The organism is Blautia luti (assembly GCF_013304735.1).
Lineage (GTDB): Bacteria > Bacillota > Clostridia > Lachnospirales > Lachnospiraceae > Blautia_A.
In genome coordinates, this window is record NZ_JAAITI010000011.1 from 57,672 (window position 1) to 102,999 (window position 45,328).

Below are 45,328 nucleotides of genomic sequence, written 5' to 3' on the forward strand. Positions count from 1 at the left end.
AAGGATGCGGTAGCAGATCTGTATGATGGAATATATAAAAGCTGGGGAGATCTTTCCTGAGAAAAAACGAGCGGGCCGGCGTTAAATAAAACGCTGGACCCGCTCCATTGTGGTTTTTAGAATAAAGATATCCGTCAGTACATCACCGGTTTCCAGAGAATGGTTGGCGTTTTGGGTGAGAAAGAGAGGTACATCTTTCTGCGCTGCCAGTTCCCGGATGGAATTGGTTTCGGCCCAGGGATCTGCGGTGCCGTGGAAGGCGATGCTTCCGGCAAGTGGGAAGGAAAAGGTCTCTGCAAGAGGCGTAAACAGGATGCTTTTTACAGTCAGATCGTGTCGGGAAGCATAGGCTGAGGAGATGACTGTACCAATGCTTTTGGAAATAAACAGAATGCTGCCATAGGAATTCCAGTCGATGCTGCCTAAGGAGCGTTCTGTTTGTTCCAGGGCAAGGTCAAAGGCCTGTTTCATTTTCTCCGGATCACCTTTGACATTTTCTGGAAGGGAACCGTAAGATACGGTCCGGATCTGATAACCGTGCTTCTTGGCAAGACGGCCTGCATAGTACAGAAGTGGTTTATCGGCAGTGTATCCGATGCCTGGAAAAATGACGGCTAATTTCGGGGCATTTTTATCTGCTTCGGGTATATGTGCAGAAGTTTTTGCGTAGAGCATCTGCAGATGGATTTTTTCCTGAAGCTCTCTTAAAGTAATAGAGATCGTGCAGGAGTCAGATGGAAGGTAATCGTAATCGGTAATAAGGTTGTCTTCTTCCATGGCATAAACCATGTGTGAGGAACCCATAAGTTCCATATCTTCTTCAATATCAGAAAGTAATTCTTCGTATGATTTCATTTTCTTTTTCTCCTTATATGAAGTTTTTTCAACATATAAATCGTTTATTTTTACAGATGGTCCTATTATAATGGATTTATTGCAAGACAACAAGGGTTTCACACCAGTGAACAGAACTGGAGAAAAGGAGAAAATATGTTGACGTTGTTATTTATCATATGTATGTTTGGAGTTTTTGGAAAATTATTTTGCTTCGGCGTAAAAGCAGCCTGGGGAATCTCAAAATTCGTATTGACAATTGTGTTCCTGCCGTTGATCCTGCTTGTAATGGTGGCAGGAGGACTGATCTCCATAGCATTGCCGGTACTTCTTGTTATTGGAGTTGTCGGACTGATCGCATCGAAAGCATAAGCAGAGAAAAAGCAGTTAACCTGTAAAAACGGGTTAGCTGTTTTTTTATGAAAAAATGGATGCTTTTGGGACAAAAATCCTGTTGCACAACCATGAGAGATACAATTATAATAAAACCTTATAGGGCAGCAAAATATACCGCAGGTTTCCCAAACCATAAAGATCAACAGATTGGAGAATATATGAGATTAAGAAGTCAATCCGCACGGACTTTATTATACGAAGAAGTAGTAGAAGAACTTTACAGGCTGATCGACGAGAAGCATATCCAGCCAGGAGGAAAGCTTCCGCCGGAGAGAGAACTGATCGAACAGTTGAAAGTCAGCCGGAATGTTCTGCGAGAAGCTTTTCACGTTCTGGAAACCAGAGGCGTGATCGTTTCCCACCAGGGAAAAGGAAGATTCTTAAGAGAACAGCCAGGCCATGGCTCAGAGAAACGTACAGAAAGTCTCAGCAAAAATCTGGAACGTTATTCCATGCTGGAAGCGTATGAAGTACGTCAGGTTCTGGAAGTAAAAGGTGTAGAGCTGATCATCCGCAACGCTTCAGAAGAGGATATTGATGATCTGGAAAAAGCCTACAAAAAAGTGGAACACACCTACGAAACAACCGGAACTACAACCGGAGAATTTGAATTGCACAAACTCTATGCAGAAAAAACAGGCAGCATGTTTATGACCCAGACCCTGGAGCTGGTGCTGAATGCCATTCTGGATATGATGTACGGGCAGTTTTATGACGTGCTGGAAGCTACATCGGAGAAGCAGGAGCTGGAATCCCACCGACAGATCATCGACGCGATCCGCAGGCGGGATACCGAGGCAGCACAGAGACTGATGCATGAGCATCTTCAGGTTACGATGGATATGCTGAAAGAAAATTGATTAAATATGCATTCAGGCAAAGCTGAAAAATAATTAAAAATTAAAAAACCGTTGACGAAAAGCACCTTCGGGTGCTATTCTTTATAAACAAGTGGGTGACCAAGTGAACAAATATTAATTCAAAAAGAATGAATATGTATTCAGACGATAATTCACAATCCAGAAAGAACAGAAAGGAATACACAATGGGAAATTTGAAATGGCCGGAAGGTAAAAAATGTGCGGTAATGTTTACCTTCGACGTAGACGGAGATACCACCTGGGAAAACGGAAACCGTGGACTTCCAAATGGTGAGAAATACATCAAATCCTTATCCGTAGGCCAGTACGGACCGAAGCGTTGCGTGGACCGTATCCTGGATATGCTGGAGAGTTACGGTGTAAAAGCTACATTTTTTGTACCGGGATTAACAGCAGAGCGTTATCCGGAAGTGATCACGAGGATCGCAGAGGCAGGACATGAGATCGGACATCATGGATACGCACATGAGAGATTTGCGGGAAAAACAACAGAAGAACAGATTGAGATCATTGAGAAAACACAGAGGATTTTTAAAGATCTCATTGGTCACGAAGTAACAGGATTCCGTACACCATCCGGTGACTGGGCAAAGATCACACCACAGCTTCTGTACGAGAGAGGTTTTCGCTATTCAAGCTCCATGCGTGGGGATGACAGACCATACCGGACTGTGATAAACGGTGAAAAAACTGATTTTATCGAAATCCCGACGAAATGGGAAGTAGATGATTACGTGGCCATGGCCTATAATATGTATCCGGCAGAACCGGCAGGCCAGGATCGAATTTCCAGTTATCGCCTGGTAGAAGATAATTTCATGAGAGAATTTCGCGGACACTATAGAGAGGGACTTTGTATTTCCTACATGAGCCATCCGCAGGTGATCGGATCTCCTGGAAGGATCCAGATCCTGAAACATATGCTGGAGCAGATCACATCCAAAGAGGATGTCTGGGTAGCAACCGGAACAGAAGTTTCAGACTGGTATCGAAGCCATTCAGAAGAACAGGAGGAAAAATAAGGATGAAACTGGAAAGACCAAAGTGGCCGGAAAACAAAAAATGCAGCGCCATGATCACCATCAACCTGAATGCGGAACTGTTCTGGCTGCAGTTAGATCCGACCTGCAAAGATATGCCAAAGACTCTTTCTCTTGGCCAGTATGGAATGACAAGAGGTGTGGACCGTATCCTGGAAGTTCTGGAAGAACGTGGAATCCGCGCAACATTTTTTACTCCGGGATGGGTAGCGGAGCAGTATCCGGATAAGCTGAAAGCCATTGTGGAAAAAGGCCACGAAATTGCGGCGCTGGGATATCACCATGAACATATGGCACTGTTATCCGAAGAAGAGCAGGAAAGCGCCATCAAAAAAGGAATCCAGGCCATCGAAAAAGTATGTGGCGTTACACCGAAGGGATTCCGTTCCCCGGAAGGCGAGCTGACACTGGACACTTTACGGATCGCAAAGAAAAACGGGCTGGTGTATTCCAGCAATCTCTGCGATGACGACAGACCATACTGGAAAGACCTGGGAGAGGATAAGATCCTGGAGATTCCTATTCACTGGGTTAATTATGATCTTCCGTATTTTGCATTCAACTATCATCCGGCATTTCCGGCAGGACAGGGCAGGATCGCGAATTATACAGGAGTTCTGAATAACTGGAAAGATGAATTTTTCGGATGTCATGAATATGGCCTCTGCTATGTTCTGCAGCTGGATCCGGCAGCCATCGGTGCACCGGGCAGGATCGGACTTCTGGAAGAACTTCTGGATTATATTGAAACTTTTGATGGTGTATGGTGGACAACCGGTGAGGAAATGTATGAATACTGTCTGAAAAGCAGTCAGGATCGGTAAGAGGGCATACATATAACGGGAAAAGAAGGGAGAGCATTCATGGCTCATATATTTGAACTGGTAAATCAGCTTTTTGCACAGGTAGTTCCGGTGGCGGATTTTCTCTGGGACTTTCCGACAAACATTGATGCGTACGCAAACATTCCGATCCTGGGGCAGCTGTCTATTGCATTTCTGCTTCTTCTTGGCGGAAGTTTGTATTTTACTTTACGGTTTGGTTTTGTGCAGGTAAAAGAATTCAAGACAGGAATCCGTCTTCTGACTTCCAAACAGCAGGCAAAGGTTGGAACTTCCCAGCTGGCAGCTTTTCTGGTCAGTATGGGCGGCCGTGTCGGTGCCGGAAATATTGTCGGCGTAACCGGAGCGGTAACTATTGGAGGACCGGGAGCGATCTTCTGGATGTGGGTTTCCGCATTCCTGGGGATGGCAACCTCTTTCTGTGAGGCAACACTGGCACAGATCTTCAAAGAGAGAAAAGGCAACGAATACGTAGGCGGTTTTACCTTCTATATCCAGAAGATCTGGAAAAACAAAGCATGGATCGGTGCCGCAATGTGTATCATGTATCTGATCTACAACATGCTGAGTATTCCGGTACATACCTTCCATGTATTTACAGCAGTAAGCTCCATTGCAGATGAAGTAACTGGAAAAACAACGCAGGTAACAGATCCGCTGTATTATGTCATTGCTATTGCGATCATCGTGATTATCGCTGTGATTACTTTTGGTGGAATTAAAAGCGTAACAAAATTTTCCGATGCGGTTGTACCGGTTATGGCAGGTTTATATGTTTTAATCGTGCTGGTACTGATTGTTCTGAATATTGGAAAAGTACCGGGATTTTTTGCAGCTGTATTTGTGGGAGCATTTAAACCAAGCGCTATTTTCGGCGGAGCATTTGGTGTGGCTATGGCGCAGGGACTGAAACGAGGACTTTTATCCAATGAGGCTGGTATGGGTACCGCGACACAGGCTTCCTCTATTGCAGATGCCAATCATCCATGCGAGCAGGGATTCATTCAGTCCATCGGTGTATTTGTAGATACGATCGTGATCTGTTCCCTGGCTGGTTTTGTGGTAACTGCAGGTGCCATCTGGAATAATCCGTCTATTGACTGGGATGTGATGAAAGCCAACAAGATCGGAACTTTCCTGACTTCAGTCAAGGAACTGGTACCAGGTGACGGAATCCTGGATGTGATCGTATTTATCATCGTGGTTGTTGCATTTGGATTGTTTGCGTTTACAACACTTCTCTGTGACCTGACTTACACAGAGATTGCGGCAAACAAGATTTCCAAGAATAAGAAATTTATCTACTTTACAAGATGCCTTGGCGCGCTGATCTTTGTTCCTCTTGGAACTCTGACTGTACTGTCCGGACTTCAGCTGGATAACCTGTGGTATGTATCTGACCTGATCAATGTAATTTTGATCTTCGTGAACATCCCTACACTTCTGGTTGGAAGAAAACTGGTTACCAAAGCATACGAAAATTACAAGAAAAATCCAGGCAAGCGTTTTATTGCGTCCGAGATTGGTGTAGAATCGGATGTATGGACTATTGAAGCAGCAAAAGAAAGCAGGTAAAAAATGAAAATAAAAGTGATCATGTCGGACAAGGCCATGAGCCGGGAAACCATGGATGCAAGGGAGCGTATGCTGAAAGCGGCACTTTCTTCCGATGCGGAAGTTTCTGTGGACTGTATCAAAAAAGGCCCGGATGAACTGGACTGTAATACAGACGAAGCTTTTGCGGCAGCGGAAATGGTGAAGGAGAGTATCCGTGCGGAAAAAGAAGGATACGATGCCATTGTGATCTACTGTTTCAGCGATGTGGGGATTGATGCCATCCGTGAAAATGTAAGAATTCCGGTGATTGGTCCCGGAGAAACCAGCCTGGCTGCGGCAAGTATGATCTGTAACCGTTTTACGGTGCTGACTTCGGAGAGTATCAATATTCCGAGAACCTACCGTCGTCTGATGCGAAACGGCATTGCCAGAGAAAAGATGGCAGCAGTCCGGGCACTGGATATTCCGATCGGAGAACTGCGCACCAATCCGGAGGCTACAGAAAAATATCTGAAAGCTGTCTGCAAAAAAGCAGTGGAGGAAGATCATTCCGACGGGATCATCTTAGGTTGTCTTGGAATGGCAGGATATGGAGAAAAGCTGGAAAAGGAACTTCCGGTGAAGATCATTGATCCGGCATTTCTGGCGGTTGCGTATGCGGAATTATGTGTAAGAGTTGGAATGCGGCACATTCCGGCAGTTTATCCGGTTTTTACAAACAGCAGCAATGTAGAATTATAAACTGAAAAACAACAGAGCAGAAACACTTTCCGGATTGGATCCGGAAGGTGTTTTTTTGCATATAAAACAGAGATATGAAACTTGTAAATGTCCGATATTTACGGCATAATAACTTTACAGAATGTTTTTAGGAGGAATCACAGTATGAGGAAAAAAATCAGAGGTCTGATAGCAATGGTTATCTTATTGATCTGCTTTTCAGTTCCGGCAGCAGCGGCAACAGAAAGTTTTCGTTTTGAGCAGAAAACGGATTCTGTGCAGGTAGGAAAAACCAAAGAGCTGACTGTTTACAACAATGGAAGAAAAGTAGATCCAAAGAAGGTTCAGTGGAAAAGCAGCAATCCAAAGCTGGCAGCTATATCCAATGGAAAAGTTACCGCAAAAAGCTGGGGAAATGTTCAGATTTCTGCGGTTTATGGAGGAAAAAAAATTTCCTGTAAAGTGTATACATATAATCAGATCATATACACAGATTTTACCGGATATAAAACAACCCCGATAAAAACAAAAAAGGGAAGAACAGTACAGCTGAAGCCGGAAAAACATGGAAGCACAGTGTTTTATAAATCTTCGAACACGAAAATCGCAACCGTTTCATCCAGTGGTGTTGTAACACCAAAAACAACAGGAACTGTAAAGATAACCTGTATATCTTTTGGAAAAAACAGATATATCGCATCTGCAAAAGTTGTGGTTGGAGCAGAACTGAAATCCATTTCGACTTCTTCAGAAATTGTAATGAATAAGGGGGAACAGAAAACGCTGAAAGTGACTGTTCATCCAGCAAATGCATATGTAAGAACAATAACTTATGCCACATCCAACAGCGCTGTTACAGTATCCAAGACAGGAAAAATCACAGCAAAAGCTCCCGGCCTTGTGAAGATTACAGTGACGGCAGATGGTGGGAAAAAGATAAAGAATACCATACAGGTATATGTCCAGGACAAAAAGACAGGCACATCCAATACACCGCTGAATGGAAGTACCGGTATGATTCTGCACAGAGGATTAAGTCTGGAAGCACCGGAAAATACACTTCCTGCATTCAACCTTGCAGGGCAGAGAGGCGCGGAGTATGTAGAAACGGATGTACGACAGCTGAAAGACGGGACATTTGTGATTTTCCATGATTCTAATCTGCTTCGTATGTGTGGCGTTGATAAGAAAATTGAAAATCTCACATATCAGGAAGTAAAGAAGTATCCGGTTATTGCGGGAACAAATGCTTCTGCATATAAAAATAATACGATTCCTACACTGGAACAGTATCTGCAGTGCTGTAATAAATATTCCATGACGCCCGTGATCGAAATCAAATCAAATCTGAATCAGAACGGTGTTGCAAAGTTCAATCAGATCATAAAAAAATCCAGAAAAAGTCCAGTTGTGATCTCGTTTAAGGAAGAACCACTGATCATGTTCAGGCAGATAAATAGAACTGTAAGCATACAGTGGATACTCCGGGATCAGATTACCAGTGCAGCGCTGAATGAATGTGTCAGATATAAATTTGACATAAGTGCCCAGTATGGATGTACCTACAGAAATATAATAGCCAAAGCACATTCGAAAAATATTAAAGTCGCATTGTGGCTGTTTACGGATTCCAGTATTGCAGACTGTTATAAAAACTGGGGTGCAGATTACCTTACCTGTGAGAGAATGATGTAAGACGCATCAGGAAGGAGGTGAAACGGTATGGAAACAGAAATGTCAGGAAGATTGCTTATTACCGGAGATCTACATGGTGACACTGCGGCATTAACGATGATTGCCAGACAGCTTCGAGAGGGAGATGCATTATTTGTTGCCGGAGATTTTGGGTTTGTATTCTGGGATAACAGAGATGAGCATGTATTTTTGGATGATATAGACCGGTTTCTTCAGAAAATAAACGGATATATTATTTTTGCGGATGGAAATCATGAAAATCACCGTGCACTGAATAAATTCCCCGTTGAACAATGGAATAACGCCAGAGTTCATATGATCCGAAGCAGGATCATTCATGTGCTTCGAGGAGAAGTCCTCTCTCTGAAAGGGAAACGGATATTTTGTTTTGGAGGAGCTTTTTCCATAGACAGGGCATATCGTACCCTGAACAAAAGTTACTGGAAGGAAGAGGTTCCTTCTGAGGAAGATTATGAGAACGGAAATAAAAATCTTAAGGCCTGTGACTATAAGGTAGATTATGTGATTACACATACCTGTCCGTTAAATCTTATACCTTCACTTGGCGGATATCACTCAGCGATGGAAGAATGGCAATTGCAGAATTATCTGCAGTATGTAAATGAGACGGTATATGATTCACTGACCCGGTGGTACTTTGGGCACTGGCACAGAGATCAGGAATTTGGCGAAAAGTTCCGGGTGATCTATCTGGATCTTGTAGATATGGAAACGGGAAAAAAGATCTGGTGATTATCCTTGCTTTTATACTGGTATCGGGCTATACTAATGAGACATATATCTGATTAATGGAGGGTTTTACAAATGAAAATTGCAGCAACATACGACAACGGAAATATTTTCCAGCATTTTGGAAAAACGGAGTTTTTCAAGGTGTACGAGGTAGAGGATAACAAGGTTGTTTCCAGTGAAGTGATCGGTTCCAATGGTACCGGACATGGTGCACTTGCAGGACTTCTTGCAGAGCAGGGAATCAGCGTTCTGATCTGTGGAGGAATCGGCGGTGGAGCACAGAGTGCACTTGCTGAGGCTGGTATTGAGTTATGTTCCGGAGCACAGGGTGATGCAGATGCGGCTGTAGAGGCTTATCTGAAAGGTGAGCTGGTATCTACCGGTGTGAACTGTGATCATCATCATGAGGAGGGACATTCCTGCGGAAGCCATGAAGATGGACACTCCTGCGGCGGTCATGAGGAAGGACATTCCTGTGGAAACTGTGGCGGCGGATGTGGTTCCCAGCCGGCGATCACAGGTCCTAACGTTGGAAAAACCTGCCGTACCCATTACAGAGGAACCTTTAACGATGGAACACAGTTCGATTCTTCTTATGACCGTGGCGAGCCGCTGGAATTCATCTGCGGAGCCGGTCAGATGATCAAAGGCTTTGACGCAGCAGTTGCAAACATGGAAGTAGGACAGGTGGTAGATGTTCACCTGATGCCAGAAGAAGCTTACGGAATGCCGAATCCGGATGCCATCTTTACTCTTGAGATCGCACAGCTTCCAGGTTCTGAGGATCTTACTGTAGGACAGCAGGTATATCTCTCCAACCAGTACGGACAGCCGTTCCCGGTTAAAGTAAACGCAAAAGATGAAAAGACCATTACTTTCGATGCCAACCATGAGATGGCAGGTAAAGAGCTGAATTTCAGAATTGAATTAGTAGAAGTAAAATAATCAGAAACAGTGGGAGGTGCTGTATGGGAGCATATGGCATCTCTCTTTTTGTCTGAAGGAAGGTGGGTTTTCCGGTGAGGATTTCTATGATACCATTTGGACTGCTGTCCGGTTTTATGGACAGTAAAGAAATACGGATCACAGAGCTGGGAGAAAATGGATTTCGGTTTCGGCTTGCAGAGGAATGTCCGGAGCCGGAGCGGTTTCTGATCTGTTTTTATGATATGAAAAAAGCCGGGTATCGGAAGGTGGAGATCCGGAAGTTTGAAATGAACGCAGTGGCGGGGACTTCGGCAGCGGAAGAGTGGTGCGTACAGGAAAATGATGGCTCTTTTTTCAGGGAATATTCTGTGAGAGTAGAACAGAAAGACTATATGGAAGAAGTTCAGCGTCTGGCCGGAGAGTACAATAGATATATTCGCCTGAAACTGGAGGGCGATGATGGAGAGCTGGCGAAGGCACTGACCGGTTATCCTGCGGAACTGGATGAGGTGCATTGTGAGAGCCTGGAAGAGCAGAGGAAGCTGTGGTTTGGAGAGAATTCCAGTTCTATAAGACAAAATCCGGATGCAGATCAGAGTGTAGAAGAATCATTTTTGGACAAAGAAACAGAGTTTGCCCTGGAACTGAACAATACTTCTCTGTATGAAGAATATCTGCGTCAGCTGTTAAAGGATTTTCTGGCGTCTTACTGGCAAAAGAATTATCTCACTCACAGCTGGCTTGCAGGCCGGACACCGGAGAGATTTTATATTGGAAATCAGTTTTGCCATAACCTGTTTCCCACAGAAGAACAGCTTTTTTCTATTATGGATAAAATGCGATCGGAAGGACTGGAGATCACGCTGGCATTTTCTTATATCCGGGAATTTATGCTTCCTTCTGTGGGAAAACTTCTGGAAAAAGTGGATAACTGGTGCTGTATTCATGGGATGAATGTGGAAATCGTAGTTAATGACTGGGCCGTGGCGGAAATGCTTCATGGAAAAACATCTCATTTGTGTCCTGTTTTTGGGACACTGCTCAATAAACGGAAAAAAGATCCGCGGATGAAATATAAATCCGGTGATATCTCATTGTTTCAGCGGAACAGTCTGAATGCGAAGTTTTACCGGGATTTTCTGGCGAAAGAATTTCATATCCACAGATATGAATGGGAATCCTGCGGGTACCCACAGGAGTTTCCACCTGGGAAAAACAGTCTTCATCTGCCTTTTTATCAGACAAATACTTCCCAGTATTGTCCGCTGTATGCCCTGTGTACTACAGGGGATCGTGGCATGCAGCAGCTTGCAGAATACTGTCCGAAATTTTGCGAAAAATACGCACTGCTTTACCCGGAACATTTACACATGATGGGACGGTATAACTCTCTGTTCGGTGTGGATAAAACATTTCTGGAGTCACCGGAAATGTGGAAAAAAATAAAGGGAATAAAACCGGACCGTATTGTTGTGAATCTGTGACAGGGAGGAAAGAACTATGAAAATCACAGCTGGATTAGGGTCCATAGATGAATATGAACGTTTCGTGCAGGCAGGAGCAGATGAATTTTTCTGCGGCTATGTTCCGTTTTCCTGGGCGGAAAAATATGGCACGATAATGCCGTTAAACCGCAGAGAAGTTCTCTGCTACAATGTGCAGCTTGGCGCATACAGTGAGCTGGAGATCCTTTCCCATATGGTGAAAAAATATAAAAAGCCGGTACATCTCACCTTCAATTCTCTGTATTATCTTCCAGAACAGTATCCGGAGATCGGGGATATTATAGAACAGTGCATGGAACTGGGATTTCGAAGCTATATCCTTGCAGATCCGGCACTTCCTGTTTATCTGAAAAACAGGGGGATTTCCTGCGAGATCCATCTCAGCGGAGAGACGGGGGAAGTGAACAGTGAGATGGTAAAAATGTTCCGGCGTTTTCCGCTGAAGCGGATAATTTTTCACCGGAAAAATACATTCCAGGATATGCAGTCCGTGATCGCAGCAGAGAGAGAGGAGGAAAAACAGGCAGGCATCCGGCCGGAAGAGGGGATGGAATTCGAAGCTTTTGTGCTCAACGAAATGTGTCAGTTTACGGGGGCATTCTGCAATTCTCTGCACTGTGATGAGATGGGATATCTTTGCAGGGTACCTTACTGGCTGGGTACTGTGCGGGATGACGATGTTATTCCCGAAAAGATGCGGGATCTTCAGGCACAGGTCTGGGAGCGGGAACCAGATCCATCTGCTTATGATGACACAGACTATCTTTGCGGAGAAACAGGCTGTGGTTTATGCGCTCTGTACAAGATGAGGCAGGCGGGGATTACCCATCTCAAGCTGGTCGGCCGTGGAAATTATGTGGGTCATATGGAAAAAGATATCCGGAATTTACGAAAAGCGCTGGACATTCTGGAAACTGCGGAAAATGAGGAAGGATTTCAGTGTACGATAAAACGTACAGTGTTCCCCTATGGGTGCAGCGGAAGGTGTTATTATCGATAACAGAGTGTGATAGTTTTCGGTTGAAGTTGCAGTTTTGGGCGGGGTATTATAATATTAAATACTAGTACAGGATCAGGAAAGGATATTGCGAATTTATGCTGAAACAGTTTTTTAAATATATTTTTCAGAGTATTGCAGGTATGATCGGAATATCGGTTTATATTCTGGCGGATACTTTTTTTATATCGGTTCATTCGGGAGCGGACGGGCTGGCGGTCCTGAATCTGATTCTTCCGGTGTATGGTGTGGTGTATGCCATCGGGGCGATGATCGGCATTGGCTCGGCCACCAGATTCGGAATCAACAGAGCCAAGGGTGAAAATACGGATCACTATTTTCTCCAGTCCGTTTTCTGGAGCGTTCTGTGCAGCGTGCCTTTTATTATCACAGGTATTTTTGCACCAGAGAAATTTCTGCATCTTCTTGGCGCAGATGCGGGTCTGACTGCCCTTGGAAAAAGCTATCTCCGGATCATGCTGATCACTACACCATTGTTTATGACAAATTATACGTTTACCGCGTTTGCCCGAAACGATCAGGGAACGTCCACAGCCATGACCGGCGCAATTTCTGCCAGTTTGTTTAATATTGTGTTTGATTACATTTTTATGTTCCCTATGAAGCTGGGACTTGCGGGAGCGGCACTGGCGACAGCCATTAGCCCTGCGATCACCATGGCCATCTGTACCACCCATTACCTGGGGAAAAAGAATCACGTGGGATTCCGGTGGGTACGGCCTTCCATCCGTCATCTGGTTTCCTGCTGTCAGCTTGGAATTTCGGCTTTTGTGGGAGAGCTTTCCTCAGCGATTATTACGATCATTTTTAACATGCTGCTTCTTGGAATTGCGGGAAATGTAAGCGTGGCAGCTTATGGAGTGGTGGCCAATCTTTCTCTTGTTGCAATGTCCATCTTTAACGGACTGGCACAGGGAGCACAGCCTCTTATCAGCAAAAGCTACGGAGAAGGACAGCGTGACCATGTAAAAAGCCTGCTTCGCTGGAGCCTGATCGCCAGTGCAGTGCTGGAAGCGGTGACGATTCTGGTGGTGTGGGGATTTACGGACAACCTGATCGCTGTTTTTAACAGTGAAAATAATCAGCAGCTTCTGGATTATGCCCATGTGGGACTGCGGATTTATTTCCTGGGATTCCTGTTTGCAGGGATCAACATTATGCTGGTGGCATATTTTTCGGCAGTGGACCGTGCTGTTCCGGCAATTACCGGATCTCTTATGCGTGGAGTGATCGCCATTGCCATCAGTGCGGTGATCCTTTCCAGACTGTTTGGGATCAACGGAGTGTGGAGTTCATTTTTGAGCTCGGAGATCATTACCTTTGTCGTACTTCTTGTGCTGGCGAAGGCAGGGGAGAAAAGAGGATTAAAAAATGAAATTTGATCGTGTAAGAAAAGAAGAGGCAGATACCGTTTTAAAATTATATCGTTCGTTGCTGGGAACGCCCTACTGTGTGTGGACAGAAGACTACCCGACAGAAAAAGAGGTGGAATTTGATTTTTCCAGAGATGCCCTGTTCTGTATGCGTGACGATGACGGGAATATCATAGGTGTGATTTCCATTGATGATGATCCAAACGTGGAATGTCTCACATGTTGGTCGAAAACCATGGTGCCGTCAGCGGAAGTCTCCCGGGTGGGAGTATACCAGGAATTTCAGAACCAGGGAATTGCCCGGAAACTTCTCGTGGGCGTGATGGAAGAACTGAAGAACCGGGGATATCAGGCCGTGCATCTCCTTGTTGCAAAAGATAATGTAAAAGCGCTCCGTTCTTATGATAAGCTGAATTTTGAGAGCGTGGGAGAGTGCGAACTCTGGGGACATATGTACTGGTGTTATGAGAAAGCATTATAGAAAGAATTGAAAAAAATATGCACTTTTCAGACTGGGTATTGATGAACAACCAGTAAGGGAGGTGCATATTTTTGTATAAATCGCAAGTGCTTCGATCATGTTTAAGATAATGTATCCGCCGACAGAGGCATTTAAATCCTCCGGCAGCTGTCCCTCTCAATTAGATGATGGGGCACAATGATCTTCGTAGCTGGAAGGTTCGGGTTTTCAATATGGCTGATCATCTGCGTAGCTGCCTCCATTCCAAGCTGTCCGGAATTGATATCAATGGAAGTCAGCTGGGGTGAGGTCAGTCTGGCAAACAGTGAGTTGTTAAAGGAAAGGATGGACAGATCTTCCGGTATGGAAATCCCCGCTTCCATGCAGATACGCTCCAGGGAAAGTGCCAGGATGTCATCACTGACCAGCATGGCGGTTGGACGGTCGTTACCTGTAAGCAGTTTCCGAAGCTCCTGAAATTCATTCTGGGATGCTCCCGGAACTTCGATACAATATTCCGGCTGTACCGTCAGTCCGTGGTTCAGAAGAGCTGCCATATAGCCTGTTTTTCGGTCTGCGGAAAAGACCAGAGAATTATCGACACCCAGATATGCGATCTTCCGGTGGCCCAGTGCATAGAGATATTCGGTGGCTTCCTGTCCGGCCAGAAGGTTATCGTTATCAATATAGATCGTGTGGTTCGTGTACTGTGCCGGTTTTCCGATAAGGATATAGAGAAGTCCCTCACTGAAAAGAAAATCAATGACAGGGTCGTTCACACGGGAATAAAGAACAATAAATCCATCCACTTTACCACTTCTGGACATGGAACGGACTGCAGTCAGAATCTCTTCTTCATTCTGCCCGGTGACAATGGTGCTGATATACTGATGGGCGTTACAGTAGTGGCTGATTCCACGGATCGCCTCCAGGTAAAAAGAATTCTCATAAGTTTCTTTCGGTGACGGAGGCAGGATAATACCGATGGAACGGGAAATCTGAGCGGCCAGATTGCTGGCCTGGAAATTCGGCTCATAGCCAAGCTCTACCATGGCTTTTCGTACACGTTCCTTGGTTTCCTCACTGATGGATGGATTATTCTTGCAGGTTCTGGAAACAGTGGAAGGGGACACCCCGGCCAGAGCTGCCACATCTTTGATGGTTACTGCCATAAAATTTGCCTCCTTATGGATATGCCGGATCAAAGCGGAAGTATGCCTCTGATCCGGCTTTTTTATCTCAGTCTGATAGAGATATTGTAGTTCATAACAAGGATACTGTCAAACATATTGCACGTAAAATTGCATGAAATTGCGTAAAAACAGATGCACAGAGAATCAGGTAGTGAGATGCAGACAGATTTCTGCTTGGCATGATGAAAAACTGCACAAAATCAGGATGTAAAAATTGTAAGAAAGGTAGAAAAGACAAAAATGCATTGCACTTCATGCAAAATGGACGTATAATTTACGCAAACGGTTGCGTAAATTATATGAATATGCATCCGTAAGAGGATAATAGATAAGATGCTCTGAGATGCAGGGCTCAACATAAGGAGAGAAAAGATATGGATAAAAGAGCAGCCGGCATTCTGATGCCGATCACAAGCCTGCCGTCAGAGTACGGTATTGGATGTTTTTCAAAAAGCGCCTATGATTTTGTGGATTGGCTGAAGGAAGCAGGACAGAGCTACTGGCAGATCCTTCCGCTGGGCCCTACAAGCTACGGAGATTCTCCGTATCAGTCCTTCTCTACCTTTGCGGGAAATCCGTATTTTATCAGTCTGAAGGCACTGGTGGAGGAAGGCGTTCTTACAAAAGAGGACTGCGAGAAAGTTAACTGGGGAAAAAGAGCGGACAGCGTAGACTACGAGAAGATTTATAAAGGACGTTACAAACTTCTCCGCAAAGCTTACGAGAACAGCAACATCAGCGAAAATCAGGATTATCAGAGATTCGTGGCAGAGAATAAATGGTGGCTTTCCGACTATGCACTTTTTATGGCTGTGAAAGATCAGTTCGGCGGTGTGGAGTGGACCAAATGGGCGGAGGATATCCGTCTCCGCTGGGGAAATGCCATGGATTACTATCGCAGAGAACTGTATTTTGATATTGAATTCCAGCAGTATATGCAGTTTAAATTCTATGAACAGTGGATGAAACTGAAAAAATATGCCAACGAAAAAGGCATCCAGATCATTGGTGATATTCCGATCTATGTAGCTATGGACAGTGCGGATACCTGGGCTCATCCGGAGCTTTTCCAGCTGGATGAGGAGAATGTACCGACAGCGGTAGCCGGATGCCCGCCAGATGGATTTTCCGCAACCGGACAGCTCTGGGGAAATCCTCTGTACCGCTGGGATTATCACAGAAATACCGGATATCAGTGGTGGCTTTCCAGACTGAGCTATGTATTCCGTCTTTATGATGTGGTAAGAATTGACCATTTCCGTGGTTTTGATGAGTATTTTTCTATTCCGTACGGTGCGGAAAATGCCATTGGCGGCCACTGGGAAAAAGGTCCTGGGATCGATCTGTTCCGCAAAGTGGAGCAGGTCCTTGGCTGGAAGCAGGTCATTGCGGAGGATCTTGGCTATGTAACAGATTCCGTTCGCCAGCTTGTCCATGACAGCGGTTTCCCGGGAATGAAAGTCCTGGAGTTTGCTTTTGACTCCAGAGATTCCGGATGTGCCAACGATTACCTTCCGCATAACTATCCGGAGAACAGCGTGGCATACACAGGAACCCACGATAATGAGACCATTGCCGGATGGTGGAAGAGTATTACGGTAAAAGAGCGCAAGCTTGCCAGAGATTATCTCTGTGATAACTGGACACCGGATAAAGATCTGTACAAATGTTTTATCAGTATGGTTATGCGAAGTAGTGCAAAACTCTGTGTGATCCCCATGCAGGATTACATGGGGCTGGATAACAGCTGCAGAATGAACCAGCCGTCCACAGTAGGAAAGAACTGGAAGTGGAGAATACGTAAGAGAGAGCTGACGATCAAACTTCAGAAGGAGATACATGGAATGACACTTCGTTATGGACGGATGAACTGGTCCGATTAAAAGGAACGTTCATGAAGTATATTCCGTTTAAACGGGACGTGGAAGAGAGTGGAAAGATTTTAGATAGAATCGTAGTTTTTTGTGTGATATAATGCTGTTTCGTGGAGGCAGCTGTCAGTAAAGGGGAGGCTGACAGCTGTCTTATTTTAACCGAATGCGGATGATTTTATCCGCTTACAGCAAGGGGAGAATTATGACAGGAAAAACACACGCGGCAGTCGGACTTGGAACGGTACTGGCAGTTACACAGCCCTCCACAGTTTCCGGTCTGGTACTTGCCGCAGGAACAGGAATGCTTGGAGCGCTGATCAGTGACATTGACGTGGGAACTTCCAAGTCCCATAAAGATGCGGACCGGATTACGCTGATCGCGGTACTGCTTGTGGCAGCAGAGATCGCACTGAATTATTTTTATGATTTTTCCATCTGGGAAAAGATCCGAAATGACCAGTCCATGGCACCGGTAGCTATGGGGGTTATTATTTTTATTGCAGTCTGTGCCTTTGGAAAAAATCAACCGCACCGGTCGTTTATGCATTCCATTATGGCCATGGCCATTTTAAGCGGAGCGCTTTCCATGGTATCTGTACAGCTGGTACCCTACTTTGTGACAGGCTTTGCGTCCCATCTGATACTGGACTGTTTTAACTGGAAACGGGTCCGGATTCTGTATCCGCTGCCAGGAGGAATTGCGCTGGATTTCTGCAAGGCAGGGGGCTTTGTTGACTCACTGCTTTTCAAACTGGGATCTGTGGCGGTGATCTTTGAGATCGTGTATCTGGCTGTGCGGATGGGTGAGAGCTGGAAGTTTTTTCAGATGTAGAGGATATCTTATTTACCGAGTGCAGATATTGCAGGAATTGAAGGTTGAGACAAAAAAGGAGCAGATTTTCCAATTGTGGAAGATCTGCTCTTTTTTTACAAATTAACATATGTAAGTGTGATTATTTTTTCTTTCTGATCTTGCAGGCGCATGCTGTATAAAGTACGTCTGTGGAAGAGTTCAGTGCTGTCTCGCAGGAATCCTGGATAACACCTACGATGAAACCAACACCAACTACCTGCATGGCAACATCATTGGGGATTCCAAAAAGGCTGCAGGCCATGGGGATCAGAAGCAGAGAACCACCGGCAACTCCGGAAGCACCTGCCGCACTTGCAGCAGCCAAGATGCAGAGGATCAGAGCGGTGGGGAAGTCTACACTGATACCAAGTGTATGTGCAGCTGCCAGAGCCATGATGGAAATGGTAATCGCAGCACCCCCCATGTTGATGGTTGCACCAAGAGGGATGGAGATGGAATAGGTATCCTCATCAAGTCCAAGGTCTTTGCAGAGCTCCATGTTTACCGGAATGTTGGCAGCAGAGCTTCTTGTGAAAAATGCTGTGAGTCCACTGTCTTTCAGACAGCGAAGAACCAGCGGATATGGATTCTGACGTGTGCAGATGAAAGTAACGACCGGATTGATCACCAGTGCAACAAAGAGCATGGTTCCAACCAATACACAGATCAGACGGCCATAGCTTAAAAGTACACCAAGTCCCTGCTCGGAGATGGTTGTGAAGATCAGGCCCATGATACCGAATGGAGCAAGACTGATGATCCATCTGACTGCTGTGGAAGTTGCATCGGAAATGTTTTCGATGACAGTCTTGGTGGTTTCACTTGCGGCCTTCAGTGCGATACCGAAAATGATAGCCCATGCAAGGATACCGATATAGTTTGCGTTCACAAGTGCGTCAACCGGGTTGGAAACAATGTTCATCAGAAGATTTTTGAGGACTTCTGCAACACCGCTTGGTGGAGTGACATCGGAAGTATTTGTATTCTCGGAAAAAGTCAGCATGATCGGGAACAGACGGCTGGAGATAACAGCTGCCAGTGCTGAAAGTATATTTCCAAGAAGGTAAAGTACAACGACGAATTTCATGTTTGTTTTCTGGCCTTTTCCCATGTGGCACAGAGAGCTCATTACCAGGAAGAACACCAGAAGTGGAGCAATTCCACGGAGAGCACCGACGAACAGGTCACCGAGAATGGAGATCACAGACGCCTGCGGGATGGCAAGGCCGAGGATGATACCAACGATCAGACCGCAGATGATACGTTTGATCAGATTGATGCTGTTCCATTTTTGAATCAGGTTTTTCATAACTACTTTTCCTCTTTCCTATTGTGTGAGAATGCTTTTACTGTTCTGAGATGTAATACTAATACTGCATCACGTAAAAGCACAATGTAATGATTATATACAATTTTGTCCGTCTTGTAAAGACAAATGTACAACAATCACGAAAAAAGTAATTATATATCAATGTTTTTTTCTGTTTCGTGACAGTGACAGGAAGGAAAAAAGTCCAAGAGCCAGAACACTGGAAAAAATACCTGCACGTAATCCAGGTGCATGGTAACGCAGCTGGATGGTATTATGGCCTTTGGAAACCGGAACAGCGATAAAGGTATTTTCTGCCTGATATTTTGTGGATTTTTTTCCATTGATATAAAGATCCCATCCGTTTTCGTCAGGAACGGTAAGCAGGAGTGTTTCCTCATCAGCGGCATCATATTCTGCCAGCACTTCTCCCTTTTCCATTTTCTGTATGGTACAGGAACGGCTGCGTAAAAGATCGGTTACATTTTTCAGAACCTGAGTATTCAGAGTTGCCGCACATAATCCGTAGTCGTCTTTGTAATTGCCTTCATCATTGAGAAGACGGATGGTTACCGTATCGCCGGATTTGTATTCTCCCAGATAGAGAATGGGATTTTCATACCAGGGATTGGTTTTGAAATACTGGCCGTTGACCTCAATATTTGTATTATTGGCTTCATTGGAAAAATAACAGTAAAAGGCGCCATCAGCAGGAACTTTAAGTTCCCAGGAGGTCCATGAATTTCCATCGGTATCCTGAGACTGGATTTCGGCACTGGTGTAGAGACCGTCTCCCTGTCCGGACAGGTGTTTGCACAGGAGGGTCTGATTTTCAAATACATTTGTACCATAATCCTCAGCTGTTTCCAGATTGTTTACGGCATAACCAAGAGGAAGTGCGTAAGGGTTGCGGTAAAGACTGATGCCGTCCAGAATGTCCTGACGGATTTGTTCACAGCCGGTAATGGGTTCTCTGGAATAAATGTATTTTACACCAAGGAGAGAATCCATAACCAGATTGGCAGTGTAGGGAACCAGGGTGGTATCGTTGGTGTATCCCATTTTTCTGAGAAAAACGGCTTCTTTTACATTGTTGGTAGAAGTATAGTTGGAAACCGAACTGTATCCCAGTGACAGAGATTCATTTGCTCCACGCATAGGAGTTCTGGAAAAGTTTTTGTCAACACGGTACAGAGACTGGTCACTGTCCATAAGATCCGCAAGCTCCCCTTTCATTGTGGCAGTATAGGAACGGTACCATTGTACATTTTCTGTATGATCTGAAAAAATCATCTGCATTTTTGAGGAAAACTCATAAGTGGTACAGAGAAGAAGCAGGCAGACAGAAAGCAATGCAGCGGTTCTGCGTGGTTTTTTCTTTATAATAATAAGACCGATTCCAGTTATCAGTGCGGCAAAGCAGCTGAAATACAGACGGTTCTGGTTTCCGTAAGGCCGTATCATGTCAAAAATCATTCCGGTGCCTGCAATGATCAGTGCGGCAAAAATCAGATATTTCTGACGGATATAACGGATTTCATCGGCACACATTCCTGCTATGGCAATCATAAAAAGACCGTATATAAATGCATAACGATAGGTATGCGAAGTAGGAATACGAAATACTGTAAAAATATAATTCAGCGGGCGGAATGCAAAAATCAGGATAAATCCGAAAAAATAAGCAGCAGCCAGCTTTTTGCGGAATGTACTGGGACCTTTTGCAACAAGAAAAAGGACGGTCAGAAAAAGGACAAATGATCCGATGTATACAGGAGGAATATATTCGTTCCATGTGAGAACATCCGGTTCCAGAAAGAAATCCCGGAATCCTTCCAGGTAGGAAAAACCAAATGCCGGCTTGAATATGGAAAGATCAAATCCTTCTCCGTCTTCCAGCATATGAATGGCCTGGGGAATAAACAGAATTCCGGAAGCCATGAGGCTGAGAATGGAGGTGGAGATAAAAATACCGGTTGTCTTAAAGATCTGCCGGAATACCGGAGATTTTTTTTCATAATGAAGAAACATTTCAAATAAAAAATACAGAACCGCAAAAAGACAGAGCATATATCCGGTGTACCAGCAGGTAAGAATTCCATAAAAAAGGGTGAAAAAATAAAGGTTTCGTCTGTTCCCGGAAATCAGCCGGTAAATTCCAAGTGCAATGACAGGTGCGGCAATTACTCCGTCCAGCCACATGATATTGCTGCACTGGAGAATGTTGTAACCCATCAGTGCGTAAGATACGGAAATAAGAATCCGAAATAAAGGCGCAGGCTGAAAACGGCGGCTGATATAAATATATGAAGTAACGCTGCACAGGAGCAGTTTCAGGCAGATCAGGAGAGTAAGAAACTCTCCGATGTGTGCGGAGTCAACAAAATATACCAGCAGGTTCAACGGGGAAGCGAGATAATAGGCAAAAAGAGCTAGAGTACTTCCGCCGAGACCGGAATGAAAAGAATAAATCAGGGAATCTTTTCCGTGAAGGACATTGGAAAACCACAAAAAGAAATCCGTATACTGATATTGCATGTCGTTGTATACGAGGAGATTTTCCCCAAAGGGATAAATGTGGCTTCGAATCAGTGCGACTGTAATAATAAAGGCAGTAAAAAGTACTGCTGCAGCAGGGTGCAGCAGTCTTTTTATATGGTGTTTGTGTTTCATACGTTTTCTCCTTCAGATAGTTTTGAAATCAGTAAAAGTAAGGAAGCGTTCATGTCCGGATTTTTCTGAAACTGAAAGCAAAGAACAGAACTTCCGCAAATCCTGTAATTCCCCATGAGAAAATATACAGAAGATACAGAGCGGAAATGGTCTGGAAGTGTGCGAATACCGTATAAATCCAGATAATACGGAATACGCAGGAACCCAGGATAACAATGATGGTAGGCGGAATGCTTTTTCCAATGCCACGGGAAGCTGCGATGCTGCTATCCATAAAACAGCTGAAAGCATAACAGAAGCCCATGATCCGGATTCTCTGCATACCGGCATCAATAACAGCCGGTTCTGTGGCAAACAGTGACAGAAACTGCGGCCCGAAAACAAGAAGCAGTCCACCAAGGATCGCGCCTGCGATGAAGGCATAGGTAAGGCTGACGCCATAGGATTTCAGCATTCGTTTTTTGTTTCCGGCGCCCCAGTTCTGGCCGATGAAGCTTGCACATGCCGTGTAAAAAGAAAACATGACATTGTAGATCAGGGCATCGGCATTTGCGGCAGCTGCGTTTCCGGAAACCATTACCGCATCAAAGGAATTGACACCGGTCTGTACGAACAGGTTTGCAATGGCAAAGATTCCGTTCTGCAGACCTGTAGGAATACCAAGGAGCAGTACAGATTTACAGGCCTTCGGGTGAAGACGGAGCTTACGCAGGGATACCTGGCATTCATCTTTTCGCCGGAGGAGGTGGATCATTACCAGAGACGCGGACACATACAGGGAGAGCGCGCTGGCAGTTGCAACACCTGCAGCAGCCATATGGCAGACGATAACAAAAAACAGGTTCAGAAGAACGTTGATCACTCCGGCAATGGAAAGATAGATCAGTGGTCGTTTCGTATCGCCGCGGGCGCTTAAAACGCCGTTACCGAAATTGTATACAGCCATGGCAGGCATACCCAGAGCGTAAATCTTCATATATAAAATAGCCTGGTCGATCAGTTCCGGTTTCGTGTTCATCATGGCCAGCATCTGCCCGGAAAACAGAAGACAGATGATACAGACCAGAAGGCCTGCGATGGCGCAGAGAAGAAGCGAGGTATGGATCGTTTCTTCCGTGCCTTTTCTGTTTCCGGCGCCAAGTTCGTGGGCTACACGGACGTTGACACCGGCACCCATGCCGATCAGGATTCCGGTAAACAAAGTGACCAGAAGCGTTGTGGAACCCACAGCTCCAAGTGCCAGGTAGTCCGCAAACCGTCCTACAACCGCAACATCGCTTAAGTTAAAAAGAACCTCCAACACCTGGGACCCCATCAAGGGAAGGCTGAAGAGGAGGATATTTTTCCAGAGAGAACCGGAAGTCATCTCTATGGAATGAGTTTTCTTTTTTTCATTTTCACACATAAAATTACCTCATAAAAAGTATATAAAATTCCTTCATCCAGGTTATACAATACTCTGTTGAAAAAGGTTTGTAAAGAGGGGAAAACCGCGTAAAATAAATATTTTTCGGGCAGATTCTACTTGACATATCCGGTGGTTCATCATAAGCTGTTGAGAGATATGGAAAAATCGAAAAGTCTTTGAAAAAAGGGGAAAAATACACATGAATAACTGGGACAATGTACGTCTGGTACCGGAGTTTAACGAGCAGGGTGTCGCATGCTATCGTCTTGATGGCGGAGATTATGTAAACGAATATTATATTACTTCAGAGGCAGAGACAAGAAAGCTTCTGAATACTCCGGAAGTGGTAGGATATGAGGTATATAACTGTCTGATCCCGTCTACCTGCCAGATGCTTTATTATCTGAAGGAGCAGAAGAAGGTTACCACTGCAAATATTCTTTCTATCTTAAGAGGGGCGCTGAATTATCCTCTTGAGGAGGCCTGTTATAAAGAGCATATCCGTGTTCATGATATCAGCTTTCTTTCCAGCGAGCGTGTTTTTGCGGAAGATGAGATGACAGGGCTTGAGATCAAGTACAGCAAACTGACCATGGTTCCGGACAGTACTCTGATGATCGGTGACATCATCGCAAGTGGTGAAACACTGATCCATTGTCTCCGTTATGTGACTGATTTTTACAGAGAACGTGGGACAAAACTTCGTAATATTATCATCTTTACTATTGGAGGAACCAGGGGAATCGATATTCTTGAGAACCTGACAAAAGAGATCCGCGAGTTCTGGCCGGAGTTTGAAGGATTTATCACGGTATTTTATGAAGGGATTTTTTCCACCTATCAGGATAAAGGCGTTTCCGGGATCAATCTTCCGGATGTTGATTTCTACTGGAAGGGTGGAATCGTTGCACCGGAATTTCGAAGAGAGACACTTTCCATGTGCAGCCCTCTTTTTGAAAAATGTATTATCTACGATGGCGGCGCAAGACGTTATGAGATCCATGAGCATGTAGAGGAAGTCCTGGAATTCTGGGAGGGAATCCTGGAGCGCGCGGACAAGATCGACTTCAAGGAGCTTCTGGATGAGAAACTTGGCTATCCGACACCGATCAGCTACGAAGACTGGCTGGCTCACAACCACTACCAGGAGATCCGCCCTGCCGACACCAAATGGCTCTATCGTCAGGAGCAGGGGTATATCGAGAGCATGAAGAACATCACACTGAGGGAACTTGCCGAGCAGAGAATCGGGGAGTTTCGAAGTGCATTGAGGAAATACATTCTGTAACAGTTCAGAGAATAAGACGTAAGTAAAAACAGCCTAGAGCAAGCTTGCTTGTGGAAGGCTGTTTTTATTTACACAACAGGTATAAAAATGGTAAAATCGGGATAGAAAAAAGGCAGGGGTGATGCCATGGTGACGGTTCTGGATGGTGTTGGAGAATTTACCGTAGGTGGTGTAAAACATGTCTGCAAAGCAGGCGAAGCTCTGGTAATGCCGGCAACCATTCCTCATGCAGTTTATGCGGTAGAGCGTTTTAAGATGCTTCTGACTGTTGTATTCCCAATCGAGAAATAAAACGGAATAATGAACTGGATAATTATGGATTGAACGTTGCTTTCAGTATGAACAATGGTATAATAAATGATAGCAATGAGACAGTATTTTCAGAAATATTGAAAATATAAAATACAGCAGACCAAGGAGGATCCTGTAACAATGAAAATTGGAAATGATATTTATTATGTAGGTGTAAATGACCATCAGGTAGACCTGTTTGAGGGACAGTACGTAGTACCAAACGGAATGTCCTATAACTCCTACGTGATCAAAGATGAGAAGATCGCAGTTATGGACACAGTAGATACCAACTTTACAGAAGAATGGCTGGGAAAAGTAGCAGAAGTTCTGGATGGCGCGAAACCGGATTATCTGGTAGTTCAGCATATGGAGCCGGACCACGCCGCAAATATTGAGAACTTTATGAAAGCATATCCGGATACAACCGTTGTTGCCAATACTAAAACTTTCACCATGATGGAGAACTTCTTCCGTGGAATGGACCTGGAAGGAAAGAAACATATCGTAGCCAACGGTGACAGCCTGACACTTGGAAAACATGTCCTTACTTTTGTATTTGCACCGATGGTTCACTGGCCGGAGGTTATGGTCACATATGACAGCACAGACAAAGTTCTGTTTTCCGCAGATGGATTCGGTAAATTCGGAGCCCTTGATGTGGAAGAAGACTGGGACTGCGAAGCACGCCGCTACTATATCGGAATCGTTGGAAAATACGGCCCGCAGGTACAGAAGCTTCTCAAAGCAGCTGCAACTCTGGATATTCAGACTATCTGCCCGCTTCATGGACCGATCCTTACCGAGAATCTTGGACACTACCTGGAGAAATACGATATCTGGTCTTCCTACAAGGTAGAGAGTGAAGGCGTAATGATTGCCTACACATCCGTATATGGCCATACAAAGAAAGCAGCAGAACTTCTTGCACAGAAACTGGAAGAAAAAGGCTGCCCGAAGGTTGTTGTCTGCGATCTTGCAAGAGAAGATATGGCAGAAGCAGTGGAGGACGCTTTCCGCTACGGCAAACTGGTACTGGCCAGCATTACATATAACGGAGAGGCATTCCCGTTCATGAGAACATTCATCGAAAACCTGACAGAGCGCAATTACCAGAACCGTACCATCGGCCTTATCGAGAACGGAAGCTGGGCACCAACCGCAGCCAAAGTCATGAAAGGAATGTTCGAGAAGAGCAAAAATATCACATGGCTGGAGAATAATGTAAAGATCATGTCCTCCTTAAGTGATGAGAATGTGGCAGAGATCGATGCGATGGCAGAGGAACTCTGCAAATAATTTCTGAATGCCAGGCATATGCAGAAGAAACTGAAGATATAGCATAATAAAAAGACGTGAACCCGGATTGATAGGTCCTTTCATTTACTGAGTTGTTAATGAGAGAAATATATCAATCCATAAGGTTACGTCTTTTTTATTTACCGAGCAACAGGAAAAAATTATCTGTGCTTGTATAATTTTAGAAGATGCTACAATAGATTAAGCGGCTCGTGAAAAGGATATTTTCGTAGTTGCCGGCAGATCCTGAATTCTGACCTGAGATTAGAGAAAGGGTCATGCCACAGAATAAGTTACATTCTTTTACACCACATAAATCCATAAGCCGGAAGCACCACATCCTTAAGCTCCAGAGTCTGTCCTGTAATAAGATCACGGAAGGTTCCTTCTTCCTGCATCCATGCAGTTTTTTCACTGTCACTGAAGTTGAAAATTCCGATAAAACGTTCATTTCCCTTCTGGCGGAGGATGCAGAGAATGCTGTCATCATGAACATCGTAAGTATATACATCGCAGTCTTTGTCAAAAACAGATTCCTGGCGGCGGATCTGCTCCATGCGACTCAGTGTCTGGAAGATCTGGCCCTCAACAGAAGTTTTTGATTTCCGTTTTTTCGCGAGATCCCACTGGAAAGCACCGCGGTGGATATAGCGGGAATCCGCTGCTTTATCCGGATCATCTTTATAGGAATAATCATTGAGACGGCCAACTTCATCGGAACTGTAAAGCATTGGGATTCCGGACTGAGTAAGCATATATGCGTGAAGCATCAGATCTTCACGGATACCTCTTTCCAGCTTCTCATCATTTTTTTCAAAAAGTGCAGCCTCGATTCCACACATGGAAGCAGTGGTTCCGCAGAAACGGGCATCCTGAGTTACCGGGTCATCGTTATAAAGCTCTCCGCGGCTGTCGCTTCCCGGATGTTTTCCTGTGAAGAAATCGTTGAGGTAACGCTTGTGGGCCGGCTCGTCCATGCCCCAGTCTTTCAGAGTGGCGAAATCCAGTCCCCAGCCAATGTCATCATGGCAGCGGAGATAATTCAGGAAAGTATACTGCTTCGGAAGGCTGTTCACAATATCCATCTGTTTTTTCAGAAGGCGGATATCACGGGTGGCAATGCTGTTCCAGGTTGTAGCCATTGTTGTTACATTGTAAAGCATATGGCATTCCGGTTTCTCCACGGTTCCAAAGTACGGAACAACTTTTTCCGGTTCCATAACAACCTCGCCCAGAAGAACAACACTGGGGCAGACGATTTCAGCGATCATACGCATCATACGGACGATGGTATGAACCTGTTTCAGGTTACGGCACGGAGTTCCAAGCTCTTTCCAGATATATGGAACCGCATCAATACGGATCACATCCATTCCCTGGTTTGCAAGGAAGAGGAAGTTATACATCATCTCATTGAAAACACGGGGATTGCCATAGTTCAGATCCCACTGATACGGGTAAAAAGTAGTCATGACATAATGACCGATATCCGGAAGCCAGGTAAAGTTTCCCGGAGCAGTGGTAGGGAACACCTGAGGTACGGTCTTTTCGTACTCGTCCGGGATCTCACGGTTGTTGTAGAAGAAGTAACGGCTCATATATTCTCCGTCACCCTGGCGTGCCTTTTTGGCCCACTCATGATCCTCGGAAGTGTGGTTCATAACAAAATCCATACACAGGTTCATTCCGTTTTTGTGGCATTTGTCAGCAAGGGCAGCAAGATCCTCCATGGTACCAAGGTCCGGGCGGACTTTGCGGAAGTCGGCTACTGCGTAACCACCGTCGGAACGGCCCTTCGGAGTGTCCAGAAACGGCATCAGATGCAGGCAGTTCACGTTGCATTCCTTAAGATATGGAAGCTTGGCAGAAACTCCCTTGATGTTGCCGGCAAAATTGTCAATGTAGAGCATCATGCCCAGCATATCCTTCTGGCGGAACCAGTCCGGATTTTTTTCTCTTTCAAGGTCGCGGTTTTTGAGAGCACGGCGGCGTGCTGTAAAATACTGATACATCTGATCGCAGAGCTCTGCAAACATGTCGTCATTGTGATAAAGCTCTGTGTACAGCCATCGAAGCTCGTCGTGATGATGGTTTAAACGTTCCTGAAAAATTTCCTGATCTTTTTTCATGATTTCCTCCCTGAATAGATATTTATAGATGTCGGGAAACCTGTAAAATATTTCCCGGCGGTAATGGTTATCTGACATTTTTCCACAGAATTATAGCATGAAGTTTCCAGTACATGAATATACGGGTTGTTATGGAATATGGAAAAATGTTGTATGTATTTTCAGTCTCCGGTTGTCTGTCGTCGTATCAGAACCGGAGTGATCTTTTTGTGGATCGGTTTTTGAAGCGGTGCCGGTTTTCTTTTCTTCATTTCGTTCATCTGTTCCACAAGCAGTTCCATGGTAGTCTGTGCGATCACATCAATCTGCTGTCCAATAGTAGTGATCGGGATGATGGACTCCGCAGCAATGGGTGAATTATCGAATCCGATGATCTGATATTCATCCGGCAGACAGTTGTATTTCTGGAAGATCAGATTGAGAAATATATTTGCGTAAGTATCATTGGATAAAAATATGCCTTTTTTCTGACCGGAATATTTACTGTCAATATCCTGAAAGATCACACGCATCTGTTCAAAAAGCTCCTGATAGGAATCACCGGAAACATTAAGGTTCAGTTCATAAGGAACATGATATTCCCGGCATGTTTCCTCAAAGGCACGGATACGGTCATAAGCCGGAATATTCTCAGGTACATGGACATTGATGTGGATCAGTACATCACACTGATTACGTATCAGCAGAGAAGTAGCCTGCATGCTGCCCATGTAATTGTCTGTTGTAACGCTGCATATATGTTCTGCTTCACGTTCAATGGCGATCACAGGAATATTATAGGAAGCCAGTTTTTCAGAGGAAAGAGTATGGCTGAGAACAATAAGTCCTTCAATCTTATAAGCCATCAGCTCGTCCAGATACTGCATTTCTTTCTCCGGGCCGCCATCACTGACAAAAACCAGAAATTTGTAATGATAATCGGAGTAACTTCGAAGAAGCTGTGTCAGCATTTCGGAATAATAATGAAGATAAAGGTTCGGGACAATGATCCCTACAAATTCGCTTTTTCCATTGGCAAGAACCCTGGCAAGCTTGTTTTTTCTGTAGCCGAGCTCATCAAGGGCTTTTGCGATCTTTTCCTGATTTTCCAGGGTCAGAGAATCCGGATGATTGAAATATCTGGAGATCGTAGTCTTGGAAAAACCAGTGTATTCTGCAATATCGGCAAATGTTACCTGTTTTTTAGCCATAAAAAAATAGTCTCCTTTTAACAGCAGAAAGTTATGATACGGAATGCAGATGTGATCATATAAGAGAAATCTGCAGACCGTACAAGATAATTGGATTGATGTAATTAAGTATAACAATACAGACGTTAAATAGCAATAAAAAAATAACCAGTTAAGTTACCGGTAACTTTTCTTGAATAAATTAACAAAAAAGGTTGACAGAAGCTATGTCATATAGTAGTATCAAATTATAAAGTAACCGGTTACTTTACCGGTTACTAAACAAGAACGAAAGAACAAAAACGGGAGGAAAAGAGAATGAAAAAAGGTTCTGCGAAAGCTATTCCGGCAGGAAAAAGAACTGCTGCAGAAAAGCTTCAGTATGTGAAAAAGAACTGGCAGCTGTATGTGTTTTTTCTGCTGCCTGCACTTCTTCTGACGATCATCTTCAAATACGTGCCCATGGGTGGCGTACTGATCGCTTTTGAGGACTACAATGTCATTGATGGTGTATTTGGAAGCAAATGGGTAGGACTGGAATACTTCCGGAGATTTCTGGCATCACCGGATTTTATGAATTATCTTGTGAACACTTTGAAACTGAGTATTTACGGACTGCTGTGGGGATTTCCGATTCCGATCATCCTGGCACTTCTTCTGAATCAGATCCGGAGAGCCGGGATCAGGAAAAAAATTCAGCTTCTAATCTATGCGCCGAATTTTATTTCCGTTATCGTACTCTGTGGTATGGTTCGTATGTTTCTTTCACCGGTAGGTCCGCTGAATAAACTGATCGGTTCCGATGCCAACTGGATGACTATGCCGGCAGCATTTCGTACCATTTACATAGCCAGCGGAATCTGGCAGACAGCCGGATGGGCATCCATTATGTATACTGCAGCACTTGCCAATGCAAGTAAGGATCTGGAAGAGGCAGCAGTGGTGGATGGAGCAAATATCCTGCAGCAGATCTGGTATGTACAGCTTCCGGCTATTAAAAACATCATTGTGATCCAGTTTATCCTTCAGGCCGGAAATATTATGAGCATTGGTTTTGAAAAAGCATATGCACTGCAGACAGATATGAACCTTCCTGCATCTGAGATTCTTTCTACTTATGTATACAGAATCGGTCTTCTGAATGGAGACTATGGATATTCTACAGCAGTGGGGCTGTTTAATTCAGTGATCAATGTAATTCTTTTGATCTTTGTAAACTGGGTAGTCAAGAAACTGAATGACGGAGAGGGATTATAGGAGGTGCTGTTATGGCAAAAGCAAAGAAAAAGAAATATTCGGCATCTGACAAAGCCATTTTAGGAATCGGATACGTACTTCTGGGTGCATTTGTACTTTCCATTCTGGTTCCGCTTTTATATGTTGTGATCGCATCCTTTATGGATCCGAATGTGCTGAACAGCCAGGGGATCAGCTTTGATGTGCGGAAGTGGACGATCGATGCGTACCGCAGAGTTCTTGAAAATAATATGATCTGGAGAGGCTTTGCAAACTCATTTTTTTATTCCCTGGTGTTTACCATTATTTCAGTTCTGGTAACTCTGCTGGCAGCATATCCAATGTCCAAGAAAGAATTTGTGGGAAGAAATTTCTTCAATGTTATTTTTCTCATTACCATGTTTTTCGGTGGAGGAATGATCCCGACTTTTATCCTGATCAATCAGTTGCATCTGGTAAATACAATCTGGGCAATCCTGCTTCCGGGTGCGTTTAATGTCTGGAACATGATCCTTGCCAGAACCTATTATCAGTCTATCCCCAAGGAACTCAGAGAGGCATCTGCCATTGACGGTGCCACGGAAATCGAGCATTTTTTCAAGATTATGATGCCGGTATGCAAACCGATCATCGCAGTGCTTGCACTGTGGTCCTTTGTAGGAATGTGGAACAGTTATTTTGACGCTATGATTTATTTGAATGATGCGAAACTGCAGCCATTGCAGCTGGTACTTCGTTCCATCCTTGTACAGAATACACCGCAGCCCGGAATGATCGCAGATATCCAGAGTACTGCACAGATGGCAAAGGTAGCGGAGCTTCTGAAATATGCTACGATCATTGTATCAAGTTTACCGCTTCTGATCATGTATCCATTCTTCCAGAAATATTTTGACCAGGGCATTATGGTTGGTTCTGTAAAAGGCTGATGACAGGAGGTTGATAATGATGAAAAAAAGAATGAAGGCATTATTGGCAATCGGGCTTTCTGCAATTATAATGGTATGCAGTGCCGGATGTGGAAACGGAAAAGAACACATGAAAGCAGAAACAGATCCGGATACCCCGGTGGAAGATGTGTCCTTTCCTCTGAAAGAAAAAGCAGAGCTGTCTTTTATTACCAGTGCACCTGCAACATCTACACAGGAACCTAATGAAAGAACGATCTTTGAAAGACTGGAAAAGCAGACCAATGTCCACATTGACTGGACCTGTTTTGTATCGGATCAGTTTGATGACAAAAAAAATCTGGCGCTGGCACAGTTCGGAAATCTTCCGGATGGACTTTTTAACGCAGGGATGAGTGATTATGATCTTCTTCGTTATGCCAAACAGGGAATCATTATTCCGGTAGAAAATCTGATTGATAAATACATGCCGAATCTTAAGGCTGTATTTGAAAAATACCCGGAATACAGAACAATGTGTACAGCACCGGACGGACATATTTATTCTTTCCCATGGATCGAGCAGCTTGGTGCGGGGAAAGAAGCCATTCAGGCAATTGGAGATATCCCCTACATTAATAAAAAATGGCTGGATTATCTGAAGCTGGACGTTCCGACTACAACTGAGGAACTGGAACAGGTTCTGGTCGCTTTCCGCGACAATGCAGATAAACTGGAAAAGAAATTCAACATTGAGGGTGGTGTGATCCCGATGTCCTTTATCATCAATAATGGTGATCAGGATCCTGCAATTCTCATCAACGGATTCGGAGAAGGATATGGTGACACCGGTGATCATTTTGCAGTAAAAGATGATGGAACCGTTATTTATACAACTGTACAGGAAGGCTATAAAGAAGGTATTCAGTGGCTCCATCAGCTGGTAGAAGAAAAGCTGGTGGATCCGGAGGCTTTTACCCAGGAATGGTCAACTTATGTTGCAAAAGGTAAGAACCACAGATATGGTCTGTGTTTCACCTGGGATATTGCAAATATTGATAACAATGAAGATTATGTAATGCTCCCGGCGCTGGCCGGTCCGGATGGTCTTGTAAATATCACAAGACAGAATAACAGTGAAACCAGTGGCTTTGACAGAGGACGTTGCGTTCTGACTACAAGCTGTCGGAATACGGCACTGGCAGCAGCATGGATCGATCAGATGTATGCACCGATCCAGTCTCCGCAGAATAACTGGGGTACTTACGGGGAAAAAGATTCATTTAATATCTTTGAGATGTCCGAGAATGCAGAAGGTGGTCAGATGCTGAAACATATGGATCTGGGAGATGCATCTCCGGTAGAGGTTCGTGAAGCACAGTCTGTAAACGGACCGTTGGCAATACTTAACGAGTATTACGATGTATATGTAACAGAGCCGGCAGATGCAAAATGGCGTCTCGACAATATGCACGAAACATATCTTAAGGATATGAACAGTAAATATGTGTATCCGAATGTATTTATGAGTATTGATGATACCAATAAGGTATCTCAGTACGACACGGATATCAAGAAGTATGCGGAACAGAAAAAAGCAGACTGGATCCTGAATGGCGGCATCGATAAAGAATGGGATTCCTATCTGAAAAAGATGGAGCAGTATGGACTGTCTGATTATCTGGCAATCAAACAGAAATATTTTGACCAGTATCAGAAGTCTCTTAGTGAGACAGAGAAATAAAAACAGAAAAAGATACCGGTCAGAAACATAAAAAAGAAAGAGAGAGCAGAGTATGAGTGAAAAACTTGAAAAAGCACGTCTTTATGAAATAGAGGAAGCAAAAAATATCCCGCAGGAAGAGAAACCGGCCTTTCATGTATCTGCACCGGTTGGCTGGATCAATGATCCCAATGGATTTTCTGTTTTTAAAGGAAAGGTACATCTTTTTTACCAGTATCATCCTTACAGCCGTGACTGGGGCCCTATGCACTGGGGCCACAGTGTGACGGAGGATATGATCAGATGGGAGCAGCTTCCTACAGCGCTTGCACCGGATCAGGAATATGATCGAGAGGGATGCTTTTCCGGAAGTGCTATTGAAGCGGATGGAAAACAGGCTTTGATCTACACAGGAGTTACAACAGAAAAGCTGCCTGATGGAAAAGAAGAAGTCCGGCAGAATCAGTGCCTTGCCTGGGGTGACGGAAAAGATTATGTAAAGGCAGAGAAAAATCCGATAGTCACCGGGGATATGCTTCCGGAGAAATGCAGCAGAGTTGATTTCCGTGATCCGAAGGTATGGGAAGATAACGGAACATACCATATGCTCGTAGGATGCCGCAGCGAAGAAATTCCTGGACAGGTAGTTCTGTTTTCCAGTAAAGATCTGAAAGAATGGAAATTTGAAACAATTCTTGCGGAGAACTCCACAGGAGAAATCGGTGTTATGTGGGAATGCCCCGATTTCTTTCCGCTCGGGGATAAACATGTGCTGATCTGTTCTCCGCAGCATATGCGGGCAAAAGGGTATGAGTTTCATAATGGACATAATTCCCTGTATTTTACGGGAGATTATGACAGCGAAAAACATACATTTGAAAAAGACGCACCGGTAAGTCTGGACTACGGACTTGATTTTTATGCGCCGCAGACAACCCTTCTTCCAGATGGAAGAAGAGTGATGATCGCCTGGATGAAATCCTGGGATAGCTGTGTGATCAAGGAAAAGCAGAGATGGCAGGGAATGATGACTCTTCCGAGAGAGCTGGAATATCGTGACGGAAAGATCTGGCAGAAGCCGGTCCGAGAAATTGAGAATTATCGGAAAAACCGTTGCTGTTATGAGAATGTAAAAGTGGGTGAGAGCTTAAGCCTTGAAGGCGTCCGTGGCCGAATGATCGATCTGACTGTGGAACTGCAGAACGCAGATGGCATCATGGATGGAATCAGGAACTCCGGAAATCCAAATCAGGAAGCATTGGATGTGTACAATGAGTTCCGGATCGAGCTTGCACGCAATGAAGAATATACAACGGTCTTTACCTATGATCGAAAAAGACAGATACTGGAGATCGACAGAACCTGGAGCGGGGTGCAGCGTGATGTTGTATGTACAAGAAAGCTCCAGATCACAGATGACAGACAAAATCTGAAGTTGCGTTTTATCCTGGATCGAAGCTCCATAGAGCTTTTTATCAATGATGGAAGCAAAACTGCGACTACCGTGATCCCAACACCAGTGGAAGCAGATGAGATCCTGTTTCACAGTGACGGAAATGCTGTGATCCAGGTTGAGAAATATGATATTGTGTTGTAGAAGCCTCTCAAATATTGACAATTTCTCTATTTTTGTATAACATAGGGGAAGTTGCTTACGCCGGATCAGGAGTTATTCGTATCTCCTGATCCGGCATATATTTACAGGAGAGGAACACAGGAATGTTTTATCAGTTAAAAATCACAAGAAAAGGAACGAAACCGCCGGTATGGAGACGTTGTACTGTTGCGGCTGACGTTACATTTGCAAATATGGCAGCCATGCTTGAAAAACTGGTTCAGTATCCGGCAGGCAGCCTATATGAGATTGAATTTTTTCAGAAAAAAGTACAGATCCGTGAGAACGGTGACGGAGAAGCGAAGAATAATTTCACATTATTAAATGCAGGCGAGACAGAGACTGCAGAGCTTATGGATTCCGAGAAATGGTTTACCTTCCGTCAGTATGGTGCGGATAAGGAAGCTCCGGAATACAGAGTTGATATTGAGAAGAAAGACGAGGGAACAGCAGAAGCTCCTTCTATTATAAAAGAAGTAAAGGGTGAGGATGATCCGTACTGGACAGAGGCACCGGAGCTGGGATGCACTGCAGCAGTTGAAACTGAGGTGGAAACAGCCAAAGCATCGGAAGACATTGCTGCAACAGTAGCGGCAGTAGAGGCAGCAGCCAGAGCTGCAAAAGCAGATGAGGCAGCCACAGGCAGCAGAAGAAATCCTACAGTAAAAGATTTCCTCATGTCCTATCGTAAAGAAGACCTTCTCAGCATTGCAGGTGAGCTTGGACTTCACTGCAAGGGAATGGATCAGGAAGAGATCGCTGCAAAGGTTGCCGCAGAGGTTCTTAAACCGGAGGTTATGAAAGCAAGCTTCCTCGTAGCAGACGATCAGGAGGTACTGGCTTTTGAGGCAGCTATTCAGAGAAAATGCTTCCATGTTGCAGAGGATGAGTGGAATACGTTAGAATGGCTGAACGATATGGGCTATCTTGTTTCCTACAGTGATGATTACGCAGAAGTTCCGGCAGAGGTTGCAGCTGTTTACGATCAGATCAATACACTGGAGTTCCAGATACTTCGCAGCCAGGTAAACTGGCTGAAGGATTGCCTTATTATGGTAAGCTATCTGTATGTATCTGCACCGGCAAAGACCGTATATGAGATGTTTAAGCAGAGAAAAGGTTTTGACATCGGATATGACAGCTTCATCGAGCTGTATCATACCATTCCGGAGAAGGCCTGTATCTGTGAGCTTGCGGAGGATCAGCTGATCCTGAAATCCGCACTGGTCAATAACATCTACAAGGATATCGAGAGACGTCAGGGTGGACGGAAATTCTATATTCCGTCTGTAGATGAGATCCTGGATTATTCCGAAAACGGGTATCCGACAAAATCTGCTTCTTACCAGAGACTGGGCAGATTCCTGCTGGATGAGATGAAGGTTTCCGATGCAGTGAAGGATCAGGTACTGTTCTTTATTTACAAAGAATGCTCCATGGATGGCAGAATGTCAGCGATCATGGAAAACCTGAACCAGAAGGGGATCCAGTTTAACGATGAGCAGCTTGAGAAATTTACAAAGCTGATCATGGAGGCAAACAATAACACAAGAATGCTGGAATTCCGCGGTTACACACCGAATGAGATCTCAGGAGCAGTATGGCCGTTTGCCACAGGCAAGCCGCACACTGCAATGCCGAACAGCTTTGTGCCGACAGCAATGCCGATGCAGCCGGCATCTGCAAGAAAAATCTACCCGAACGATCCGTGTCCGTGCGGAAGCGGTAAGAAATATAAGAAGTGCTGCGGAAGAAGATAATTCTACAGAAAATTTACCGTAATTCCAGAGCTGAAAGTTCCCATAGATCGTTGCGGAGCGACTGCGCTCATGAGTGAGCAGCGAACGCGGATGATCTGGTCCGATTTATCGTTTGATGCAGTATCTCCGGAAATACCATACAAATTAATATAAGACAGTTCGTTTGTACCATCCTGTCTATAAATAAAACCAGGGCTGAAGAAGATGTGAGAATCAGGGCAGACTCGTGGCGGGTCTGCCCTTTTTTTACTTTAACTGGATCAAGGCCGGGAATCCCGGCTTTTTTTATTTATGGAAATATTCGGGTGGTGTGACAGATCCAGAAGGAGGAAAAATTTATGTATCAGTTAAAAACAGAAGCAGATTTCGATTCGGCACACTTTTTGTCCGGTTACACCGGCAAATGTTCCAATATCCATGGCCATCGCTGGCATGTGGAGATTGAGATCGAAAGCCAGAAGCTGGAGAAAAACGGTCAGGAGCGCGGGATGCTGGTAGACTTCGGAGATCTGAAAAAGGATCTTCGGGAGCTGGCAGATTCCATGGATCACACGCTGATCTATGAAGAAAATACATTACGTCCGAAAACGCTGGAAGCACTGGATGAGGAAGGCTTTCATCTGGTGAAGGTTCCTTTTCGCCCTACAGCAGAGAATTTTTCAGAGTATTTTTTCAGAAAAATGGAAGAAAAGGGCTATCCTGTAAAAAGAGCTGTTGTTTACGAAACACCAAATAATTGTGCAGCTTACCGGGAAACGGAAGAAGAAACGGAGGCGGTATGGCTATGAGTACCTATCAGGTTGTAGAGAAATTTGTCAGCATCAACGGAGAGGGCAGACGGGCAGGAGAGCTTGCCGCTTTTATCCGGTTTAAGGGCTGCAATCTTCAGTGCAGCTATTGTGATACCAGCTGGGCAAATGAGCCGGGATGTGAGAGTGAAAGGCTGACAGAAGAAGAGATCCTTTCCTGGATCCGTGAAACAGGCGTAAAAAATGTGACACTTACAGGCGGGGAACCACTTTTACGGAAAGGCATGGAGGAGCTGATCGAGGCAATCCTGGAGGATCCATCCCAGCGGGTGGAGATTGAGACTAATGGAAGCGTAGATCTGAAGCCTTATCATATATTAAAAAAACGTCCGTCCTTTACCATGGATTATAAAGCACCGGACAGCGGCATGGAAAAAGAGATGCTCCTTTCCAATCTGGAGCTTCTGGGCAGTGAGGATACGCTGAAATTCGTGGTCAGTAGCCGCAGAGATATGGAAAAAGCCCTGGAAATTCTGGAAAAGTACAGGCTGGTCGGAAAAACGGCAGTTTATTTCAGCCCTGTATTTGGCAGGATCCAGCCGGTGGAGATCGTGGATTTCCTTATGGAAAAAAAGCTCAACGATGTAAAGCTTCAGATCCAGCTTCATAAGGTGATCTGGGACCCGCAGAAACGGGGAGTATGACAGGAAAACATATCACAATATAACAAGAAATACCGCAGAAAAGGAGAACGCTATGAAAGCACTTGTACTTGCAAGCGGCGGTGTGGATTCCACCACCTGCCTGGGGCTTGCCGTAAACAAATATGGAAAAGAGAATGTAATTGCATTAACAGTAGCTTACGGACAGAAGCACACAAAAGAAATTGAGGCTGCCAGAAAAACAGCAGAATATTACGGAGTGGAGCATCTTTATCTGGATCTGGAGCCGATCTTCCGGTACAGTGACTGTTCGCTTCTGAAGCATTCAGACAGAGAGATCCCACACGAAAGCTATGCAGAGCAGCTGAAGGAAACCGATGGCTCACCGGTTTCAACCTATGTGCCGTTCCGGAACGGATTATTTCTTTCCTCGGCAGCAAGTATTGCGCTGTCAAAAAACTGCAGTGTGATCTATTACGGAGCACATGCGGATGATGCAGCCGGAAATGCATATCCGGACTGCAGCAGTGCGTTTCACAATGCGATCAACGAGGCGATCTATCAGGGAAGCGGCGGCCAGCTGAAGGTTGAGGCGCCTTTTGTCAGCTGCACAAAGGCAGAGGTCGTAAAAACCGGACTGGAGCTGAATGTTCCTTATGAACTGACCTGGAGCTGTTACGAAGGCGGCGAAAAGCCCTGCGGTGTGTGTGGAACCTGTATTGACAGAGCAGAGGCATTCCGGCTCAATGGAGTGAAGGATCCGGCACTTGACAGATAGATCGGATCATAAATATCCGTTTGACCATAGAAAGGAAAAAATATGAGCAGAGAAAACCTGGAAAAAGAAGGGATCACCCTTCTCGGAAATCAGAAAGTAAAATATCCGGACAATTATGCTCCGGAGGTACTGGAAACATTTTTGAACAAGCACCCGGACAACGATTACTTTGTAAAATTTAACTGCCCGGAATTTACAAGCCTTTGTCCCATTACCGGACAGCCGGATTTCGCGACGATCACGATATCCTACGTACCCGGTGAAAAAATGGTGGAGAGCAAATCTCTGAAGCTGTATCTTTTCAGCTTCCGCAATCACGGAGATTTTCATGAGGATTGCGTGAACATCATTATGAAGGATCTGATCCGTCTTATGGATCCGAAATACATTGAGGTCTGGGGAAAATTTACGCCGAGAGGTGGCATTTCCATTGATCCCTACTGCAATTACGGAAAAGCCGGAACCAGATGGGAGGAGATTGCCTGGAAACGTCTGACAGAGCATGACATGTACCCGGAAAAGATCGATAACCGGTAGAAAAACTAAAAGTCCCTGTTTTCACTGCGAAAAGCAATGAAAGCAGGGGCTTTTTGTTTAGGTGCGCCTAGCGGCGCAGGTTTATCTTTATGACAGCCGGATGCACTCCGATTCTGTGCCAAACAGATCAGCGATCACATCGTGCACGGTTTCGATCTTATCTGCCATATAGGCCTTTGCTCCGCAGAACAGCAGGCCGTTTTCCACGTCGCCCTTTACGGCGGCGATCAGCTTGTCTGTAATGCAGTAAGGGATCTCGCCGGGGGAACATTTGGCAAGGCAGCGGTGGCAGGGACTGTGCGGGATTTTTTCACCGGCCATGACGTGCTGCATGAAGGGATTCATAATGGCACGTCCCGGCATACCTACCGGACTTTTTACAATGGCAATGTCGTCCTTTGCGGCGTGGATCAGGGATTCTTTCAGCCGGATGTCTGCGTCACATTCTTCCGTTGGGATAAAACGGGTGGCAACCTGAACGCCGTCCACACCAAGATCAAGGACATGCTTTACATCCTCGTGCGTGGCGATGCCGCCGGCAGCTACTACAGGGATTTCCGTGCCGAATTTTGCGGCATAGCTTTTTACAGTCTGGACGATCTTTCGGATCTCATTGTCGTAGGCTTCCGGTGTATAGGAATCCAGCTCTTCCTTGTGGAAGCCCAGATGACCGCCTGCCTGGGGACCTTCGATCACCACAAGGTCTGCAGTGCGCTTGTACTTTCTTTCCCAGTATTTCAGGATAACCTTTGCAGATTTGTCCGTTGAGACGATGGGGGCAATCTTTGTTTTGCTTCCGCTGACAAGAGCAGGGAGCTCTGTAGGAAGTCCTGCACCGGAGATGATCAGGTCAGCGCCGGCATGGACAGCGGCTTTTACATGAGATGCGTACTCCTTCAGTGCAACCATGATGTTGTAGCCGATGATACCGTCAGGAGAAATCCTGCGTGCTTTTTTCATCTCGGACAGGATAGCCCGCTGGTTGGCTTCTTCGGTATTCCGGTCGAAATCCTTTTCCCGGTAGCCGATCTGAGCGGTGGAAATGATTCCAATCCCGCCTTCCTTTGCAACGGTGCCTGCCAGACGGCCAAGGCTGATACCAACGCCCATTCCACCCTGGATCAGGGGAAATCTCGTAAGTTTATCACCGATTTTAAAATTCTTCATAATGATCAGATCCTCACATTCATTTGCTTTCACTAAATAATTTTAGTATAAAATAGTTTTATCATCAAAGTATATCATAACAGGGGAATTTGTCAATGTATATGTAGGAAGGTTGAATCAGGGAGATGTGATGATTTGTCGGTATAGCTTTTCGGAATAAGAAAAGGGTGAGCTGACAGCATTATGCTGAGTAGTTTCACCCTTTTTATGTGTGATGAAATTTTAAACTGTAAAGCAGTAGACAGTGGTCGAAATCCCTCTGACAAAATCAGAACTTAAACAGATTCAGTCCGATATCCTCGCTGAACTCACGACCGATCTCTCCGTCGATCACCTGGATCTGGATCTCGGCGGTAGCACTGATGATGGCACGGTTCAGATGACCGCCGTGTACAAGGCCTTCTTCGTCACCGGCTGCGATGTGGAGATGAAGATAAACTTCGCCGTCTTTACGGGTAACGGTACCGGTAAGAGAAACAATCTCATAAGCTCCCTGAAACTGAATAGAGTGATATTCCTTTGTTACGGTGTTGTATACGCCAGCAGTGAAATCATTGATGGCGCCAAGGCCTGTGACCTGTGCAAGGCGGATGTTCTCTTTCTCTGCAACCTTGCCGATCTCCTCCAGGATCTCTTCCTTCGGATCAAGTCGAAGATAGATCGTGTTTCCAAAACGTTTGTATTCCATGATAAAAAACCTCCCTGTAAATTTTTTGATTTTCCTATTGTCTGAGTATGATTCCAGTATAATACATTCCTGTTTTTATTCAATAGTTACATTGATCAGATTACAGCACTTCCGGAAATTACTGCATCATGCCCTGTCCAATTTTTTCGTAGAGTATATTGCAGATAATTTCGAGAAAAACTGAGAAGAGACATACTTAAAAATAAGTATATCTACCAGAAACTAATCATAAACAGCCAGAAATTAAGAATTGTACACATTGGCTGACCGGGGTACAATATAAGCAATTCAAAAAACAATTAAACGAAATGCAAAGGCGCATTTGTTGTAGAAATACAGCGAATGCGCCTGTTTTTTTACCTGAATGAACGCAGGATGCAGATGCAGATCGCGGGATGATTTTCAGAAAGAGAGGGAATGTATTATGGCAAAGAGTGAACAGGTAATCAAAGATCTTGACAGAGTAATCGGACTGATCAACACAGATATGAAAGATATTCCTGCAGAGGAGAAAAAACAGATGGTAGCAGATACCATCGATCATTTTGACAACTACGTAAGCCCGGGCTGGCTGAAATACCGTAAATCTGTTTCTTCTGATTCTGAGCAGGGTGCGGTTCTTGAGTGGCAGGATGAAGGTGCTTACTGCTACGGATTAAATGGAGAAAAATTCATCGACTGTCTTGGTGGATTTGGTATTTATACCTGTGGTCACAGAAATCCGGAGATCCTGAAAACGGTTAAAGCACAGCTGGATCATCAGGCGCTCCATTCTCAGGAGCTTCTTGATCCCCTTCGTGGATATCTGGCAAAAGCTCTTGCAGATATCACTCCTGGTGACCTGCAGTACTGCTTCTTCACAAACGGCGGTGCAGAGGCTGTTGAGATGGCTCTGAAACTTGCACGTATCGCAACTGGCGGAAGATGGTTCATTTCCACAGTGGGCGCTTTCCACGGAAAGAGCATGGGTGCCATCTCCATGGGTGGTAAGAGTACATACCGTACACCATATACTCCAATGGTACAGCAGGTACAGCATGTACAGTACGGTGTTGCTGATGATGTTAGAAAAGCAATCGTAAACCTTCAGGCAGTTGGTGAAAAAGTTGCCGGTGTGATTCTTGAGCCGATTCAGGGCGAGGCTGGTGTTATCGTTCCTCCGGCTGGATATCTTCAGGAGGTTCGTGAGATCTGTGATGAGACTGGCGTAGCGCTGATCTTTGATGAGATCCAGACTGGTATGGGACGTACTGGTACCATGTGGAGATGTGAGGCAGAGGGCGTTACACCGGATATCATGACTTATGGTAAAGCTTTCGGTGGTGGTATCATGCCGATTACTGGTATCATCTGCAAACCGAAGATGTGGGTTCAGGATCTGATTGACAACCCATGGCTTCTTGGTTCCCCGACATTTGGTGGAAACCCGGTTTGCTGTGCAGCTGCTATCGCAACCATCAAATATATGCTTGAAAATGATATCCCGGGTGTCTGCAAGCGTAAAGGTGAGATCCTGAAAGCCGGACTTTTGAGCCTTGCAGAAAAATATCCGGAGATCATCCAGGAGGTTCGTGGTACAGGTCTTATGCTTGCTGTTGAGTTCCATACCTGTGAGCTTGGTTATGAGACTGCAAAGGGTCTGTTTGCAAGACGTGTCATGACAGCCGGTACTCTTGTTAATGCAAAAACAATTCGTTTTGAGCCTACAGCTGTTATTTCCGAGCAGGATATCAAGGACGTTATTTCCAGAATGGATGAGGCTCTTGCTGATACAAAGAAAGCACTTAATGTATAAAATATAACGGGATTTTTCCGAAAGGGATGATATTATAAGATGAGTTTATGCAGAATTGAAGTCATCACAAGCCTTGCGAAATTTTCCAGCCTGAAGTCTGCGCTCAGCAAAGCCGGTGTCAGAGGTATGACGGTTATGCAGGTGCTTGGTTGTGGTGTGGAAAAAGGTACCCGTGAGTATGAAGTGGATGAAAATTATGAGATGGAGCTTCTTCCGAAGCAGCAGATCAGTGTTGTGGTAAAAAAGGAGCAGGTGGATAAGATCGTGGATGTGATCAAGCACGAGCTTTATACCGGTCATATCGGTGATGGTAAGATTTTTATCTATGATATTGACAATGTGATCCGCGTGCGTACTGGTGATGAAGGGGCAGATGCTTTATAGATGATGGATTGCGGATCATGGAAGGATGGTCTGTATTATAGAGCAGGCGAGGGTGTCCGCGGATGAAGCGGATCCTCGCCTGTTTTTATGCTGGATATTTTTTATGACTTATGTTTATATAATGCGAATGTCCATTTCATTATAGGGGAGGTGCTTGGGATTATGAGTGAAGATAAGAAATTAGGATTGGGAAGTGTTGTATCTATATCAGTAGGTTTGGTCATTGCCACAAGCTGTCTGGTTTCCCTTGGACAGGGTGCAGGTACTGTTGGCGTTGTGTTTGTTTTTTCTATGATCATTGCCTGCCTTTTAAATATGACTACGGTGGCTTCGCTTTCGGAGCTGAATGCGATTATGCCGAATACGACGGGTGGTCTGGCACAGTATACTCTGGCGTGCCTTGGGCCTTTTCCTACATTGATCTCCATGGTTGGTGGGTATCTGCTCTGTAATATTCTGTCATCTGGTGTGGAGGCTTCGATTTTTTCCTATGCGATGGCCCAGACGATCCGGCTGCCGATTCCAAGTATCGGGTATACGCTGGTGATGACGATTGTGATCATGATTGCGAATCTTCATGGCGTGGATATGTTTGCAAAGATCCAGGATCTGGTTGCGTTTCTTTTGGTTGGTTCTATGATTATCATGGGGCTGATTGGTATGTTTAAGCTGGGCACGGGTCAGGTAGTTTCTCAGCCGTATACTATGGCTACGAAGCCTTCAGAGCTGTTTTCTGCTACGGCTACGGCGTTCTGGCTGTTTATCGGGGCGGAGTATGTGATCCCGGTTTCCAAGAGTGTTAAGAATGCGAAGAGGAATGTGCCTCTTGGTATGATTATTGGTCTTGCTCTGATCTGTGGTGTGCAGTCGATCATGGTGTTTGGTTTTCATAATTATACTCCCTGGCAGGAGTTGATGGATTCTCCAGCGCCGCATTTGCTTTACGGGGAAAATCTTCTTGGCAGTGTGGGGAAAATCTGGATGACTCTGGTGGCTGCGCTTGCGGTTGTGAGTACGCAGAATTCTACGGTGAATGGGCTGGCGAGTATCTGTCAGGGTATGGCGAAGATGAATATGATGCCGAGGATTTTTGCGAAGACGAATAAGCATGGGGTTCCGTGGTTTGGGGTTGTGTTTGTCAGTGTGACGATTTTTATTTTTGCATTGATCAGTAATAATTCTTCTTCTATTATTTCGTTTTTGATTCTGGTGGGGTCGGTGTTCTGGATGATTTCTTATGTTTTGGCGCATGTGGATGTGTTGATTCTCCGGAAGAGGATGCCGAAGGTGCCGAGGAGTTTCAAGGTTCCTTTTGGGCCGGTGTTTCCGGTTATTGGTATTGTGGGGACTTGTTATATGATTTTGAATATTTCTTCGGATCCTGTGGAGAGGAATTTGATCTGGTTGGTGGTTTTGATCACTTTTCTGGTTTTGGCGGTTTATTCGTTTTGGTGGATTAGGACTAGGATGAAGATGCCGGTGTTTAGGAGTGTGCCGATTCAGAAGGTTATGGCGATGGAGAATGAGTTGTTTTATACGATTCGGAAACGTCGGGGGATCTGGAGGTAATATTTGGATATTTGGGAGGACGCTGCCTGGTGGGTGGCGTTCTTTTTGTGTGTGGGAGGGACAGAAAAGCGGACGCCAGAGGGAGAGGATATCGGCCCGGGCAAGGACTCCGTCGGGGGATACAACTAGGGTTCCGTGAGGGTGGAGAGAAAGAGGTACGCCAGAGGGAGAGGATATCGGTCCGGGCAAGGACTCCGTCGGGGGATACAACTAAGATTCCGTGAGATGGCTAAAAGCATTGCGGCAGGGCCAGAACTCGCCGTTGGCTCAAACAGCTGACCCTGCCGCAAT

The 45,328-nt window shown here is 44.9% G+C and carries 38 protein-coding genes and 1 pseudogene; 30 read left to right on the plus strand and 9 right to left on the minus strand.

The window, feature by feature from the left end; translation table 11 throughout:
• Positions 1 to 81: 81 nt before the first annotated feature.
• Positions 82 to 855 carry an alpha/beta hydrolase gene (locus G5B06_RS08125; RefSeq protein WP_173771714.1) on the minus strand — a complete coding sequence of 258 codons (774 nt, stop codon included), beginning with the start codon at positions 853 to 855 and terminating at the stop codon, positions 82 to 84.
• 135 nt (positions 856 to 990) lie between these two features.
• Between G5B06_RS08125 and G5B06_RS08130 the strand changes: the two genes are divergently transcribed.
• The 13 genes from G5B06_RS08130 to G5B06_RS08190 all read left to right on the plus strand — a co-directional run bounded on the left by G5B06_RS08130 (position 991) and on the right by G5B06_RS08190 (position 14,022).
• Positions 991 to 1,206, plus strand: a complete 216-nt coding sequence (locus tag G5B06_RS08130) for a hypothetical protein (RefSeq protein WP_148448310.1) — start codon at positions 991 to 993, stop codon at positions 1,204 to 1,206.
• 182 nt (positions 1,207 to 1,388) lie between these two features.
• On the plus strand, positions 1,389 to 2,090 hold the full coding sequence (locus tag G5B06_RS08135) for a FadR/GntR family transcriptional regulator (protein WP_173771716.1): 702 nt from the start codon (positions 1,389 to 1,391) through the stop codon (positions 2,088 to 2,090).
• Between the two features lie 185 nt (positions 2,091 to 2,275).
• On the plus strand, positions 2,276 to 3,133 hold the full coding sequence (locus G5B06_RS08140; protein ID WP_173771718.1) for a polysaccharide deacetylase family protein: 858 nt from the start codon (positions 2,276 to 2,278) through the stop codon (positions 3,131 to 3,133).
• A 2-nt stretch (positions 3,134 to 3,135) separates the two neighbouring features.
• Entirely contained in the window at positions 3,136 to 3,975 is an 840-nt protein-coding gene (locus G5B06_RS08145; protein ID WP_148448316.1) for a polysaccharide deacetylase family protein, read from the plus strand.
• A gap of 39 nt (positions 3,976 to 4,014) precedes the next feature.
• Entirely contained in the window at positions 4,015 to 5,568 is a 1,554-nt protein-coding gene (locus G5B06_RS08150; protein WP_202030844.1) for an alanine/glycine:cation symporter family protein, read from the plus strand.
• Between the two features lie 3 nt (positions 5,569 to 5,571).
• On the plus strand, positions 5,572 to 6,291 hold the full coding sequence (locus G5B06_RS08155) for an aspartate/glutamate racemase family protein (protein WP_173762903.1): 720 nt from the start codon (positions 5,572 to 5,574) through the stop codon (positions 6,289 to 6,291).
• A 144-nt stretch (positions 6,292 to 6,435) separates the two neighbouring features.
• Positions 6,436 to 7,965 carry a glycerophosphodiester phosphodiesterase family protein gene (locus tag G5B06_RS08160; protein ID WP_173771720.1) on the plus strand — a complete coding sequence of 510 codons (1,530 nt, stop codon included), beginning with the start codon at positions 6,436 to 6,438 and terminating at the stop codon, positions 7,963 to 7,965.
• Between the two features lie 27 nt (positions 7,966 to 7,992).
• Positions 7,993 to 8,718: a metallophosphoesterase family protein gene (locus tag G5B06_RS08165; RefSeq protein ID WP_173771722.1), complete on the plus strand. Its 726-nt coding sequence runs from the start codon at positions 7,993 to 7,995 to the stop codon at positions 8,716 to 8,718.
• 72 nt (positions 8,719 to 8,790) lie between these two features.
• Positions 8,791 to 9,663 carry an FKBP-type peptidyl-prolyl cis-trans isomerase gene (locus G5B06_RS08170; protein WP_021975855.1) on the plus strand — a complete coding sequence of 291 codons (873 nt, stop codon included), beginning with the start codon at positions 8,791 to 8,793 and terminating at the stop codon, positions 9,661 to 9,663.
• Between the two features lie 86 nt (positions 9,664 to 9,749).
• Entirely contained in the window at positions 9,750 to 11,129 is a 1,380-nt protein-coding gene (locus G5B06_RS08175) for a hypothetical protein (protein WP_173771724.1), read from the plus strand.
• A 16-nt stretch (positions 11,130 to 11,145) separates the two neighbouring features.
• Positions 11,146 to 12,150, plus strand: coding sequence for a U32 family peptidase (locus G5B06_RS08180; RefSeq protein WP_173771726.1), 1,005 nt, complete (start codon positions 11,146 to 11,148; stop codon positions 12,148 to 12,150).
• A 95-nt stretch (positions 12,151 to 12,245) separates the two neighbouring features.
• The gene (locus G5B06_RS08185; protein ID WP_118063389.1) at positions 12,246 to 13,550 is read left to right on the plus strand and encodes an MATE family efflux transporter; all 1,305 of its coding nucleotides are present in this window, start codon (positions 12,246 to 12,248) and stop codon (positions 13,548 to 13,550) included.
• Positions 13,540 to 14,022 carry a GNAT family N-acetyltransferase gene (locus G5B06_RS08190; RefSeq protein WP_021975851.1) on the plus strand — a complete coding sequence of 161 codons (483 nt, stop codon included), beginning with the start codon at positions 13,540 to 13,542 and terminating at the stop codon, positions 14,020 to 14,022. Before G5B06_RS08185 ends, G5B06_RS08190 begins: the two co-directional genes overlap by 11 nt.
• A 131-nt stretch (positions 14,023 to 14,153) precedes the next feature.
• Here the strand turns inward: G5B06_RS08190 and G5B06_RS08195 are convergent, their stop codons facing one another.
• Positions 14,154 to 15,173: a LacI family DNA-binding transcriptional regulator gene (locus G5B06_RS08195; RefSeq protein WP_118063391.1), complete on the minus strand. Its 1,020-nt coding sequence runs from the start codon at positions 15,171 to 15,173 to the stop codon at positions 14,154 to 14,156.
• A 395-nt stretch (positions 15,174 to 15,568) separates the two neighbouring features.
• Between G5B06_RS08195 and malQ the strand changes: the two genes are divergently transcribed.
• Together malQ and G5B06_RS08205 are read left to right on the plus strand one after the other, a co-directional pair.
• A complete protein-coding gene (gene malQ, locus G5B06_RS08200; RefSeq protein WP_173762910.1) occupies positions 15,569 to 17,077 on the plus strand; it encodes a 4-alpha-glucanotransferase in 1,509 nt (502 codons plus the stop codon).
• A 193-nt stretch (positions 17,078 to 17,270) separates the two neighbouring features.
• Positions 17,271 to 17,900: a metal-dependent hydrolase gene (locus G5B06_RS08205; protein ID WP_173771728.1), complete on the plus strand. Its 630-nt coding sequence runs from the start codon at positions 17,271 to 17,273 to the stop codon at positions 17,898 to 17,900.
• 121 nt (positions 17,901 to 18,021) lie between these two features.
• Here G5B06_RS08205 and sstT read toward each other — a convergent pair whose 3' ends face one another.
• The 3 genes from sstT to G5B06_RS08220 all read right to left on the minus strand — a co-directional run bounded on the left by sstT (position 18,022) and on the right by G5B06_RS08220 (position 23,308).
• Positions 18,022 to 19,230 carry a serine/threonine transporter SstT gene (sstT, locus tag G5B06_RS08210; protein WP_173762912.1) on the minus strand — a complete coding sequence of 403 codons (1,209 nt, stop codon included), beginning with the start codon at positions 19,228 to 19,230 and terminating at the stop codon, positions 18,022 to 18,024.
• A 159-nt stretch (positions 19,231 to 19,389) separates the two neighbouring features.
• Complete coding sequence (locus G5B06_RS08215; protein ID WP_173771730.1) at positions 19,390 to 21,903, minus strand: YfhO family protein; 2,514 nt, start codon at positions 21,901 to 21,903, stop codon at positions 19,390 to 19,392.
• A gap of 49 nt (positions 21,904 to 21,952) precedes the next feature.
• A complete protein-coding gene (locus tag G5B06_RS08220) occupies positions 21,953 to 23,308 on the minus strand; it encodes an MATE family efflux transporter (protein ID WP_173771732.1) in 1,356 nt (451 codons plus the stop codon).
• 202 nt (positions 23,309 to 23,510) lie between these two features.
• Here G5B06_RS08220 and G5B06_RS08225 point away from each other — a divergent pair, with 202 nt between their 5' ends.
• From G5B06_RS08225 to G5B06_RS08235, 3 genes and pseudogenes are all read left to right on the plus strand, one after another.
• Positions 23,511 to 24,599 carry a hypothetical protein gene (locus tag G5B06_RS08225; protein WP_021976050.1) on the plus strand — a complete coding sequence of 363 codons (1,089 nt, stop codon included), beginning with the start codon at positions 23,511 to 23,513 and terminating at the stop codon, positions 24,597 to 24,599.
• Between the two features lie 126 nt (positions 24,600 to 24,725).
• Positions 24,726 to 24,890, plus strand: coding sequence for a cupin domain-containing protein (locus tag G5B06_RS08230; protein ID WP_119248168.1), 165 nt, complete (start codon positions 24,726 to 24,728; stop codon positions 24,888 to 24,890).
• A gap of 141 nt (positions 24,891 to 25,031) precedes the next feature.
• A pseudogene (locus G5B06_RS08235) lies at positions 25,032 to 26,186 on the plus strand (FprA family A-type flavoprotein); the annotation flags it as partial.
• Between the two features lie 296 nt (positions 26,187 to 26,482).
• On the opposite strand, the gene G5B06_RS08240 reads toward G5B06_RS08235, so the two are convergent.
• Positions 26,483 to 28,318 carry an amylosucrase gene (locus tag G5B06_RS08240; protein ID WP_173771734.1) on the minus strand — a complete coding sequence of 612 codons (1,836 nt, stop codon included), beginning with the start codon at positions 28,316 to 28,318 and terminating at the stop codon, positions 26,483 to 26,485.
• 161 nt (positions 28,319 to 28,479) lie between these two features.
• Positions 28,480 to 29,508: a LacI family DNA-binding transcriptional regulator gene (locus G5B06_RS08245; RefSeq protein ID WP_015526650.1), complete on the minus strand. Its 1,029-nt coding sequence runs from the start codon at positions 29,506 to 29,508 to the stop codon at positions 28,480 to 28,482.
• A 297-nt stretch (positions 29,509 to 29,805) separates the two neighbouring features.
• Here G5B06_RS08245 and G5B06_RS08250 point away from each other — a divergent pair, with 297 nt between their 5' ends.
• The 9 genes from G5B06_RS08250 to queF all read left to right on the plus strand — a co-directional run bounded on the left by G5B06_RS08250 (position 29,806) and on the right by queF (position 39,434).
• Positions 29,806 to 30,744 (plus strand): ABC transporter permease, encoded by a 939-nt coding sequence (locus G5B06_RS08250; protein WP_119248166.1) that lies wholly within the window; start codon positions 29,806 to 29,808, stop codon positions 30,742 to 30,744.
• An 11-nt stretch (positions 30,745 to 30,755) separates the two neighbouring features.
• Positions 30,756 to 31,652 (plus strand): carbohydrate ABC transporter permease, encoded by an 897-nt coding sequence (locus G5B06_RS08255; RefSeq protein WP_015526648.1) that lies wholly within the window; start codon positions 30,756 to 30,758, stop codon positions 31,650 to 31,652.
• Positions 31,653 to 31,722: 70 nt separating this feature from the next.
• Positions 31,723 to 33,354: an ABC transporter substrate-binding protein gene (locus G5B06_RS08260; protein ID WP_420314380.1), complete on the plus strand. Its 1,632-nt coding sequence runs from the start codon at positions 31,723 to 31,725 to the stop codon at positions 33,352 to 33,354.
• 52 nt (positions 33,355 to 33,406) lie between these two features.
• Positions 33,407 to 34,930, plus strand: a complete 1,524-nt coding sequence (locus G5B06_RS08265; RefSeq protein WP_119248165.1) for a glycoside hydrolase family 32 protein — start codon at positions 33,407 to 33,409, stop codon at positions 34,928 to 34,930.
• A 122-nt stretch (positions 34,931 to 35,052) separates the two neighbouring features.
• The gene (locus G5B06_RS08270) at positions 35,053 to 36,708 is read left to right on the plus strand and encodes a YecA family protein (RefSeq protein ID WP_173771740.1); all 1,656 of its coding nucleotides are present in this window, start codon (positions 35,053 to 35,055) and stop codon (positions 36,706 to 36,708) included.
• Between the two features lie 338 nt (positions 36,709 to 37,046).
• A complete protein-coding gene (queD, locus tag G5B06_RS08275; RefSeq protein ID WP_092071623.1) occupies positions 37,047 to 37,496 on the plus strand; it encodes a 6-carboxytetrahydropterin synthase QueD in 450 nt (149 codons plus the stop codon).
• A complete protein-coding gene (gene queE, locus G5B06_RS08280; RefSeq protein ID WP_059086406.1) occupies positions 37,493 to 38,161 on the plus strand; it encodes a putative 7-carboxy-7-deazaguanine synthase QueE in 669 nt (222 codons plus the stop codon). Before queD ends, queE begins: the two co-directional genes overlap by 4 nt.
• A 19-nt stretch (positions 38,162 to 38,180) precedes the next feature.
• Complete coding sequence (queC, locus tag G5B06_RS08285) at positions 38,181 to 38,897, plus strand: 7-cyano-7-deazaguanine synthase QueC (protein WP_256164017.1); 717 nt, start codon at positions 38,181 to 38,183, stop codon at positions 38,895 to 38,897.
• Between the two features lie 42 nt (positions 38,898 to 38,939).
• Positions 38,940 to 39,434 carry a preQ(1) synthase gene (gene queF / locus G5B06_RS08290; RefSeq protein WP_015526640.1) on the plus strand — a complete coding sequence of 165 codons (495 nt, stop codon included), beginning with the start codon at positions 38,940 to 38,942 and terminating at the stop codon, positions 39,432 to 39,434.
• Positions 39,435 to 39,521: 87 nt separating this feature from the next.
• On the opposite strand, the gene G5B06_RS08295 is transcribed toward queF, so the two are convergent.
• Positions 39,522 to 40,601 (minus strand): NAD(P)H-dependent flavin oxidoreductase, encoded by a 1,080-nt coding sequence (locus tag G5B06_RS08295; protein WP_021652910.1) that lies wholly within the window; start codon positions 40,599 to 40,601, stop codon positions 39,522 to 39,524.
• A gap of 268 nt (positions 40,602 to 40,869) precedes the next feature.
• Positions 40,870 to 41,289: a PPC domain-containing DNA-binding protein gene (locus G5B06_RS08300; protein ID WP_148448351.1), complete on the minus strand. Its 420-nt coding sequence runs from the start codon at positions 41,287 to 41,289 to the stop codon at positions 40,870 to 40,872.
• Between the two features lie 424 nt (positions 41,290 to 41,713).
• On the opposite strand from G5B06_RS08300, the gene G5B06_RS08305 reads away from it, so the two are divergent.
• The 3 genes from G5B06_RS08305 to G5B06_RS08315 all read left to right on the plus strand — a co-directional run bounded on the left by G5B06_RS08305 (position 41,714) and on the right by G5B06_RS08315 (position 45,037).
• The gene (locus G5B06_RS08305; protein WP_148448353.1) at positions 41,714 to 43,084 is read left to right on the plus strand and encodes a putrescine aminotransferase; all 1,371 of its coding nucleotides are present in this window, start codon (positions 41,714 to 41,716) and stop codon (positions 43,082 to 43,084) included.
• 39 nt (positions 43,085 to 43,123) lie between these two features.
• Complete coding sequence (locus G5B06_RS08310; RefSeq protein ID WP_021977944.1) at positions 43,124 to 43,468, plus strand: P-II family nitrogen regulator; 345 nt, start codon at positions 43,124 to 43,126, stop codon at positions 43,466 to 43,468.
• 162 nt (positions 43,469 to 43,630) lie between these two features.
• On the plus strand, positions 43,631 to 45,037 hold the full coding sequence (locus G5B06_RS08315) for an APC family permease (RefSeq protein ID WP_173762918.1): 1,407 nt from the start codon (positions 43,631 to 43,633) through the stop codon (positions 45,035 to 45,037).
• The last annotated feature ends 291 nt before the right edge of the window (positions 45,038 to 45,328 follow it).

Bases quoted from the DNA above. Each gene is read 5' to 3' on its own strand.
- G5B06_RS08220 (WP_173771732.1), bottom strand. From the start codon at position 23,308: ATGTGTGAAAATGAAAAAAAGAAAACTCATTCCATAGAGATGACTTCC.
- G5B06_RS08130 (WP_148448310.1), top strand. From the start codon at position 991: ATGTTGACGTTGTTATTTATCATATGTATGTTTGGAGTTTTTGGAAAA.
- G5B06_RS08310 (WP_021977944.1), top strand. From the start codon at position 43,124: ATGAGTTTATGCAGAATTGAAGTCATCACAAGCCTTGCGAAATTTTCC.
- G5B06_RS08295 (WP_021652910.1), bottom strand. From the start codon at position 40,601: ATGAAGAATTTTAAAATCGGTGATAAACTTACGAGATTTCCCCTGATC.
- G5B06_RS08185 (WP_118063389.1), top strand. From the start codon at position 12,246: ATGCTGAAACAGTTTTTTAAATATATTTTTCAGAGTATTGCAGGTATG.
- G5B06_RS08180 (WP_173771726.1), top strand. From the start codon at position 11,146: ATGAAAATCACAGCTGGATTAGGGTCCATAGATGAATATGAACGTTTC.
- G5B06_RS08125 (WP_173771714.1), bottom strand. From the start codon at position 855: ATGAAATCATACGAAGAATTACTTTCTGATATTGAAGAAGATATGGAA.
- G5B06_RS08255 (WP_015526648.1), top strand. From the start codon at position 30,756: ATGGCAAAAGCAAAGAAAAAGAAATATTCGGCATCTGACAAAGCCATT.
- G5B06_RS08265 (WP_119248165.1), top strand. From the start codon at position 33,407: ATGAGTGAAAAACTTGAAAAAGCACGTCTTTATGAAATAGAGGAAGCA.
- queE (WP_059086406.1), top strand. From the start codon at position 37,493: ATGAGTACCTATCAGGTTGTAGAGAAATTTGTCAGCATCAACGGAGAG.
- queD (WP_092071623.1), top strand. From the start codon at position 37,047: ATGTATCAGTTAAAAACAGAAGCAGATTTCGATTCGGCACACTTTTTG.
- G5B06_RS08305 (WP_148448353.1), top strand. From the start codon at position 41,714: ATGGCAAAGAGTGAACAGGTAATCAAAGATCTTGACAGAGTAATCGGA.
- G5B06_RS08270 (WP_173771740.1), top strand. From the start codon at position 35,053: ATGTTTTATCAGTTAAAAATCACAAGAAAAGGAACGAAACCGCCGGTA.
- G5B06_RS08155 (WP_173762903.1), top strand. From the start codon at position 5,572: ATGAAAATAAAAGTGATCATGTCGGACAAGGCCATGAGCCGGGAAACC.
- G5B06_RS08135 (WP_173771716.1), top strand. From the start codon at position 1,389: ATGAGATTAAGAAGTCAATCCGCACGGACTTTATTATACGAAGAAGTA.
- G5B06_RS08175 (WP_173771724.1), top strand. From the start codon at position 9,750: ATGATACCATTTGGACTGCTGTCCGGTTTTATGGACAGTAAAGAAATA.
- G5B06_RS08260 (WP_420314380.1), top strand. From the start codon at position 31,723: ATGGTATGCAGTGCCGGATGTGGAAACGGAAAAGAACACATGAAAGCA.
- G5B06_RS08240 (WP_173771734.1), bottom strand. From the start codon at position 28,318: ATGAAAAAAGATCAGGAAATTTTTCAGGAACGTTTAAACCATCATCAC.
- G5B06_RS08145 (WP_148448316.1), top strand. From the start codon at position 3,136: ATGAAACTGGAAAGACCAAAGTGGCCGGAAAACAAAAAATGCAGCGCC.
- G5B06_RS08225 (WP_021976050.1), top strand. From the start codon at position 23,511: ATGAATAACTGGGACAATGTACGTCTGGTACCGGAGTTTAACGAGCAG.
- G5B06_RS08315 (WP_173762918.1), top strand. From the start codon at position 43,631: ATGAGTGAAGATAAGAAATTAGGATTGGGAAGTGTTGTATCTATATCA.
- G5B06_RS08160 (WP_173771720.1), top strand. From the start codon at position 6,436: ATGAGGAAAAAAATCAGAGGTCTGATAGCAATGGTTATCTTATTGATC.
- G5B06_RS08190 (WP_021975851.1), top strand. From the start codon at position 13,540: ATGAAATTTGATCGTGTAAGAAAAGAAGAGGCAGATACCGTTTTAAAA.
- malQ (WP_173762910.1), top strand. From the start codon at position 15,569: ATGGATAAAAGAGCAGCCGGCATTCTGATGCCGATCACAAGCCTGCCG.
- G5B06_RS08245 (WP_015526650.1), bottom strand. From the start codon at position 29,508: ATGGCTAAAAAACAGGTAACATTTGCCGATATTGCAGAATACACTGGT.
- sstT (WP_173762912.1), bottom strand. From the start codon at position 19,230: ATGAAAAACCTGATTCAAAAATGGAACAGCATCAATCTGATCAAACGT.
- G5B06_RS08250 (WP_119248166.1), top strand. From the start codon at position 29,806: ATGAAAAAAGGTTCTGCGAAAGCTATTCCGGCAGGAAAAAGAACTGCT.
- G5B06_RS08150 (WP_202030844.1), top strand. From the start codon at position 4,015: ATGGCTCATATATTTGAACTGGTAAATCAGCTTTTTGCACAGGTAGTT.
- G5B06_RS08215 (WP_173771730.1), bottom strand. From the start codon at position 21,903: ATGAAACACAAACACCATATAAAAAGACTGCTGCACCCTGCTGCAGCA.
- queF (WP_015526640.1), top strand. From the start codon at position 38,940: ATGAGCAGAGAAAACCTGGAAAAAGAAGGGATCACCCTTCTCGGAAAT.
- G5B06_RS08140 (WP_173771718.1), top strand. From the start codon at position 2,276: ATGGGAAATTTGAAATGGCCGGAAGGTAAAAAATGTGCGGTAATGTTT.
- G5B06_RS08170 (WP_021975855.1), top strand. From the start codon at position 8,791: ATGAAAATTGCAGCAACATACGACAACGGAAATATTTTCCAGCATTTT.
- G5B06_RS08230 (WP_119248168.1), top strand. From the start codon at position 24,726: ATGGTGACGGTTCTGGATGGTGTTGGAGAATTTACCGTAGGTGGTGTA.
- G5B06_RS08165 (WP_173771722.1), top strand. From the start codon at position 7,993: ATGGAAACAGAAATGTCAGGAAGATTGCTTATTACCGGAGATCTACAT.
- G5B06_RS08300 (WP_148448351.1), bottom strand. From the start codon at position 41,289: ATGGAATACAAACGTTTTGGAAACACGATCTATCTTCGACTTGATCCG.
- G5B06_RS08205 (WP_173771728.1), top strand. From the start codon at position 17,271: ATGACAGGAAAAACACACGCGGCAGTCGGACTTGGAACGGTACTGGCA.
- G5B06_RS08195 (WP_118063391.1), bottom strand. From the start codon at position 15,173: ATGGCAGTAACCATCAAAGATGTGGCAGCTCTGGCCGGGGTGTCCCCT.